54 protein-coding genes (2 of these 54 cut by a window edge) are annotated in these 57,164 nt (G+C 68.5%); 36 read left to right on the top strand and 18 right to left on the bottom strand.

The window, feature by feature from the left end; genetic code table 11:
* Both ACFM35_RS06985 and ACFM35_RS06980 read left to right on the top strand, forming a co-directional pair.
* On the top strand, window positions 1–422 hold the 3' portion of the coding sequence (locus tag ACFM35_RS06985) for an IclR family transcriptional regulator (RefSeq protein ID WP_378840125.1). The gene continues 322 nt to the left of window position 1, outside the view; 422 of the gene's 744 nt are visible here — the last part of the coding sequence; its start codon lies beyond the left edge, outside the window; the stop codon is at window positions 420–422.
* 148 nt (window positions 423–570) lie between these two features.
* On the top strand, window positions 571–1,680 hold the full coding sequence (locus ACFM35_RS06980) for a fatty acid desaturase family protein (protein ID WP_378840677.1): 1,110 nt from the start codon (window positions 571–573) through the stop codon (window positions 1,678–1,680).
* Window positions 1,681–1,831: 151 nt separating this feature from the next.
* On the opposite strand, the gene ACFM35_RS06975 is transcribed toward ACFM35_RS06980, so the two are convergent.
* The 3 genes from ACFM35_RS06975 to ACFM35_RS06965 all read right to left on the bottom strand — a co-directional run bounded on the left by ACFM35_RS06975 (window position 1,832) and on the right by ACFM35_RS06965 (window position 4,146).
* On the bottom strand, window positions 1,832–2,038 hold the full coding sequence (locus ACFM35_RS06975; RefSeq protein ID WP_378840122.1) for a cold-shock protein: 207 nt from the start codon (window positions 2,036–2,038) through the stop codon (window positions 1,832–1,834).
* 423 nt (window positions 2,039–2,461) lie between these two features.
* On the bottom strand, window positions 2,462–3,115 hold the full coding sequence (locus ACFM35_RS06970; RefSeq protein ID WP_378840120.1) for a Pr6Pr family membrane protein: 654 nt from the start codon (window positions 3,113–3,115) through the stop codon (window positions 2,462–2,464).
* Window positions 3,112–4,146 carry an FUSC family protein gene (locus tag ACFM35_RS06965; protein ID WP_378840117.1) on the bottom strand — a complete coding sequence of 345 codons (1,035 nt, stop codon included), beginning with the start codon at window positions 4,144–4,146 and terminating at the stop codon, window positions 3,112–3,114. Before ACFM35_RS06965 ends, ACFM35_RS06970 begins: the two co-directional genes overlap by 4 nt.
* A 78-nt stretch (window positions 4,147–4,224) precedes the next feature.
* Between ACFM35_RS06965 and ACFM35_RS06960 the strand changes: the two genes are divergently transcribed.
* Window positions 4,225–4,650 (top strand): YchJ family protein, encoded by a 426-nt coding sequence (locus tag ACFM35_RS06960; protein WP_378840114.1) that lies wholly within the window; start codon window positions 4,225–4,227, stop codon window positions 4,648–4,650.
* 20 nt (window positions 4,651–4,670) lie between these two features.
* Here the strand turns inward: ACFM35_RS06960 and ACFM35_RS06955 are convergent, their stop codons facing one another.
* Window positions 4,671–5,468 (bottom strand): LON peptidase substrate-binding domain-containing protein, encoded by a 798-nt coding sequence (locus ACFM35_RS06955; RefSeq protein ID WP_378840111.1) that lies wholly within the window; start codon window positions 5,466–5,468, stop codon window positions 4,671–4,673.
* 109 nt (window positions 5,469–5,577) lie between these two features.
* Here ACFM35_RS06955 and mmuM point away from each other — a divergent pair, with 109 nt between their 5' ends.
* From mmuM to ACFM35_RS06930, 5 genes are read left to right on the top strand one after another with little or no spacing between them, the layout of a single operon-like run.
* The gene (gene mmuM, locus ACFM35_RS06950; RefSeq protein ID WP_378840108.1) at window positions 5,578–6,534 is read left to right on the top strand and encodes a homocysteine S-methyltransferase; all 957 of its coding nucleotides are present in this window, start codon (window positions 5,578–5,580) and stop codon (window positions 6,532–6,534) included.
* Window positions 6,535–6,562: 28 nt separating this feature from the next.
* Entirely contained in the window at window positions 6,563–7,726 is a 1,164-nt protein-coding gene (locus ACFM35_RS06945) for an NAD(P)-binding domain-containing protein (RefSeq protein WP_378840105.1), read from the top strand.
* A 4-nt stretch (window positions 7,727–7,730) separates the two neighbouring features.
* A complete protein-coding gene (locus ACFM35_RS06940; RefSeq protein WP_378840103.1) occupies window positions 7,731–8,228 on the top strand; it encodes a DUF427 domain-containing protein in 498 nt (165 codons plus the stop codon).
* Window positions 8,229–8,273: 45 nt separating this feature from the next.
* Complete coding sequence (locus ACFM35_RS06935; RefSeq protein ID WP_378840101.1) at window positions 8,274–9,047, top strand: isocitrate lyase/PEP mutase family protein; 774 nt, start codon at window positions 8,274–8,276, stop codon at window positions 9,045–9,047.
* Between the two features lie 4 nt (window positions 9,048–9,051).
* Window positions 9,052–9,429 (top strand): TraR/DksA family transcriptional regulator, encoded by a 378-nt coding sequence (locus ACFM35_RS06930; RefSeq protein WP_378840098.1) that lies wholly within the window; start codon window positions 9,052–9,054, stop codon window positions 9,427–9,429.
* Between the two features lie 37 nt (window positions 9,430–9,466).
* Here the strand turns inward: ACFM35_RS06930 and ACFM35_RS06925 are convergent, their stop codons facing one another.
* On the bottom strand, window positions 9,467–9,877 hold the full coding sequence (locus ACFM35_RS06925; protein ID WP_378840095.1) for a nitroreductase family deazaflavin-dependent oxidoreductase: 411 nt from the start codon (window positions 9,875–9,877) through the stop codon (window positions 9,467–9,469).
* 109 nt (window positions 9,878–9,986) lie between these two features.
* Here ACFM35_RS06925 and ACFM35_RS06920 point away from each other — a divergent pair, with 109 nt between their 5' ends.
* Both ACFM35_RS06920 and ACFM35_RS06915 read left to right on the top strand, forming a co-directional pair.
* Complete coding sequence (locus tag ACFM35_RS06920) at window positions 9,987–11,036, top strand: zinc-dependent alcohol dehydrogenase family protein (protein WP_378840093.1); 1,050 nt, start codon at window positions 9,987–9,989, stop codon at window positions 11,034–11,036.
* 65 nt (window positions 11,037–11,101) lie between these two features.
* Window positions 11,102–11,749 carry an NAD(P)H-binding protein gene (locus tag ACFM35_RS06915; protein ID WP_378840090.1) on the top strand — a complete coding sequence of 216 codons (648 nt, stop codon included), beginning with the start codon at window positions 11,102–11,104 and terminating at the stop codon, window positions 11,747–11,749.
* A gap of 19 nt (window positions 11,750–11,768) precedes the next feature.
* On the opposite strand, the gene ACFM35_RS06910 is transcribed toward ACFM35_RS06915, so the two are convergent.
* A complete protein-coding gene (locus ACFM35_RS06910; RefSeq protein WP_378840087.1) occupies window positions 11,769–11,981 on the bottom strand; it encodes a DUF1653 domain-containing protein in 213 nt (70 codons plus the stop codon).
* A gap of 203 nt (window positions 11,982–12,184) precedes the next feature.
* On the opposite strand from ACFM35_RS06910, the gene rpsA reads away from it, so the two are divergent.
* The 4 genes from rpsA (at window position 12,185) to ACFM35_RS06890 (ending at window position 17,413) form a co-directional block, all read left to right on the top strand.
* Window positions 12,185–13,636 (top strand): 30S ribosomal protein S1, encoded by a 1,452-nt coding sequence (rpsA, locus tag ACFM35_RS06905; protein WP_378840084.1) that lies wholly within the window; start codon window positions 12,185–12,187, stop codon window positions 13,634–13,636.
* A 168-nt stretch (window positions 13,637–13,804) separates the two neighbouring features.
* Window positions 13,805–14,425 (top strand): hypothetical protein, encoded by a 621-nt coding sequence (locus ACFM35_RS06900; protein ID WP_378840081.1) that lies wholly within the window; start codon window positions 13,805–13,807, stop codon window positions 14,423–14,425.
* Between the two features lie 79 nt (window positions 14,426–14,504).
* Window positions 14,505–16,235, top strand: coding sequence for a sensor histidine kinase (locus ACFM35_RS06895; protein ID WP_378840078.1), 1,731 nt, complete (start codon window positions 14,505–14,507; stop codon window positions 16,233–16,235).
* Window positions 16,235–17,413: a hypothetical protein gene (locus tag ACFM35_RS06890; RefSeq protein ID WP_378840076.1), complete on the top strand. Its 1,179-nt coding sequence runs from the start codon at window positions 16,235–16,237 to the stop codon at window positions 17,411–17,413. The genes ACFM35_RS06895 and ACFM35_RS06890 overlap by 1 nt, the downstream gene beginning before the upstream one ends.
* Window positions 17,414–17,422: 9 nt before the next feature.
* Here the strand turns inward: ACFM35_RS06890 and ACFM35_RS06885 are convergent, their stop codons facing one another.
* Complete coding sequence (locus ACFM35_RS06885; protein WP_378840074.1) at window positions 17,423–18,298, bottom strand: response regulator transcription factor; 876 nt, start codon at window positions 18,296–18,298, stop codon at window positions 17,423–17,425.
* A 297-nt stretch (window positions 18,299–18,595) separates the two neighbouring features.
* On the opposite strand from ACFM35_RS06885, the gene coaE reads away from it, so the two are divergent.
* The 14 genes from coaE to ACFM35_RS06815 all read left to right on the top strand — a co-directional run bounded on the left by coaE (window position 18,596) and on the right by ACFM35_RS06815 (window position 36,524).
* Window positions 18,596–19,216: a dephospho-CoA kinase gene (gene coaE / locus ACFM35_RS06880; protein WP_378840072.1), complete on the top strand. Its 621-nt coding sequence runs from the start codon at window positions 18,596–18,598 to the stop codon at window positions 19,214–19,216.
* 292 nt (window positions 19,217–19,508) lie between these two features.
* Complete coding sequence (uvrB, locus tag ACFM35_RS06875; protein ID WP_378840069.1) at window positions 19,509–21,590, top strand: excinuclease ABC subunit UvrB; 2,082 nt, start codon at window positions 19,509–19,511, stop codon at window positions 21,588–21,590.
* A gap of 396 nt (window positions 21,591–21,986) precedes the next feature.
* Window positions 21,987–22,433 carry a MarR family winged helix-turn-helix transcriptional regulator gene (locus ACFM35_RS06870; RefSeq protein WP_378840067.1) on the top strand — a complete coding sequence of 149 codons (447 nt, stop codon included), beginning with the start codon at window positions 21,987–21,989 and terminating at the stop codon, window positions 22,431–22,433.
* A 156-nt stretch (window positions 22,434–22,589) separates the two neighbouring features.
* On the top strand, window positions 22,590–24,896 hold the full coding sequence (locus ACFM35_RS06865) for a 5'-nucleotidase C-terminal domain-containing protein (protein WP_378840065.1): 2,307 nt from the start codon (window positions 22,590–22,592) through the stop codon (window positions 24,894–24,896).
* Window positions 24,897–25,044: 148 nt separating this feature from the next.
* The gene (gene uvrA, locus ACFM35_RS06860) at window positions 25,045–27,933 is read left to right on the top strand and encodes an excinuclease ABC subunit UvrA (RefSeq protein WP_378840062.1); all 2,889 of its coding nucleotides are present in this window, start codon (window positions 25,045–25,047) and stop codon (window positions 27,931–27,933) included.
* Window positions 27,934–27,935: 2 nt separating this feature from the next.
* Window positions 27,936–29,903: an excinuclease ABC subunit UvrC gene (gene uvrC / locus ACFM35_RS06855; protein WP_378840060.1), complete on the top strand. Its 1,968-nt coding sequence runs from the start codon at window positions 27,936–27,938 to the stop codon at window positions 29,901–29,903.
* 27 nt (window positions 29,904–29,930) lie between these two features.
* Window positions 29,931–30,812, top strand: a complete 882-nt coding sequence (rapZ, locus tag ACFM35_RS06850; protein ID WP_378840058.1) for an RNase adapter RapZ — start codon at window positions 29,931–29,933, stop codon at window positions 30,810–30,812.
* A gap of 73 nt (window positions 30,813–30,885) precedes the next feature.
* Window positions 30,886–31,863: a DNA-binding protein WhiA gene (gene whiA, locus ACFM35_RS06845; protein ID WP_378840055.1), complete on the top strand. Its 978-nt coding sequence runs from the start codon at window positions 30,886–30,888 to the stop codon at window positions 31,861–31,863.
* Window positions 31,864–32,019: 156 nt separating this feature from the next.
* On the top strand, window positions 32,020–32,646 hold the full coding sequence (locus ACFM35_RS06840) for a superoxide dismutase (protein ID WP_378840052.1): 627 nt from the start codon (window positions 32,020–32,022) through the stop codon (window positions 32,644–32,646).
* Between the two features lie 102 nt (window positions 32,647–32,748).
* The gene (gene gap, locus ACFM35_RS06835) at window positions 32,749–33,759 is read left to right on the top strand and encodes a type I glyceraldehyde-3-phosphate dehydrogenase (RefSeq protein WP_378840049.1); all 1,011 of its coding nucleotides are present in this window, start codon (window positions 32,749–32,751) and stop codon (window positions 33,757–33,759) included.
* Window positions 33,760–33,768: 9 nt separating this feature from the next.
* Window positions 33,769–34,983, top strand: a complete 1,215-nt coding sequence (locus ACFM35_RS06830) for a phosphoglycerate kinase (protein ID WP_378840047.1) — start codon at window positions 33,769–33,771, stop codon at window positions 34,981–34,983.
* A complete protein-coding gene (tpiA, locus tag ACFM35_RS06825) occupies window positions 34,980–35,786 on the top strand; it encodes a triose-phosphate isomerase (RefSeq protein WP_378840044.1) in 807 nt (268 codons plus the stop codon). The genes ACFM35_RS06830 and tpiA overlap by 4 nt, the downstream gene beginning before the upstream one ends.
* Window positions 35,787–35,922: 136 nt before the next feature.
* Window positions 35,923–36,171 (top strand): preprotein translocase subunit SecG, encoded by a 249-nt coding sequence (secG, locus tag ACFM35_RS06820; protein WP_378840042.1) that lies wholly within the window; start codon window positions 35,923–35,925, stop codon window positions 36,169–36,171.
* Window positions 36,171–36,524 (top strand): RNA polymerase-binding protein RbpA, encoded by a 354-nt coding sequence (locus tag ACFM35_RS06815; protein WP_378840040.1) that lies wholly within the window; start codon window positions 36,171–36,173, stop codon window positions 36,522–36,524. Before secG ends, ACFM35_RS06815 begins: the two co-directional genes overlap by 1 nt.
* A 67-nt stretch (window positions 36,525–36,591) precedes the next feature.
* Here the strand turns inward: ACFM35_RS06815 and pgl are convergent, their stop codons facing one another.
* Genes pgl through tkt form a run of 6 tightly spaced genes read right to left on the bottom strand, consistent with a single transcriptional unit; the run spans window position 36,592 to window position 44,733 of the window.
* Entirely contained in the window at window positions 36,592–37,383 is a 792-nt protein-coding gene (pgl, locus tag ACFM35_RS06810) for a 6-phosphogluconolactonase (RefSeq protein ID WP_378840038.1), read from the bottom strand.
* A complete protein-coding gene (locus tag ACFM35_RS06805) occupies window positions 37,376–38,329 on the bottom strand; it encodes a glucose-6-phosphate dehydrogenase assembly protein OpcA (protein ID WP_378840036.1) in 954 nt (317 codons plus the stop codon). The genes pgl and ACFM35_RS06805 overlap by 8 nt, the downstream gene beginning before the upstream one ends.
* Window positions 38,326–39,876, bottom strand: a complete 1,551-nt coding sequence (gene zwf, locus ACFM35_RS06800; RefSeq protein WP_378840034.1) for a glucose-6-phosphate dehydrogenase — start codon at window positions 39,874–39,876, stop codon at window positions 38,326–38,328. The genes ACFM35_RS06805 and zwf overlap by 4 nt, the downstream gene beginning before the upstream one ends.
* A 2-nt stretch (window positions 39,877–39,878) precedes the next feature.
* Window positions 39,879–41,501 (bottom strand): glucose-6-phosphate isomerase, encoded by a 1,623-nt coding sequence (locus ACFM35_RS06795; protein WP_378840032.1) that lies wholly within the window; start codon window positions 41,499–41,501, stop codon window positions 39,879–39,881.
* Entirely contained in the window at window positions 41,498–42,616 is a 1,119-nt protein-coding gene (gene tal, locus ACFM35_RS06790) for a transaldolase (protein ID WP_378840029.1), read from the bottom strand. The genes ACFM35_RS06795 and tal overlap by 4 nt, the downstream gene beginning before the upstream one ends.
* On the bottom strand, window positions 42,613–44,733 hold the full coding sequence (gene tkt, locus ACFM35_RS06785) for a transketolase (protein ID WP_378840027.1): 2,121 nt from the start codon (window positions 44,731–44,733) through the stop codon (window positions 42,613–42,615). Before tkt ends, tal begins: the two co-directional genes overlap by 4 nt.
* A gap of 296 nt (window positions 44,734–45,029) precedes the next feature.
* On the opposite strand from tkt, the gene ACFM35_RS06780 reads away from it, so the two are divergent.
* Window positions 45,030–45,968, top strand: a complete 939-nt coding sequence (locus ACFM35_RS06780; protein WP_378840025.1) for a heme o synthase — start codon at window positions 45,030–45,032, stop codon at window positions 45,966–45,968.
* Between the two features lie 117 nt (window positions 45,969–46,085).
* On the opposite strand, the gene ACFM35_RS06775 is transcribed toward ACFM35_RS06780, so the two are convergent.
* Window positions 46,086–46,556 (bottom strand): hypothetical protein, encoded by a 471-nt coding sequence (locus ACFM35_RS06775; protein WP_378840023.1) that lies wholly within the window; start codon window positions 46,554–46,556, stop codon window positions 46,086–46,088.
* Between the two features lie 191 nt (window positions 46,557–46,747).
* On the bottom strand, window positions 46,748–47,764 hold the full coding sequence (locus ACFM35_RS06770) for a COX15/CtaA family protein (RefSeq protein WP_378840020.1): 1,017 nt from the start codon (window positions 47,762–47,764) through the stop codon (window positions 46,748–46,750).
* A gap of 253 nt (window positions 47,765–48,017) precedes the next feature.
* Here ACFM35_RS06770 and sufB point away from each other — a divergent pair, with 253 nt between their 5' ends.
* The 7 genes from sufB (at window position 48,018) to ACFM35_RS06735 (ending at window position 54,756) form a co-directional block, all read left to right on the top strand.
* A complete protein-coding gene (gene sufB, locus ACFM35_RS06765) occupies window positions 48,018–49,436 on the top strand; it encodes a Fe-S cluster assembly protein SufB (protein WP_378840018.1) in 1,419 nt (472 codons plus the stop codon).
* Window positions 49,436–50,662 carry a Fe-S cluster assembly protein SufD gene (gene sufD, locus ACFM35_RS06760; protein WP_378840016.1) on the top strand — a complete coding sequence of 409 codons (1,227 nt, stop codon included), beginning with the start codon at window positions 49,436–49,438 and terminating at the stop codon, window positions 50,660–50,662. Before sufB ends, sufD begins: the two co-directional genes overlap by 1 nt.
* Window positions 50,659–50,985: a non-heme iron oxygenase ferredoxin subunit gene (locus ACFM35_RS06755; RefSeq protein WP_378840013.1), complete on the top strand. Its 327-nt coding sequence runs from the start codon at window positions 50,659–50,661 to the stop codon at window positions 50,983–50,985. Before sufD ends, ACFM35_RS06755 begins: the two co-directional genes overlap by 4 nt.
* Window positions 50,986–51,017: 32 nt before the next feature.
* A complete protein-coding gene (gene sufC / locus ACFM35_RS06750; protein ID WP_378840011.1) occupies window positions 51,018–51,800 on the top strand; it encodes a Fe-S cluster assembly ATPase SufC in 783 nt (260 codons plus the stop codon).
* A gap of 10 nt (window positions 51,801–51,810) precedes the next feature.
* Complete coding sequence (locus ACFM35_RS06745) at window positions 51,811–52,140, top strand: metal-sulfur cluster assembly factor (protein WP_378840008.1); 330 nt, start codon at window positions 51,811–51,813, stop codon at window positions 52,138–52,140.
* A gap of 88 nt (window positions 52,141–52,228) precedes the next feature.
* A complete protein-coding gene (locus ACFM35_RS06740) occupies window positions 52,229–53,389 on the top strand; it encodes a MalY/PatB family protein (RefSeq protein ID WP_378840006.1) in 1,161 nt (386 codons plus the stop codon).
* Window positions 53,386–54,756 carry an MFS transporter gene (locus ACFM35_RS06735; protein ID WP_378840003.1) on the top strand — a complete coding sequence of 457 codons (1,371 nt, stop codon included), beginning with the start codon at window positions 53,386–53,388 and terminating at the stop codon, window positions 54,754–54,756. The genes ACFM35_RS06740 and ACFM35_RS06735 overlap by 4 nt, the downstream gene beginning before the upstream one ends.
* Before the next feature lie 9 nt (window positions 54,757–54,765).
* On the opposite strand, the gene ACFM35_RS06730 is transcribed toward ACFM35_RS06735, so the two are convergent.
* The 3 genes in view from ACFM35_RS06730 to ACFM35_RS06720 are tightly spaced (each overlapping or abutting the next) and all read right to left on the bottom strand, a layout consistent with a single transcriptional unit that may run on beyond the window.
* Window positions 54,766–55,677: a siderophore-interacting protein gene (locus ACFM35_RS06730; protein ID WP_378840000.1), complete on the bottom strand. Its 912-nt coding sequence runs from the start codon at window positions 55,675–55,677 to the stop codon at window positions 54,766–54,768.
* Window positions 55,674–56,534: an ABC transporter ATP-binding protein gene (locus ACFM35_RS06725; RefSeq protein WP_378839997.1), complete on the bottom strand. Its 861-nt coding sequence runs from the start codon at window positions 56,532–56,534 to the stop codon at window positions 55,674–55,676. Before ACFM35_RS06725 ends, ACFM35_RS06730 begins: the two co-directional genes overlap by 4 nt.
* On the bottom strand, window positions 56,531–57,164 hold the 3' portion of the coding sequence (locus tag ACFM35_RS06720) for a FecCD family ABC transporter permease (protein WP_378839994.1). Its footprint extends 419 nt past the window's final position; the window shows 634 of its 1,053 coding nt (coding positions 420–1,053); its start codon lies off the right edge, out of view; its stop codon occupies window positions 56,531–56,533. The genes ACFM35_RS06725 and ACFM35_RS06720 overlap by 4 nt, the downstream gene beginning before the upstream one ends.

The raw sequence follows: 57,164 nt of genomic DNA, 5'->3' as shown, positions 1-57,164 counted from the left end.
CACAGGTGCGCGGGGGCGTCCACGTCGTCGTCTTCTCGGGCGGTCGGCTGTCGGTCGTCGACGCCGACCCCGATTTCCCCCTGAGCGACGGGGTCCGTCTGGCGAGAGAACCGGAGCGGTTCGCGCTCGGTCGTCTCATGCTCGTCAGCGACGATCCCGGCACGGCCCGGCGGGCGACGACCGAACCGCGCGCGCACATGCTCGCCGCTGCCGCCGACGATCTGCGCCGTCACGGCGCGACCCGTCAGATGGGCGAAGTCCTCCCCGGATTCGGATGCCTCGCCGTGCCGATCCGCGACGCGCAGGGGTCCGTCGCCGGAGCGGTGGGCTTCTCGGGACCGCAGCACCGCGTCGAGCAGCCGCAGGCCGTCGTGCGCCTGTTGCGCCCGGCGGCGGACCTCCTCAGCCCACTTCTGACCTGACCGTGTGAACACCCTGGACATACGCCTCGCATCCCGCCAGCGGCATGTACGTATGCCTAGACTGAAATCAGCGATCGGCTCCCGCCGTTGGCTTTTATTCACGGACCGCGTCCCGTCCCGCGAGTTTGCCAACTGAGAAGGTGTTGCCATCGCTACTGTCTCCGCACCCGAATCGCGCCTCGGACCCATCCGTCAGACGTATGCAGGAAACGACTCGTTTCCGCACCTGACCCACGCCTACACGCAGGTTTCGCAGGTCGTTCGCGAGACGGGCCTGCTCGGGCGTCGCCAGGGCTTCTACGCCATGGTCGGCGGTGTGCTCGCCCTGCTCTTCGCCGGCGCGATCACCGGTTTCGTCCTGCTGGGGGACAGCTGGTTCCAACTGCTGATCGCCGCCGCTTTCGGCATTCTGTTCACGCAGGTGGCGTTCCTCTCCCATGAGGCTGCGCACAAGCAGATCCTCGCCTCGGGTCCGGCCAACGATCGTCTGGCACGCATCCTCGCCGTCGGTGTCGTCGGCATCAGCCTCGGCTGGTGGAACTCGAAGCACACGCGTCACCATGCGAACCCGAACCGCGTGGGCAAGGACCCCGACATCGAAGTCGACACGGTCTCGTTCACCGAGGAGGACGCGGCGAAGGCATCGGGTGCGCTCGGCTTCATCACGCGCCGTCAGGGATGGCTCTTCTTCCCCCTCCTCACGCTCGAGGGCCTGAACCTGCACTACCTCGGCTTCAAGCACCTCCTGAGCCGCGGGCCCGTCAAGGATCGCTGGACCGAGCTGGCCCTGGTCACCGCGCGCTTCGTGATCGTGCTCACCCCGATCTTCGTCTTCCTCCCCCTCGGGATGGCGTTCGCCTTCATCGGCGTCATGCTGGCCGTGTTCGGCGTGTACATGGGAGCGTCCTTCGCCCCCAACCACAAGGGCATGCCGATCATCGACGCCGGCGCGAAGCTCGACTTCTTCACGAAGCAGGTGCGCACGTCACGCAACATCTCCGGCGGCTGGTGGGCGACCATCCTGATGGGCGGTCTGAACTACCAGATCGAGCACCACCTCTTCCCGAACATGCCCCGGCCCCACCTCGCGAAAGCGCGCGAGCTTGTCCGCGAACACTGCGAGAGCCTCGACGTGCCCTACACCGAGACGACACTCATCCAGTCGTACTGGATCGTCATCCAGTACCTGAACCGCGTCGGTCTCGCCGCGCGCGACCCGTTCGACTGCTACATCGTGGAGCGCTTCCGCAAGGCGTAGCACCCGCCTCACCGGTCGAAAGGGCCGCCCCGCTCATCGTGGGGCGGCCCTTTCGCGTTTGCGGAGCCGTGTCGCCCGTCGCGACTCCCGGACATGCGGAAAGGCCGCCCTGCAAAGCAGGACGGCCTTTCGTCGTTCGAAGCTGTGAGGCTCAGAGCGGGCGGATGTTCTCCGCCTGCAGGCCCTTGGGGCCCTGCGCGACGTCGAACTCGACCTGCTGGTTCTCCTCGAGGTTGCGGAAGCCGCCCGTCGAGACGATCGCGCTGTAGTGCGCGAACACGTCGGGGGTGCCGTCGGCCGGGGCGATGAAGCCGTAGCCCTTTTCGGAGTTGAACCACTTCACGGTTCCAGTTGCCATGATTTCTTCTTTCTTTCGGTGTTCGGCACGGCTTGTGCGGTGCCAATCGACCACGCCGTGCAAGGTGTGGACAGTGGAGGAGGCCTAAGGCCGGGGAAGGAAGCGCATCGGCCGTTCGAAACGGCCGGCGCAGGATGCGGCGATCAGATGCGCCACAGACGCCGTATGCGGCGTGGGAGAGATGGGGATTCAGTCTTCTTTCGCTCCGCGCCGAGGGCGTCAGGAGTGTCTTCTCAGGCGGTGTGAACCGTCGCGGGTGATCAACGGCCGATGTTCCGACACGTCAGCGACACGATGGCGAGCATCCTGCGAACTGTGATCACCACTGAGCCTACACGCTATGGATCTCCTGCACACGCGTCGGGCGCGATCCGTGTCACGTCGTCGCTCTCCGAGCAGCATGGGTGCCGGCCGGGGTCGGGTTCAACGGCGCCTTCTGCGTAGTGCGCCGCCGACGCGATCCAGCCCGACGATCGCGAAGGCGAGCACGACGACGATCGCGATCACGCGGAGCAGGCCGATGACGAGGTCGCCCGGCGCCATGGACGTGAAGTCGACGAACGGGTAGGGGAAGCGGTCGGCGATCGTGGGCGCGGCCGCAGCACGGACGAGGACGACGACGCCGTAGCCGATCGGGTAGAGCACCCACAGCGCGGTGTCGCGCCAGCGGACCTTGCGGTGCGGCCCGAACGCGACCCAGTCGACGAGGACGAGCACAGGCGTGACGTAGTGCAGAAGGAAGAGCGACTGATTGGTCAGTGCCTCGGCGGGGTCGGGCACGAAGAGGCCGGGGAGGGGATTCGCACCGCCGCTCAGCAGGAAATGCGCGACGAGTCCCGTCACGGTGATCCACAGGGTCACACCTCCGCGCAGACGTGGGGCCGGGGCATCCGACGTCCGGCGTCTGCCCATCCCGTAGAGAGCGCCGCTGAAATAGGCGAAGACGATGATGTTGCTCTGCGTCGTGAAGAAGATGACGCGGTGGTCGGCGGTGACCAGGCCGACGCCGCAGCTCACGAGGATGAGGATGCGCCACCAGAAGGCAGGGGTCCGCCAGAGCGAGAAGGATCGGGTCATGACGCGTTCTCCCCGCGGAGTGCCTCATGGATACGGTGGAGGTCTTCGAGCATGGAGCCGATGAGCACCCAATGCGAGGGGGAGGGGGCGCTGATCGTGAGCGGGGCCGTCAGCGCGGGGGCTTCGCGGAACGACGGAGGCGTCGCAGCATCCAGCCCCGCGGACAGGCGCACATCGTGTGCTGCCCGACGCAGCTGCTCGGCGATCGCACGCAGCGCCGGCTCGCCGGTGAGCCCGGGATCGCCGTGGTCGCGCATGGCCCGCGTCATGCCGATCACCTGGGTGACGATCGGCCCGAAGCGCTCGAGCTGCGTGCTCAGCTCGGAGAACTCGGCGCGATGGCCGCGGCCGCGGGGATTGAGTGCGAGAGAATCCTCGCCGGTGACGATCGCCGTCTCAGCGGCATCGCGCATCGGCCTCATCAGGCGCGCCTGACGCAGCAGCTCTTCGAGTTCGGCAGGGGTCTGCGGGCGCTCCAGCGCGTGGGCGAGTCGCTCGAGCGATGCCGCCAGCTCCTCGGCCAGGTCGTCGACGGCGGTGCGGGCGGGAGCCAGGGCCACGGGCGGCACGAGCGCGAGGTTGACGATGATGCCGATCGCGGCACCGATCATGGTCTCGAGGATGCGGTCGAGCGCGTAGTTGGGCGTGGCCGCCCCCAGCGCGAGCACGAGCATCGCGCTGATCGCCACCTGATTGGTCGTGGGCGCCGTCATGCGCAGCGCCCACGCGATCACCAGGGCGATCACGATCGCCACCAGGATGACCCATTCGGCACCGCCGAAGGCCATGCCGAGCAGCGACGCGATACTCACTCCCGCGATCACGCCGACACTGCGTTCGATCGCCTTGCTGAGCGACTGGTTGAGACTCGGCTGCACCACCAGCAGAGCGGCGATCGCAGCGAAGACCGGCAGCGGGCCGGGGATGAGCCACCCCGCGACGAGCCAGGCGGCGACGGCGGCGACGGCGGACTTCGTGATCTGCAGCAGCGGTACGCGGCGCGAAGACCTGATCGCTGCGGTCATATCCATGGGTCCACGGTACGGCGTGCCCGGGCCCTGGACTCCGACGGGCGTTCCGGCCCCCTCCGCCCGTGCGAGGGTGAGTCCGTGACCCCTCGTTCCCCCGCCGCCTCGGGCCGCCGTGCGATCGCCTCCGACGCCCCCTGCCCGTGCGGCAGCGGTGAACGCTTCGACGGATGCTGCGGGCCGCTGCTCGACGGTGCGCCGGCACCACGGCCCGAAGCCCTGATGCGGTCGCGATACACGGCGTTCGCCCTGGGCGACGCGCCCCACCTGCGCGAGTCATGGCACCCGGGCACGCGACCCGACACGATCGACTTGGACGCGGCGACCCGGTGGATCCGGCTCGAGATTCTCGACGTCGAGGGTGGAGGTCGCGACGACCGACGGGGCACCGTCGAATTCCGGGCGTGGTACCGGGATCCGGGTCGCCCTGAGACGTCACTGCACGAGCGCAGCCGATTCGTCCGGCAGAGCGGGCGCTGGTGGTATCTGGACGGTGCGGTGCGATGAGGGGGCGTGGCGCCGACGCGTCAGGGCTTGCCCGTGTCCGGTTCGCCGGCGTCGCCGGGGTCTTCGGCATCCTCGCGGGCGGCGTCCGCGTCGCCCGCATCGGTCGCCTCGTTCCGAGGACCGCTCGCGCGGGCGTCCGGCTCGCCGTCCGGTGCGGAGGAGTCCGTCGCCAGCAGGAGCGCGAGCGCCTCATCGAAAGCGGCGTCCTCCGTGGGCGCCGTCAGCGCGGGTTCGGCGGCCAGCGTGAGGGCGATCACGGTGGTGAGCAGATCGCGCGTGGTGGGAGACCGCAGAAGCGCGAGTTGGTCGATCTCCGAGAGCGGGGCGATCGCGGCGAGTTGCCAGCACGCTTCCACGGGGTCGTCCGAGAGCTCCACATCGGGATCCCACGCCACGGTGCCGAACTCGATCACCCGCGCCAGCACCCGGCGGACGGTGCGCTCGGCATCGACGCGAAGGTCGGTGAGCTCGTCGTCCCAGACGAGGTCGGGGATGTCGCGGACCTCGGCGACGGGGTGCGGGTCTTCTTCGAGCCAGCGGACGACCTCGACGCGCCGTCCGCCCTGGGCGACGAGCGCCACATCGTCGTCACGCGGGGTGACCTCCGTGATACGGGCCATCGTCCCGATGTCGAAGCGCCGGTCGCCGCCGCCGGCCGCCTCGTGACCGCGCTCGATCAGCACCACTCCGAACTCGGGATCGCCGCTGTTAAGGACCCGCGCGAGCATGACGAGGTAGCGGTCTTCGAACACGCGCAGCGCCACCGGCATGTGCGGGAACAGCACGCTGCCGAGGGGGAACATCGCTTCCTCGGTCATGCGTCCAGTCAAGCAGGCCCTGTACCCCGCCGGGGCGGAGATTTCATGTTGGCCGACGCGTACGGACTTCCCTCCGCGCCCTCGTGAGCGAGCACCATAGAATTCCCGGATGCCGAGCCTCGCCGCGTCACTCGCCGCCGCACCCATCGTCCTCGACGGGGGTCTGGGCACCCTTCTGGAGGCGCACGGGCACGATCTCACGTCCGACCTGTGGTCCGCGCGGCTTCTCGCCGATTCGCCCGGGGCCGTCCGTGCCGCTCATCGCGAGTTCTACGAGGCGGGCGCGCGGGTCGCGATCAGCGCGTCGTACCAGGTCAGCTACGAGAGACTCGCTGCGGCCGGGTTCGACACCTCGGGTGTCGATGCCCTCCTCGCTCGCAGCGTGCACGTCGCGCGCGAAGCGCGGGAGGAGGCCGGTCTCGCCGACCCGTCGGGCGTCGTGGCCTCGGATGAAGAGGTGGGCTGGGTCGCGGCATCCGTCGGCCCGTACGGCGCCATGCTCGCCGATGGAAGCGAATACACGGGGGACTACGGCATCGGCGTCGCTCAGCTGCGCGCATGGCATCGCCCACGACTGCGCGCTCTCGCGGAGTCGGGCGCCGACGTCCTCGCCGTCGAGACGCTGCCGTCGCTCGCGGAGGTCGAGGCGGTCGTCCGTGAACTCGACGGTATCGGTGTGCCCGCGTGGGTCAGCGTCACGGTCGCGGGTGGCGCACTGCGCACGGGGGAGTCGCTGGCGGATGCGGCGGCCATCGCCTCCTCGGCGCCCGAGGTGATCGCCTTCGGCGTCAATTGCTGCGACGCCGGCGAGGTCACCGGCGTTCTCGGCGAGGCTGCGCTCTCGGCTCTGCCGGGGGTCGCCTACCCGAACAGCGGCGAGCAGTGGCATGCCGGAGGACGGACCTGGTCGGGAGATCCCGTGACCGTTCACGACAGGGTCGCGGAGTGGGTCGACGCGGGTGCCCGACTGGTCGGCGGATGCTGCCGAGTGGGTCCCGCCGAGATCGGCCAGATCGCGGCGGCGGTGCGCCGGGGTGGCCGCGAGCGCCCGTCGTCCGCGGAATAGCCCACGCGAGGCATCCGTTTGTCCTCTCGTGAATGAGTCTGACCCGCGGCACGTCGACGTGGTGGTGATCGGCGCGGGTCAGGCAGGTCTCTCGGCGGGCTATCACCTGCAACGGCGGGGATTCGAGCCGTGGGACGCCACCTCCGACGCGCTGCGGCGCACGTTCGTGGTGCTCGATGCGAACCCGGCTGCCGGCGGAGCCTGGCAGCATCGGTGGCCGTCCCTGCGCATGGGAACCGTCAACGGCATCCACGAGCTGCCCGGCGCGACGGTTCCGCCGGCCGATCCACGGGCCGCGAGCCGGGACACGCTGCCACCGTATTTCGCCGACTACGAGCAACGGTTCGACCTGCGTGTGCAGCGCCCGGTGCAGGTGCGTGCCGTCCGCCGCGCGGACGCAGACCCCCGCGGACGTCTCCTCGTCGAGACCGATCACGGCACGTGGGCGGCGAGGTACGTCATCAATGCCACCGGTACGTGGACGAAGCCGTTCTGGCCGTCCTACCCCGGCCGGTCGCGGTTCCGGGGGCGTCAGCTGCACGTCGCCGACTACTCCTCCGCGGAGGAGTTCCGTGGGCAGCGCGTGATCGTGGTCGGTGCGGGTGTCTCCGGCGTGCAGCTCCTCGATGAGATCTCCCACGTCGCGGACACCGTGTGGATGACGCGGCGCCCGCCGCAGTGGATCGACGACGACTTCGATGTGCCCGCGCGGGTCGCGGCGATCGCCGGCGTGGAGGATCGCGTGCGGCGGGGGTTGCCCCCGGGCAGCGTCATCTCCGTGACCGGCATGCACTGGACGCCGTGGGCCCGCGCTGCGCAGGCTCGCGGCGTGCTGGTGCGGCACCCCATGTTCTCCTCCATCGAGGAGAACGGCGTGCGGATGCCCGACGGCTCGTTCCTGGCGGCGGACGCCATCCTGTGGGCGACGGGCTTCCGTGCCGCCCTGGATCACCTCGCACCCCTCCACCTGCGCACACCCGGGGGAGGCATCCGCGCCGACGCCTCGCGGGCGACGGACGAGCCCCGCTTGTTCCTCGTCGGCTACGGGCCGTCCGCATCCACCGTGGGCGCGAATCGCGCGGGGAGGGCGGCCGTCGCCCAGATCATCGCCGACCTCGACGAGCGCCGGGGGACGGACGGGACCATCCACGAAGCGCACCCGGCCCCTGCCCCTCGGATCGACGTAGCCTGACATCATGCGTCGCCCCGATCCGCTTCCCGTTCACCCCGGCCAGGAATCGGTGTGGTCCTACCCTCGGCCACCACGGGTCGAGCGCATGTCCGAGCTCGTGACGATCGATCTCGGCGGAGTGCGCATCCTCGAGACGGACGACGTGGTGCGGGTGCTCGAGACCAGCCATCCGCCCGTGTACTACGTGCCGATCTCGGCGTTCGCGGACGACGCGTTGGTCGCGGCATCCGGGTCGTCCTTCTGCGAATTCAAAGGTGCCGCGCGCTATCTCGACGTGCGGGGCGGGGATGCCTCGGCCGAGCGGGCGGCCTGGAACTATCCGTCGCCTTCCCCCGGCTATGAATCGCTCCACGGTCGGGTCGCGGTGTACGCGGGAGCCATGGACCGGTGCACCGTCGACGGCGAGACCGTCGTGCCGCAGCCCGGCGGCTTCTACGGCGGCTGGATCACCTCACGCATCGTCGGACCCTTCAAGGGTGTGCCGGGGTCGATGGGCTGGTGACGACGGCATCGCGCGGTCCGGCGGGGGGACGGTAGCGTCGAAGCCATGACAAGCCCCCTCGAGAAAGCCCAGTCCCTGTCGGCCCTTCACGCCGCCCCCGAGATCCTCCGTGTCGTGAACGTCTGGGATGTCATCTCGGCCAAGGCCGTCGCCGACCTTCCCCAGACGAAGGCGCTCGCCACCGCCGGCCACTCGATCGCCGCGTCGTACGGCTACCCGGACGGCACCATTCCCCTGGACGTCTCACTCGGGATGATCTCCCGCATCGTCGAGGCGACCGAGCTCCCGGTGTCGTCCGACCTCGACGACGGGTACGAGGATCCGGCCGAGACCGTACGCCGCGCGATCGGCGTCGGCATCGTGGGAGCCAACATCGAGGACCGCCTCCGCCCGCTGGCGGAATCCGCCGCGCGGGTGGCGGCCGTCATCAAGGCCGGCGAGTCCGAGGGCATCCCCTTCGTCCTCAACGCCCGCACCGACGCGTTCGTCCGTGGCGGGGATCGCCCCGTCGCCGAATCGATCGCCGACGCGATCGAGCGCGGCCGAGCCTTCCTCGACGCGGGTGCCAGCCTCGTCTTCGTCCCGGGCGTCCTCGACGCGGATGTCACCCGGCAGCTGGTCGAGGGCATCGGCGAGCGCAAGATCAGCGTGATCGGTCTTCCCGGCGCGCTCACCGCGGCCGAATACGAGGCGCTCGGAGTCGCGCGCATCTCGTACGGGCCGATGACGCAGCGCGTGGCTCTGACGGCCCTGCAGGACCTTGCGACGGACCTCTACGCCGACGGCGTCATCCCCGCGTCCACCCGCGCTCTGAACTGACGGCATGCCTCGCGCCGACGACGAAGGGTTCCGCGCCGAATCCGCGGTTCTCCTCCGTCGGCGGCGGGAGGCGCTGCTGGCCGAGCTCGGGACGACCGAAGCGCAGCTCGTCGAGATCAGAACCGCGAAGGGGGACACCTCCACCGACGACGAGCATGATCCGGAAGGCCCCACGCTGGCGGTCGAATGGTCGCGGGCGGAAGGCCTTCGGGCTGCCTCCGAGAGGGAGCTCGCGGAACTGCAGGATGCGGCGGCGCGCGTGGCCGCGGGCACCTACGGGGTCTGCGTCGACTGCGGTCTCGAGATCCCGATCGAGCGTCTGCGGGTGCGACCGTCGGCGGCGCGCTGCGTACCGTGCGCCGAGGCGGCCGCGGCCCGCTGACGACGTCGGGCGCCAGGCCCTGCAGCCGAAAGCGCGATCAGTCGTCCGTGCGCGCCAGCGAGAAGACCGCGATCGTCCTGGTCGTCCTCTTCTCGTATTCCGCGAAGCCCGGCGACGCGGCCACGAAGCGCGCCCACGCGGCGTCGCGGTCGGCGCCGGTGAGCTCCCGGGCGGTGGCGGGGTGTTCCCCGTCTCCCGTCTCGACGGTGACCTGCGGGTGTGCGCGGAGGTTGTGCGCCCAGGCGGGTTCGTCGGGCGCGCCGGCCTTGGACGCGGCGATGAGCCAGCCGCCGTCTGCGGGGATCCCCATCAGCGGGCTGACACGCACCGTGCCCGATTTCGCGCCGGTGTGGTGGAGGAGGATGAGGCGGTCGCCGAAGCCTGCGGTGGTGACGCGACCGTGATGTGCGCGGAACTCGGCGATGATCTGCTCGTTGAAGTCGCTCATGCGCCCACCCTACGAGCAGCGCGGAGGATGCCGCGCGGGGCCCGAGGACACCCGGGGATCCGCCGGCCTTCTCGTGGCCGGGTCCGTCGCCGCGCAATAGGCTCGTGACATGCTTGCAACCCTCATCCATGCCCCCCGCGACATCCGTGTCGAAGAAGTACCCGACCCGGTGCTGTCCACCGGCGGCGATGCCATCGTGCGGGTGGTGGCCGCGTGCGTGTGCGGTTCGGACCTCTGGCCCTACCGCGGGGTGGTCCCGACCGATCATCCCCACCGGATCGGGCACGAGTTCGTGGGAGTCGTCGAAGCGGTCGGTCCCGACGTGCGCGCGGTCGCGCCCGGCGACTTCGTCATCGCGCCCTTCTACGTCTGCGACGGAACGTGCGCCAACTGCCGCAACGGCGTGAGCACGTCTTGCCTCGCCGGCGGCTGGTGGGGCAGCGACGACCAGGTCGGAGGCTTCGCCGACGGCGGCCAGGGTGAACGCGTACGCGTGCCTCTCGCCGACGGCACACTGGCCGTCGTGCCCGGACCGGTGGCCGACGAGGAGATCCCCGGACTGCTGACCCTGAGCGACGTCATGGGCACGGGTCACCACGCGGCGGTCTCGGCGGGCGTCGGCCCCGGCGACGCCGTGGCCGTCGTGGGAGACGGCGCCGTGGGCCTGTGCGCGATCATCGCCGCCAAGAGGCTCGGTGCCACGACGATCATCGCGATGTCACGGCATCCCCAGCGTCAAGAGCTCGCCCGTCGCTTCGGGGCGACGCACATCGTCGAGGAGCGCGGCACGGACGGCATCGAACGCGTGCGCGAGCTGACGGGCGGAATCGGCGCCGATCGGGTGCTCGAGTGCGTCGGCACCAAGGAGTCGATGGACCAGGCGCTGAGGTCCACCCGCCCCGGGGGCATGGTCGGCTACGTCGGCGTGCCCAACGGCGGTCCGGAGCTGCCGGTGCGCCAGATGTTCGGCAGCAATGTGGGCGTGAACGGCGGGGTCGCACCGGTACGCGGCTACATCGAGGAGCTGCTCCCGGACGTACGATCCGGAGCCATCACGCCAGGGCTCGTGTTCGACCTCGATCTGCCGCTCAGCGAGGCCGCCGAAGCGTATGCGGCGATGGACGAGCGCCGCGCGACGAAGGTGCTCCTCCGCCCGTAGCGCCGGCCCACCGCCGATCCTGCCCGCCTACGCTGGATCAGGCACACCCCTACGAAGGAGTCATCATGTCACGCATCATGCTCGTCGGCGGTCACGGCAAGGTCGCTCTGCTGCTCGCCCCTCTCCTCTCCGCTCGAGGAGACCAGGTCTCCGCCGTGATCCGGAATCCCGACCACAGCGAAGACGTCTTGGCGGCCGGCGCGGAGCCGGTGGTGGCCGATGTCGAGAAGCTGGACGAGCCGGGGCTGACCGACCTCGTCGCGGGTCAGGACGCGATCGTGTGGACGGCCGGCGCGGGCGGCGGCAGCGCCGAGCGCACGTGGGCGGTCGACCGCGATGCCGCGATCCGCTCGATGGACGCCGCTTCGGCCGCCGGAGTCGACCGGTACGTGATGGTGTCGTACTTCGGCGCAGGTCCCGACCACGGTGTGCCCGAAGACGACTCCTTCTTCGCCTACGCCGAGGCGAAGAGCGCTGCGGACGCGCATCTGAGCGCGACCGACCTCGCGTGGACGATCCTCCAGCCCAGTGCGCTGACCCTCGACCCGCCCACCGGCCGTATCGACGTCGAGGCCGCCGAGTCCGAGAGCGTCGGTCGTGCGGACGTCGCCGCGGTGGTCGCCGCGGTTCTGGTAGACGAGTCCACGGTGGGGCGCAGCATCCGGTTCAACTCCGGCGACGTGCCGATCGTCGAGGCCGTCGCGGGGGCATAGCGCCGTCGTCGTCGACGACTCACTCGATCCTGGTGAACCGCGGGCCGAGATGACCCTCGTGCTCGACGGTCTCGACCCACATCTTCGCCGGACGGATCCACAGCGAGGCCGGGTCGTAGCGGGGGCGGTACACGACATGCACCTCTTCGGTCTCGCTGTGACGGGCGGTGCCGATCACGTCGTAAAGTTCGCCCTTGAAATGTCGATACGTCCCCGCGTCGATGGTGTCCATGCCGCGACCCTAGGCCCGGCGCGCGACGACCGTTCTCTGCTACCCTTGAATGTCATTCGCGTGACTCGCTCGTCATGCGCTCGCGACATCGCACAACCAATCCAACTGCTTCGATCCGAGGCATCCGTTCGCCTGCGGGCTGCGGACGCCGGCAGCATCGTGCCGAAGCCCGACACCCCACCCCTACAAGGACAACCCACTACATGACTATCGCAACCGCCCCGGCCACCAAGCAGGTCGCCATCAATGACATCGGATCTGCTGAGGACTTCCTGGCCGCGGTCGAAAAGACACTGAAGTTCTTCAACGACGGAGACCTCATCGAAGGCACCGTCGTGAAGATCGACCGCGACGAGGTCCTCCTCGACGTCGGCTACAAGACCGAGGGCGTCATCCCCTCGCGTGAACTTTCGATCAAGCACGACGTCGACCCCAACGAGGTCGTCAAGGTCGGCGACGCCGTCGAGGCCCTCGTCCTCCAGAAGGAGGACAAGGAAGGCCGTCTGATCCTGTCCAAGAAGCGCGCGCAGTACGAGCGTGCCTGGGGCGACGTCGAGAAGATCAAGGAGAACGACGGTGTGGTCACCGGTTCGGTCATCGAGGTCGTCAAGGGCGGTCTGATCGTCGACATCGGCCTCCGCGGCTTCCTGCCCGCGTCGCTCATCGAGCTGCGCCGGGTCCGCGACCTCACGCCGTACCTCGGCCAGGAGATCGAGGCGAAGATCCTCGAGCTCGACAAGAACCGCAACAACGTCGTGCTCTCGCGTCGCGCCCTCCTCGAGCAGACCCAGTCCGAGTCGCGCACCACGTTCCTCAACAACCTGCACAAGGGCCAGGTCCGCAAGGGCACGGTCTCGTCGATCGTCAACTTCGGTGCGTTCGTCGACCTGGGCGGCGTGGACGGCCTCGTGCACGTCTCCGAGCTCTCGTGGAAGCACATCGAGCACGCGTCGGAGGTCGTCGAGGTGGGCCAGGAGGTCACCGTCGAGATCCTCGAGGTCGACCTCGACCGCGAGCGCGTCTCGCTGTCGCTCAAGGCGACGCAGGAGGACCCGTGGCAGGTCTTCGCCCGCACGCACGCCATCGGGCAGGTCGCGCCGGGCAAGGTCACCAAGCTCGTTCCGTTCGGCGCGTTCGTGCGCGTCGCGGACGGCATCGAGGGCCTCGTCCACATCTCCGAGCTCTCCGGCAAGCATGTCGAGCTCGCAGAGCAGGTCGTTTCCGTCGGTGAAGAGGTCTTCGTGAAGATCATCGACATCGACCTCGAGCGTCGTCGCATCTCGCTGTCGCTCAAGCAGGCCAACGAGCTGGTCGACCCCAACGGCACCGAGTTTGACCCGGCGCTGTACGGCATGGTCACCGAGTACGACGACAACGGCGAGTACAAGTACCCCGAGGGCTTCGACGTCGAGACCAATGCCTGGAAGGAAGGCTCGGACGAGGCCCGCGAGAAGTGGGAGCAGGAGTACGCCGCTGCCCAGGGTCGCTGGGAGGCTCACAAGGCCGCTGTCGCTAAGGCCGCCGAGGCCGAGGCGAACGCCCCGACCGAGACCTCGAGTGCATCGTCGTCGTTCTCGACCGACAGCAACGGCGGCGGTACGCTCGCCGACGACGAGGCTCTCGCGGCGCTCCGCGAGAAGCTCTCGGGTCGCTGATCCACAGGTAGACACGCGATGATCGACTGACGTCGAGAATCATCGAGAAGGCCGGAACCCTCGGGTTCCGGCCTTCTTGCATATCCGGACCGCGGATGCCGCGTCCTCAGGAACCTCCGAGGGATCGACCGTAGCGTGAAGCGATCCGCACACTCCACGGAGGACATCATGGGTTTCTGGGACCGACTGGTCGGCAACGACGACACCGCGCGGCAGGCTCCGCCCGGCCAGGGCGCACCCGGAGGGCCACCGCGCTCCGACGACGACATCGCGATCGAGCGTTATCGCTATCTCTTGCGCACCGCACCGCCGGAAACCATCGAGCAGGTGCATGCGGAGGCGTTCGCGCGGCTGACCGACGACCAGCGGCGGCAGGTGCTGGCCGACCTCTCGGCAGGCCTGCCACCCACGGAGCGGCCGCGCTCCGACGACCCGGCCGCCCTCGCCCGCGCGGCAACCCGGGCCGAGACGATGAACCCGGGGTTCATGGAGCGTTCGTTCGGGGGGTCGGGCGCGGCGCGCTCCGGGCCCGGTTTCGGCTCGATGGTGGGGTCGTCCATCCTGGGCACGGTCGCGGGTTATGTGATCGGCTCCGCGCTCGTGAGCACGTTCTTCGCTCCCTCCTTCGCCGAGGGTGGCGGAGCCGACGGGTCGGAGAGCACGTCGGATGCCGGGACCGCGTCCGACGGCGGCGCCGCGCCCGACAGCGGCGCTTCGGACGGAGGCTGGGCGGACGGCGGTGCGACCGACGCCGGATTCGGCGACTTCGGTGGTGACTTCGGCTTCTGACCTGCCCGCAGCGGCTGCGGGCGCCCGGCCCCGCGTGTGCCTGATGGCTGACGGTGGAGCGACGCGATAACGTCGGTTCATGGCATTCCCCGGTGTCGCCGGCATGCGCGCCGGTGACCAGCCCGAGCGCGCGGTCGAAGCGGTGCTGGACCGCACCCGCGAGCGGACGGCGAGCCTGAATCAGCTCCTCTTCGGAGCGGCTGTCGTGGTGATGTCGATCCTCGTCGCCACCACACCCTTTCCCGGGGATGCCGCCCTTTTCTACGCAGCGGTCGTGCTGGTCTTCCTCATCACCGGCGCGACGATCGTCATCCCCTGGAACCGGTTGCCGCTGCCGCTGCTCGCGGCGGTGCCGGTGCTGGACATTGTGGCGATCACCATGATGGAGCTGGCCAGTCCCGACACCGGACTCGGGCTGCTGTGGATCTTTCCCGCGATCTGGCTTCCGGCCAGCTTCGGCGTCGTGGGCCTGGTCGGCGGGCTCGTGCTCATCGTCGGCATCTACATCTCGACGATCGCCCTCACGCAGGATCATGAGCCCGACTTCTCGACCTACCTGCTCGTCCCCGTCATCGTGGCCGTCAGCGGCTCCAGCTTCCTCACCGCGCGTCGGGCCGCCGCGCAGCGGATGCTCCTCGACAAGCAGGCGAGGCTGCTCGGACACGCCCTCGAGCGCACACGGCGGCAGGAGCAGATCGTGACCGAGGTTCTCGACGCGGTCGACTTCGGCGTCATCCGCATCGAGACGGACGGCTCCATCTCGATGGCCAACGAAGCGCACGACCGACTGCAGCAGACACTTCCGCAGGCGAGCGAGGGCGGCAGCCCCGCGTTCCGGCAGGACGGCGTCACCCCCGTCCCGGCGGGTGGACTTCCTCTCGAACGCGCCCTGCGCGGTGAGGCCTTCGACGGGCAGATCGTGTGGTTCGGCGAGCCCGGTGCCGATTCGCGTGCGATGAGCGTTTCGGCACGGCGTCTGAAGGATGAGAACGGCGGCGAAGCCGGGGCCGTCCTGATCTCCCGCGACCTCACCGGCGAATTGAACGCGCTGCGGGCCAGGGACGAGCTCGTCGCGTCGGTCTCCCACGAGCTGCGCACGCCCCTGACGGCCATCCTCGGCTACATCGATCTCGTCATCGACGACGACCGCATACCCGAGAGCGCTCGGGCCAAGCTGGAGATCGCCGAACGCAACGCCGAAAGGCTCCTGGGCATCGTCGCCGACATCCTCGCGGCATCCAGCGCCTCGCAGTCGTCCGTCGAACTCACGATCACGCCCGATGACATCGACATCGCCGATGTGCTGCGAGCCGCCGCCGAGTCGCTCCAGCTGCGCGCGGACGAGCGGAACGTGTCGTTCGACCTCACCGGGCTCGAGCCCGCGCACGCGTACGCGGATGCCCAGCGCCTGCGACAGGTCATCGACAACCTCATCAGCAACGGCATCAAGTACAACCGTGACGGGGGTGTCGTGACGATCGGATGCACGGTAGACGGCGACTCCACATGGATCCTCGTCCGCGACACCGGCATCGGGATGACCGAGGAAGAGGCCGCCGGACTGTTCGAGCGCTTCTATCGCGCGGAATCCATCCGCAGCTCCGGCGTGCGGGGGACAGGTCTCGGGCTGGCGATCAGCCGCGACATCGTGCGCGCGCACGGCGGCGACATCACCGTGCGCAGCTATCCGCAGATCGGGTCGACCTTCGTGGTGCGTCTGCCCTCCACCCGCGCCGCAGCGGCCCCGGCGCCGCGGGTCCCTCCGCGGGACGAAGAGGACGCCGCGTCGACGGACGAAGGGGTCCTCTGATGCTCGACCCCCAGTCCGTATCGGTCATGACCGCCCTCGTCGTCCTGGTGAGCGGCGCCGCCTTCGTCGTCGAGACACTCATCCGTCGCGATGAAGGCGCGGGTCGCATCTGGGCGCTGGCCTTCCTCGCGGGCATGCTGACCACCGTCTGCTACCTCGCGTGGGCCTATGTGCCCTCCGCCTGGTGGATGGTCGGGATCGGCAACGCGGCGTTCGTGGCGACCACCGGCTGCATGTGGCTCGGATGCCGACGGTACAACGGTCACGCCATGATCACTTCTGCGGCCGCGGTGTCGGTCTGCGCCGTGGTCGCCGCCGGCGTCGCGGTGCTGGAGGGTTCCGACGGAGGCGCCTGGGCCGGAGCGCTCTGGATGTTCGCCGTTCTCGCGGTCTTCGCCGCACTGGGGGCGGTCGAGACCCTTCGCGGCGACCTGGGGCGGACGCGCACGGCGAGGGCGCTCACCGTCGTCTTCGTCATCCAGTCGGTCTTCTACGTCGCGCGCTCGGCGGTGTTCCTGACATCCGGCCCCGACAGCGATGTCTTCCAGCGGTGGTTCTCGACGGTCAGCACGAGTTTCGTGACGATCACGCTGACGATCGTGGCGCTCGTGGTGACGTCGGTGCTGCGCGCGGGGCGCGCGCAGCTGAGGAACTCCACGCTGTCGGAGGGGAAGGGTGCTCGCGGCGACGGCATCCTGTCTCTGCCTCTGTTCACGCGCATCGTCGGCGACGTGCTCTCCCGCTCGCAGCGTCGGCACGAGCTGGGCGCCGTCGTCTCCGTGCGCCTGGAGGACCTGGAGCAGATCTCGTCGGCATTCGGCAGCGAGACCGTGCGGGCGCTGCTGGCGCAGTGGCGCGAAGCTGTCCGGCTCCTGGCGCCGTCGGACGCGATCATCGGCGAGGACGGATCGGGCGGTCTGCTCCTGGGCATGCTGGAGGAGTCCGGCAGCGATGCCAAACGCCACGCGACCCTGATCTATGCGGGCCTCTTCGAGCGGCTGGGAACGGTGACGGGCGGGATCATCCCCATCGTCGGCGTCGGTCTGGCGCTCACGAGCACATCCGGCTACGACGTCGAGGATCTCAGCCGCGTCGCCCGGATCGCCGCTCGTCGCGCAGCCGACCAGGCCGACGCATCGGTCGTCGTCGGCGGTGTGGAGGACTGGACGAGGCGGTGAGGCCCGCCGTCACTGCGCGGTGAGGCGGTAGCCCACGCCGCGGACCGTCTCGATCCACCGCGGGTTCTGCGGCGATTCTCCGAGCTTGCGGCGGATGTTGGCCATGTGCACTTCGATCGCCCGAGCGTCGCTGTCACTGAGGAACTCGGTGCCTGTGTAGCGCTCGCCGCGCAGCATCAGGGCGAGCTCGCCCTTGCTGCGGACACGGCGGCCCGCCTGGAGAAGCTCGACGAGGATATCGAATTCGCTGCGGGTCAGCTCGAGGGTGTCGTCGCCCAGCGCCGCGACCCGCATCTCGGGGTGGATCCGCAGGCCGTTGTGGCCGAGCCATCCGGCTCCGTCGTCGTGCGCGGTCTCGCGGTCGTTCGGCGTCGTAGCGGCGGCCGCCTGGGCGGGAGCGTCGATGGCCGCGGTGTGCACGCGCGGGCGTCGCAGCATCGCTTCGATGCGCGCGCGCAGCTCGCGCGGCCGGAAAGGCTTGGTCATGTAGTCGTCGGCGCCGGATTCCAGACCCTGCAGTGCGTCGATCTCCTCGGTGCGCGCCGTCAGCATCACGATGTACGTGTTGCTCGTGGCGCGGATGCGCTTGGCGGTCGCGAACCCATCGATCCCGGGCATGTTGACGTCGAGCGTGGTGACGATCGGATTCACGGTGCGCACCAGCTCGATGCCGTCGAGTCCGTTCGACGCCGTGTGCACCACGAAACCCGCCTGCTCGAGCACGTCGGCGAGCAGCGAGCGGATGTCCGCTTCGTCCTCGACGACGACCGCGACGCGCGCTTCGTCCACTGGATAACCCCCCTGGTCGCGACTCTCCGCCAGCGGAGGGTCGGTGACCTCGGTCAGGATATCCCAGAACGCAGCGGTGAACGCTTCACCGGGCATGCGGAAATTCTCCGCTGCTCATCGCCGCCTCCTCTGCCGCCGGACGACGCGTTCGCCTCGACCGGGAGGTGGGGCGCCGTGTTCGGGTCACGGCGCCCCGTCCCCGACACGGTCGGGGAGTGTGCGCGACTGTCCGGGGGTGCCCGAAATCGTCTGCCACTCCTGACGCTACGACGAGCCCCTCAGTGCGACCTCAGTGCCCGCTCATGCCGTCCCGAGGATCGCGACCTGAGCGAATGCTGAGGAAGCGCCCAGCGCCGTCGATGAGGCGGCACCGCGCCGTGGCATCCTCGATACATGCCCCTCATCGCCCTCACCGGAGGCATCGCGTCCGGCAAGTCGACCATCGCCGCGCGTCTGGCCGAACTCGGCGCCGTGATCGTCGATGCGGACGCGATCGTGCGCGACGTGCAGCAGCCGGGCTCGCCGGTGCTCGCGGCGATCGCGGCGGAGTTCGGGAACGGGATGCTGCGTCCCGACGGCTCGCTCGATCGCGCGGCGCTGGGTGCAACCGTGTTCGCCGATCCGGCGAAGGTCGCCGCTCTGAACGCCATCGTCCACCCGGCCGTCCGCATCGAGTCGCAGCGGCGATTCGACGACGCGCTCACTTCCGATCCCGCGAACATCGTCGTCTACGACGTGCCGCTGCTGGTCGAGGCGCGCGCGCATGACCCGTGGCAGCTCGTCATCGTGGCGCATGCGCCGCGCGATGTGCGGCAGCGGAGACTGATCCAGGTGCGGGGTATGTCGGAAGCCGACGCGGCGGCCCGCATCGACGCGCAGATCTCCGACGAGGAGCGCCTGGCCTTCGCCGACGTCGTGATCGACACGGCAGGTGCCCTCTCCGACACGTACGCGCAGGTCGATGCGCTCTGGCAGGAGCTTCCCGAGCGCGTCGCCGCCCGGGCTGCCGACTGATCCGCCTCGACACGCGGCCCGACATCGGGGGGATATGCCTCCGACACGGCCTGTTCACACGCCGGGCGTAGCGTCGGACGCATGACGTGAGCACCACCGGCGGAGGGATCGCACATGGCACCGCACGAACCTCGACGGCGTTCGTGGCCGGCGGTTCCCGACGACGGCGACTGGGACGACTTCGCCACCGGCGACTTCGAATCCGGCGAGGACGAATCGGTGTGAACACCCGCGAGATCAGCGCTGGGCGAACCCCGGCCGCGATGTCGGAACCCCCGCCTACGCTGGAATGATGCAGGCTACTCGTTCCGTCCGACCGTTCGAGGTCGTCAGCGACTACGTCCCCTCCGGTGACCAGCCGCAAGCCATCCGGGAGCTCGCCGGGAGGATCAACGCCGGCGAGACCGACGTCGTCCTGCTCGGAGCGACCGGTACCGGCAAATCGGCGACGACCGCCTGGCTCATCGAGCAGGTCCAGCGTCCGACGCTCGTCCTCGCGCACAACAAGACGCTCGCGGCCCAGTTGGCGAACGAGTTCCGCGAGTTGATGCCGAACAATGCCGTGGAGTACTTCGTCTCCTATTACGACTACTACCAGCCCGAGGCGTACGTCCCGCAGACCGACACCTTCATCGAGAAGGACTCGTCGGTGAATGCCGAGGTCGAGCGTCTGCGGCATTCGACGACGAACTCGCTGCTGTCGCGGCGCGACGTCGTCGTCGTCTCCACCGTGTCGTGCATCTACGGGCTGGGCGCCCCCGAGGAGTATCTGCGGGCGATGGTGGCTCTGCAGGTGGGGGAGCGGTACGACCGCGACGCGCTCATCCGCAAGTTCATCTCGATGCAGTACAACCGCAACGACGTCGACTTCTCGCGCGGCAACTTCCGCGTGCGCGGCGACACGATCGAGATCATCCCGGTGTACGAGGAGTACGCGATCCGCATCGAGCTGTTCGGCGATGAGATCGAAGCGCTGTACATGCTGCACCCGCTGACGGGCGACGTGGTGCAGAAGATGGAGGCCGTGCCGATCTTCCCGGCCTCGCACTACGTCGCCGGCACCGACACGGTTCAGCGGGCGATCGGAACGATCGAGACCGAGCTCGAGTCCCGTCTGAAGGAGCTCGAGTCGCAGAACAAGCTGCTCGAGGCGCAACGCCTGCGGATGCGCACGACGTTCGATCTCGAGATGCTGCAGCAGCTGGGCTTCTGCTCGGGCATCGAGAACTACTCCCGGCACCTCGACGGGCGTGCGGCCGGCGAAGCGCCGCACTGCCTCCTGGACTTCTTCCCCGACGACTTCCTCGTCGTGATCGACGAATCGCACGCGACGGTCCCGCAGATCGGTGCCATGTACGAGGGTGACGCCTCGCGCAAGCGCACGCTCGTCGAGCACGGGTTCCGTCTGCCGAGCGCGATGGACAATCGGCCGCTGCGGTGGGATGAGTTCAAGAACCGGGTCGGACAGACCGTCTACCTCTCGGCCACACCGGGCCGTTACGAGATGGGCATCGCCGACGGCGTGGTCGAGCAGATCATCCGCCCGACCGGGCTGATCGATCCGCAGATCATCGTCAAGCCCTCCAAAGGCCAGATCGACGATCTGCTCGAGCAGATCCGCGTCCGGGTGGGTCGGGATGAGCGCGTTCTCGTCACGACCCTGACGAAGAAGATGGCAGAAGAGCTGACGGACTTCCTCGGCGAGCACGGCGTGCGGGTGCGTTATCTGCACTCGGACGTCGACACCCTTCGGCGTGTCGAGCTGCTCACCGAACTGCGCGCAGGGGTCTACGACGTCCTGGTCGGCATCAACCTGCTGCGCGAAGGCCTCGACCTCCCGGAGGTCTCCCTCGTCGCGATCCTCGATGCGGATAAAGAAGGGTTCCTGCGCAGCGGCACCTCGCTGATCCAGACCATCGGGCGCGCGGCGCGCAACGTGTCGGGCGAGGTGCACATGTACGCCGACAACATGACGGACTCGATGCGCAAAGCGATCGAAGAGACCGACCGTCGTCGAGACAAGCAGATCGCCTACAACCTCGAGCACGGCGTCGACCCGCAACCCCTGCGTAAGAAGATCGCCGACATCACGGAAGCCCTCGCGCGTGAGGGGGCCGACACTGCGGCGATGCTCGCATCGCGCGGCGGCCGCACCGGGTCGACGGGCAAGGGCAAGTCGCCCACTCCTCGGCTGCGTCGGGAGGGTATCGCCGCCGACGGGGCCAATCAGCTGGAAGCGACCATCGGCGACCTGAGCGGTCAGATGCTGGCGGCGGCGGGAGAGCTCAAGTTCGAGTTGGCCGCACGCCTGCGTGACGAGGTGCAGGATCTGAAGAAGGAGTTGCGGGCGATGGAGCGCGCGGGTCACGCCTGAGGCCTGTGACGTCCGGCGAGGGGCGTTGCGGGCGGGGCCGTGCTCGGAGCGGAATCACACGCAGGCGCAAGCGCTCGACGCCGCGGCGGTCAGGCGTGCGGCGAGGGTTCGGTCACGGGCAGTGCATGAGTGGTTTGGGCCCGCTCCGATCGAACGAGTGGAGAGACATCGCCGAGCCGCAGAGAGGGCAGGGTCGCTCCGAGCGCTCCGGCTCCGGGACGGTGTCATAGGGTCCGACCGCGGCCGGACCGGCCACGCGGATGAGCCTGGTGTTGAACCATGCGTACCACCCGCCCGCGGCCTTCGCCCGCTCGCGAAGAGTGGGTCGATCGCCGGGCTCGGCATCCATTCGTGTCATGATCATTAGTGTACTAACTGATGTCGAGGAGGGACGCGATGGCGACGACGACGGACGACCTGCTCAGGCTCGACAACCAGGTGTGCTTCGCGATCGTCACAGCGGCGCGCAACGTGGTCTCGCTGTACCGGCCCGTGCTGGAGCCTCTCGGCCTCACCCACCCGCAGTACCTCGTGATGCTCGCACTGTGGGAGAGCTCGCCGCGCTCGCTCGGGGAGCTGGCGGACGAGCTGGCGATGGAGCCCGCCACGCTCTCTCCGCTGGTCAAGCGACTCGAGACTCAAGGCAGGCTCACCCGCACCCGCCGGATCACCGACGAGCGGGTCCTCGATATCGCTCTGACGAGCGAGGGGCGCGAGCTGCGACGAGAAGCGCTCGCCGTGCCCGGGCAGATCATGGCGAAGACGGGAATGGATGCCGCCCACCTCAGGGCGCTGCGCGACGGGCTGGCGCCCTTCTCCGGACCTGCGGCGTCGCGTCACTGATGCGGCCGCCGTTCTTTACGCTTGCGTGAACTCTCTCTCACTTTCATAGGCATCCTCCCAGCCGAAACATACGCTCGAGTGATCACGGCTCCGCGCGGATCTCGACCGGTGCGCGGCCGTGCTCCGTCCCCATCGGCACAGCAAGAGGAAGCACACATGCGCTCTCGGTCTCCCCACGACCACTCCCGTCCCTCCCGCACCCGGCGTCGTCTCGCCGTCGGTGCCGGGCTCACCGTCGCCGCCGTCGGTGCAGCGCTGCTGACGGCTCCGGCCGCGCAGGCCGCCGACCCGGTCGCCATCAACCTCGTCACCGTCAACGACTTCCACGGACGCATCGAAGCGGCCGCCCCCGCCGGTGGCATCGCCGCGCTCGCGACGGCCGTGGACCAGATCCGCGCCAAGAACCCGAACACGGTGTTCGCCGCAGCCGGCGACATGATCGGCGCGTCGACCTTCACGTCCTTCATCCAGCAGGACAAGCCGACCATCGACACGCTGAACGCCGCCGGGCTGGATGTGAGTTCGGTCGGCAACCACGAGTTCGACAAGGGCTGGGCCGACCTGCGCGATCGCGTCCAGGGCCTCGCCGATTGGGAGTACCTGGCCTCGAACGTCTTCCTGAAGGGTACCGACACGCCGGCGCTTCCGGAGTACTGGACCACGACGTTCGACGGTGTCACGGTCGGGTTCGTCGGTGCGGTCACCAATGAGCTTCCCTCCCTCGTGAGCCCGGCCGGCATCGCCGACCTCGAAGTCCGTGACGTCACAGAGAACGTCAACCGGGTCGCGGACGAGCTGAGCGACGGGAACCCCGACAACGGCGAGGCCGACGTCGTCGTGCTCCTGGTGCATGAGGGCGCCTCGCAGCCGACCGTGGAGTCGGCGACCGACCCCGCCACGCCCTTCGGCAAGATCGTGAACGGTGTGGACGACAACGTCGACGCGATCGTCTCAGGGCACACGCATCTCGCCTACAACTTCGTCATCGACGACCGACCGGTCATCTCGTCGGGTCAGTACGGCGAGAAGTTCAGCGACATGGCGATCGAAGTCGATCCCGATTCGAAGCAGATCCTGTCGATGGTGAACACGACGTATTCGATGTACAGCGGCGCCGGCACCACCGCGTCACCGTACGTCGCGAACTACGCCCCGGATGCGGCCATCGCCGGAGCAGTGGCCGAATCGGTCGCCTACGCCAAGGTCGAAGGCTCGAAGAAAGTCGGTGACATCACGGCCGACTTCAACAGAGCGCTGCAGCCCGTGCCCGTGACCGCGCAGACCCCGACGGGCATCGGAGAAGCGCGCGGAGCGGAATCGACGCTCGGCAACTTCGTCGCCGACGTGCAGCTGTGGGCCACGCAGCGACAGGTTCCGGGCACCCAGATCGCTTTCATGAACCCGGGCGGACTCCGTCAGGACATCAAGTACGCGGGTACCTCCGACACCGATCCCGCCGGGAATGTGACGTTCGCCGAGGCCGCCGCCGTGCAGCCCTTCGCGAACACCCTCGTGACGATGTCGCTCACCGGTGACCAGATCCGCCAGGTGCTCGAGCAGCAGTGGCAGCCGGCCGGTGCGTCGCGCCCGTTCCTCAAGCTCGGCGTGTCGAAGGACCTGACCTACACGGTCGATTACACCGCGGCAGCGGGCTCCCGCGTGCAGAACCTCGCGCTCGCAGGTGCCGCGCTCGACCCGTCGGCCGCCTACACCGTCGTCGTCAACTCATTCCTCGCCGCGGGCGGAGACAACTTCACCGTGCTGGCGCAGGGGACGAGCAAGGCGGACACCGGTCAGATCGATCTGCAGGGGATGGTCGACTGGTTCGCCGCGAACAAGACCGCCACGCCCGATCTCGCTCAGCGTTCGATCGGTGTGACGCTCTCCGCGCCGGGTGCAAGCGGCTACACGACGGGATCGACGATCGATCTGACCCTGTCGTCGCTCGACTTCACGACGACCGAGACCCCCGCGGCCACGGTCGATGTGGCGATCGGCGGCATCGCCGTGGGTTCGGCCGCCATCGACCGCAGCCTGGTGGCCGTGACCGACGAGGCCGGTCGGGCGACGCTGTCCGTCACCGTTCCGGCTGGAGTGAGTGGCACGGTGCCGCTCACGATCACGACGGCCACGGGGACATCGTTCGAGGTCCCGATCCAGGTCGTCGAGCCGGTGAAGTCGACCACGTTCGGCTGGCCCAGCAAGATCATCGCCAAGAAGGGCTCGGCCGTCGCCTACACGGCGATCGTCCTCGCCGGCGGCGTCGTGCCCACGGGTACCGTGAACATCCTCGACGGCTCGAAGGTCATCGCCACAGCGACGCTGACCGAGACCGACAACGGCCGGGTCACGGTCACCCTTCCATCGCTCGCCCGCGGCCTGCACAAACTGTCGGCGCAGTTCGTCGGCAGCGACACCGTGAAGACGTCGACGAGCTTCTGGCTGCCGCTGATCGTCTGGTGACGCACAACCGCTGAACAACGGATGCCGCGGGGCTCAGCCCCGCGGCATCCGTGTTCCCGGCCGTCTCCCCGACACGCCCGGAAGGCGGCGACGTCCGCCACCAGCGAAGCCCGTGCCCGGTGTCGGAGGCCCCGCCTAGACTTGACCGGTGCCCATCGTTCCTGTCGCCGCGCCCGGAAAACTCAGTGTTCGTGGTGCCCGCGTGCACAATCTCAAGAACATCGATCTCGACATCCCGCGCGATTCCCTCGTCGTCTTCACAGGTCTGTCGGGGTCCGGTAAGTCGAGCCTCGCGTTCGACACGATCTTCGCCGAAGGGCAGCGGCGGTACGTCGAGTCCTTGAGCGCGTACGCCCGCCAATTCCTCGGTCAGGTCGATCGCCCCGATGTGGATTTCATCGAAGGGCTGAGCCCTGCGGTCAGCATCGACCAGAAGTCGACCAACCGCAATCCGCGTTCTACGGTGGGCACGATCACCGAGATCCACGACTACATGCGTCTCCTGTGGGCACGCATCGGCGTGCCGCACTGCCCGGTCTGCGGCGAGGTCATCCAGCGCCAGACGGTGCAGCAGATCGCCGACCAGCTCATCGAACTGCCCGAGAAGACCCGGTACCAGATCGTCGCGCCGGTGGTGACGCAGAAGAAGGGCGAGTTCGTCGACCTCTTCCGCGAGCTCGGCGCGAAGGGGTATGCCCGAGCAGTGGTCGACGGCGAGCTCATCCAGCTGGCGGAGCCTCCGACGCTCAAGAAGAGCTACAAGCACGACATCGCCGTCGTGGTGGACCGGCTCGTCGCGAGTCCTGACATCCTGAGCCGCATCACGGACTCCGTCGAGACCGCGCTCGGCCTGGCTGACGGCATCATGCAGATCAACTTCGTCGACGAAGAGGGCGATGCCGCGTGGCAGAACTTCTCCGAGAAGCTCGCCTGCCCGAACGGGCACCCGCTGCAGCTGACCGAGATCGAGCCACGGACCTTCTCCTTCAATGCGCCGTTCGGCGCGTGCCCGACGTGCTCGGGACTCGGAACCCGGATGTCGGTCGACGTCGATCTGATGCTCGCCGATGACGAGCTCTCGATCCGCGACGGCGTGCTCATCCCGTGGACCACACAGGGAAAGGGCCTGTTCCAGTACTACGAGCGCTTGCTCGAGGGACTCGCGCGCGACCTGAACTTCTCGCTGGACACGCCCTGGCGCGATCTGCGTGTCGACGTGCAGGAGGCGGTGCTGCGCGGCGAGGACTACAAGGTCACGGTCAAATGGAAGAACCGCTACGGCCGCGAGATGCGCTACGCCTCCGGGTTCGAGGGCGTGGTGCCGTACATCGAGCGCCAGTACGCGCAAGCGGAGTCCGACAATCAGCGGCAGCGCTGGTCGGAGTATCTGCGTGAGGTGCCGTGCGCGGTCTGCAACGGCGACCGACTCAAGCCGGAGGTGCTGGCCGTTCAGGTGCACGGGCATTCGATCGCGGATGCCTCGCGCCTGAGCCTCTCGGACGCGCAGGCCTTCTTCGCCGACCTGGAGTTGACTCCCCGCGAGGCGAAGATCGCCGCGCAGGTGCTTCGCGAGATCCGGCTGCGATTGGACTTCCTCATCCAGGTCGGTCTCAACTACCTCAACCTCTCTCGCTCCGCCGGCTCGCTCTCGGGCGGCGAGGCGCAGCGGATCCGCCTGGCGACGCAGATCGGCTCCGGGCTCACCGGGGTGCTCTACGTCTTGGACGAACCGTCCATCGGATTGCACCAGCGCGACAACCGCAGACTGATCGAGACGCTGCTGACCCTGCGCGACCTCGGCAACACGCTCATCGTCGTCGAGCACGACGAAGAGACGATCCACGCATCGGATTGGGTCGTCGACATCGGACCTCGCGCGGGAGTGAACGGCGGCAACGTCGTGCACTCCGGGCCGCTCGCATCGCTCCTCACCGAGCGCGAGTCGATCACGGCCGATTACCTCACGGGTCGACGCGAGATCCCGACGCCGAAGAAGCGACGCCGCATCGACAAGACCCGCAAGATCTCGGTCGTCGGTGCCCGCGAGAACAACCTCCGGAACGTCTCGGTCGATTTCCCCCTGGGCGTGCTCACGGCCGTCACCGGCGTCAGCGGCTCGGGCAAGTCCTCTCTGGTGAACGACATCCTGTACGAAGTGCTGGCGGGCCGGCTCAACGGCGCCCGTCGCGTGCCCGGCAAGCACACCCGCGTCACCGGCACCGACGAACTCGACAAGGTCGTGCACGTCGATCAAGGGCCGATCGGTCGCACGCCGCGGTCGAACCCCGCCACCTACACGGGGGTGTTCGACCGCATCCGCACCCTCTTCAGCGAAACGCCCGAGGCCAAGGTGCGCGGCTATCAGCCCGGGCGCTTCAGCTTCAACGTGAAGGGCGGTCGCTGCGAAGCGTGCTCGGGCGACGGCACGATCAAGATCGAGATGAACTTCCTGCCCGACGTGTACGTCGACTGCGAGGTCTGCCACGGCAAGCGCTACAACCGGGACACGCTCGCCGTGCACTACAAGGGCAAGAACATCGCCGAGGTCCTCGAGATGCCGATCGAGGAGGCTGCGGCGTTCTTCGAGCCGATCCAGGCGATCCACCGCTACCTCAAGACCCTCGTCGATGTCGGGCTCGGGTACGTCCGGCTCGGGCAGTCCGCGACGACGCTGTCCGGTGGTGAGGCGCAGCGGGTGAAGCTGGCCACCGAACTGCAGCGTCGCAGCAACGGGCGGAGCATCTACGTGCTCGACGAGCCGACGACCGGCCTCCACTTCGAGGACGTCGCGCGCCTGCTGGAAGTGCTCAACGGTCTGGTCGACAAGGGCAACACGGTGATCGTCATCGAGCACAACCTCGACGTGATCAAATCCGCGGACTGGCTCATCGACCTCGGACCCGAGGGCGGCGCCGGCGGGGGAGAGATCCTGGCGGTCGGCACACCCGAGCACCTTGCGCGCGTCGAGGGCAGCTACACCGGTGCGTTCCTGGCCGAAGTGCTGGGCGATGCTCGGGTGGCCCGCAAGGCGGGCTGACCGTGGCACCGTCTCAGCGGGTGTCGCAGCTCTCCTACCGCCCGAAGCCCGGTGAGATCCCGACCAACCCGGGCGTGTACCGCTTCCGTGACGCCGACGGCCGCGTGCTCTACGTGGGCAAGGCGAAGAACCTGCGGGCGCGGCTGTCGAACTACTTCGCTCCGCTGCGGTCGCTGCACGAGCGCACCCGTCGCATGGTCACGACCGCGGCGTCGGTGGAGTGGACCGTCGTTCCCAGCGACGTCGATTCGCTCCAGCTCGAGTACATGTGGATCAAGGAGTTCGATCCGCCGTTCAACGTGCGCTACCGCGACGACAAGTCCTATCCGTTCATGGGCATCACCCTCGGCGACGAGGCGCCGCGGGTGATCGTCACCCGCAATCGACGCATCCCCGGGGCGAAGTACTTCGGGCCCTACCCGAAGGTCTGGGCGGTCCACGACACGATCGACCTGCTCATCAAGGTGTTCCCGATCCGCACGTGCAGCGACGCGTCGTACAAGAAGGCGATGCAGACCGGACGGCCCTGCTTTCCCGGGCAGATCGGTCGCTGCGGCGGCCCGTGCTCGATGAAGGTCACGATCGAGGAGCACCGCGCGATCGTCGACGACTTCGTGGCATTCATGTCGGGCGGCGATCAACGGTTCACCAAGGCCCTGACGGCACGCATGCGCGAAGCATCCGCCGCCATGGACTATGAAGCCGCAGCGCTGTACCGAGACAGGCTGCAGGCGATCGACGCCGTCCTCAAGCGCAGCGCGCTGGTGCTCTCGGAAGACACGGATGCCGACCTCTTCGGTATCGCCGAAGACGAGCTGGCGGCCACGGTGCAGCACTTCGTGATCCGCGGGGGCAGGGTGCGCGGTGTGCGCGCGACCACCATCGAGAAGGAGCTCGACATCTCGGGTGCCGACCTCGTCGACCAGGTGCTGCAGCGCACGTACGGCGATGCGCGCCCCGAGGACATTCCGCGGCAGGTGCTGGTGCCGTCCCTGCCCGAAGACGCGGCCGACCTCGAGCAGTGGCTGCGCGACCGTCGCGAGCGACCGGTGACGATCCAGATCGCTCAACGGGGTCGCAAGGCCGAGCTGATGAAGACCGCGACGCTCAACGCCCAGCAGGCCCTCATGCTGCACAAGACACGGCGGACGAGTGATTACGTGGCCCGGTCGCAGGCACTCACGGATCTGCAGCAGGCGCTGGGCCTGGAGGAGGCGCCGCTGCGCATCGAGTGCTACGACGTGTCGCACCTGGGCGGGACGAACGTCGTGGCCTCGATGGTCGTGTTCGAGGACGGGCTGCCGCGCAAGGATCAGTACCGCTCGTTCACCATTCCTGAGACCACCGACGACACCGACTCCATTCACCAGGTGCTCACACGTCGCCTGGCCTACGTGGACCGCCCGGATGAGCAGGACGACCCGCTCTCCGGTGTGCCCGCTCCCTCGTCCTCCGGGTCGGGGGAGTCGGACCCCACGGACGCGGGCGACGGGGAGGAAGCTCCGGTGGTGACGTCCCGCAAGCGCCCGCGTTTCGCCTACCGCCCGCAGCTGCTGGTCGTGGACGGCGGCAAGCCCCAAGTGGAGGCCGCCGCTCGTGCCCTCGCGGATGCCGGCCACTCCGAGATCGCCCTCTGCGGCATCGCCAAGCGTCTGGAGGAGGTGTGGCTGCCGGGCGAGGACTTCCCGGTGATCCTGCCGCGCACGAGCGAGGCGCTCTACCTCCTGCAGCGTCTGCGCGACGAAGCGCATCGCTTCGCCATCACCCACCAGCGCAAACGCCGGCGACGGGACATCTCCAGCGTGCTGGAGGAGGTGCCGGGCCTGGGCGCGGCCCGTATCAAGGCACTGCTGCGCCACTTCGGCTCGGTGACCGCGCTCAAAGAGGCCACGCCGGACGAGATCGCCCAGCTGCCCGGCATCGGTCCGAAGCTGGCCGAATCGATTCATGCGCATCTCACGACTGGGTAGGCTGGGACGAGACAACCGGGGGTGGTCATGACGGACGCGGCGCGGCAGGAGCCGGGCGAGGTGCTGATCGTGACCGGCATGTCGGGAGCGGGCAGGTCGACGGCCGCGAACGCGCTCGAGGACCTCGGGTGGTACGTGGTCGACAACCTCCCGCCGCAGATGCTCAAGCCGCTGCTGGAGCTGACGGAACTCGCCGGGGGCGCCCTGCCCCGTGTCGCCGTGGTCGTGGACGTGCGCGGCCGCGAGCTGTTCGCCGACCTCCCGGCGATCACGCACGCCCTGCGCGACAACCGTCAGCTCCGCGTCATGTTCCTGGATGCCTCCGACGAAGTGCTCGTGCGTCGTTTCGAGGCGGTGAGGCGTCCCCATCCCCTCCAGGGGGAGGGCACGATCCTCGACGGCATCCGTCGGGAGCGGGCACGGCTCGCGGCCGTGCGCGAGAGCGCCGACGTCATCCTCGACACGTCGAGCTTCAACATCCATCAGCTGTCGACGCAGGTGATCGGTCTCTTTTCCGCGGAGGGTTCCGCGCGGCACACCCTCACGCTCATGAGCTTCGGCTTCAAGTACGGGCTCCCGCCCGACGCGGATCTCGTGGCCGACATGCGGTTCCTCCCGAACCCCTTCTGGAGCGAAGAGCTGCGGGCCCTGAACGGGCAGGACGAGCCGGTGCGCGATTTCGTGCTCGCGCAGGAAGGCGCGCAGGAATTCGTCGACGCCTATGTGGCGGCGCTCACGCCTGTCCTGGCCGGTTACCAGCGCGAGAACAAGCGGCACTCGGTCGTCGCCGTGGGCTGCACCGGGGGCAAGCACCGATCCGTCGTCGTCGCCCTCGAACTGGCGTCGCGGCTGGCCGCGCTGCCCGGCGTCGCGGTTCGCGTCACACACCGGGACCTCGGCCGCGAGTAGGCTGGACCCTCGTTCCCCGCCCCGCTTCGTTCCCGATGCGGTGCGCCGACACGAAGAGATTTCGAGGATTACCGTGCCGCTGACCGCCGATGTGAAAGCCGAGCTGATCTCCGTACGCGACCCGCGGCCCAGTGCCCGCGTCGCCGAGCTGACCTGCTTGCTGCGCTTCTCCGGCGGTCTGCACTCGATCGCGAACCGCGTCGCCGTGGAGGCTGAGCTCGACTCCGATCTTCTCGCCCGGCGGGTCGCCCGCGATCTCATGGAGATCTACGGCGTCCGCCCCGAGCTCGTGCACGTGCAGGGCTCAGGTGGCCGCACCGGAAGTCACTACGCCGTCCGCGTGATCGAGGGCGGCGAGACGCTGGCCCGCCAGACGGGCCTGCTCGATCAGCGCCGCCGTCCCGTGCGCGGCCTGCCGAACAAGCTCACGACCGGGTCGCGCGGAGACCTCGCGGCGCTCTGGCGCGGCGCATTCCTGGCGTCGGGTTCGCTCAGCGAGCCGGGTCGATCGGCAGCGCTCGAGATCGCCTGCCCGTCGGGGGAAGCGGCCATGGCGCTCGTCGGCGCGGCGCACCGACTGGGCATTCCCGCCAAGGCTCGAGAGGTGCGCGGGATGCCGCGGGTCGTCGTGCGCGACGGTGAGGCCATTCGGGCCACCCTGGCCGAGATGGGCGCGAAGCGCACAGCCGCCGAGTGGGATCAGCTGCGTCAGCGCCGCGAAGTGCGCGCGGGCGTCAACCGCCTCGTGAACTTCGACGATGCGAACCTGCGACGTTCGGCCCAGGCGGCCGTCGCGGCGTGCGCCCGCGTGGAGCGCGCGCTGGAGATCCTCGGCGACGACGTCCCCGACCATCTGAAGGAGGCCGGGGACCTGCGTCTGGCGCACCGCGATGCCAGCCTCGACGAGCTCGGCCACCACGCCGACCCCCCGCTGACGAAGGACGCCGTCGCCGGGCGCATCCGTCGCCTCCTCGCGATGGCGGACAAGAAGGCCGAACAGGACGGCATCCCCGACACCGAGTCGGCCGTTCCCGTTGGCGCGGAAGACTGACCGCATCTCTCTCAGGGACTCTCGCCGAAGCTCGCGATATACCCGTCTGCCGGTGGGAAGCAACCCACTGCGTCGCGCGTTGCCGCTCATTAGGATGAAGACGTCACCCTCGCTGCGTCGGGGTTCTCCACGCAGCGCCGACTGGAAGAAGAGAACATGGCGAAGTACACACTGCCCGACCTCCCGTACGACTACGCAGCGCTCGAGCCGCACATCAGCGGCAAGATCATGCAGCTGCACCACGACAAGCACCACCAGGCGTACGTCACCGCCGCCAACACGGCCCTCGAGCAGATGGCCGAGGCCCGCGACAAGGGCGAACTGGGCAACATCAACAAGCTCGAGAAGGACCTCGCCTTCAACCTCGGCGGGCACGTCAACCACTCCATCTTCTGGACGAACCTCTCACCGGACGGCGGCGGCCGGCCCGAAGGCGAGCTGTCGGCGGCGATCGACGAGTTCTTCGGGTCGTTCGACAAGTTCCAGGCTCACTTCACCGCGGCGGCGACCGGCATCCAGGGCTCCGGGTGGGCTGTTCTGAGCTGGGACACGATCGGCGAGCAGCTCATCATCCAGCAGCTCTTCGACCAGCAGAGCAACACCGCGCAGGGCACGATCCCGGTGTTCCAGCTCGACATGTGGGAGCACGCCTTCTACCTCGATTACCTCAATGTGAAGGCCGACTACGTCAAGGCCGTCTGGAACATTGCGAACTGGCAAAATGTGGCGCAACGCCTCGATGCCGCCCGTGAGAAGACTGCAGGTCTCCTGGTACTGTCATAAACGGTGCGGGTGTCCCGGTGGGGCCTCCTGCCGGGACACCGCTGTCCGAGGTCTGAATCGCTATAACTGCGCGCGAGCGCTCGACACATCAGGAGAATTTCCGTGGCTGTCAAGATCGGAATCAACGGCTTCGGCCGCATCGGACGCAACTACCTGCGAGCCGCGCTCGCGCAGGGTGCAGATCTCGAGATCGTGGCGGTGAACGACCTCACCGACAACAAGACCCTCGCGCACCTGCTCAAGTACGACTCCGTCGGCGGCCCGCTGTCTGAAGAGGTCTCCTACGACGAGGACTCGATCACCGTCGGCGGTCACAAGATCAAGGTGTTCGCGGAGCGCGACCCCGCGAACCTGCCCTGGGGCGAGCTCGGAGCCGACATCGTCATCGAGTCGACGGGTCGCTTCACGAAGGCGGAAGACGCCAGGAAGCACATCGCGGGCGGTGCCAAGAAGGTCCTCATCTCGGCCCCCGCGACCGGTGACGACGCCACGATCGTCATGGGCGTGAACGAAGAGACCTACAACCCCGAGACCGACGTCATCATCTCGAACGCGTCGTGCACGACGAACTGCCTCGCGCCGCTCGCGAAGGTGTTCAACGACGAGTTCGGCATCGAGCGCGGATTCATGATGACCGCCCACGCGTACACGGCCGACCAGAACCTCCAGGACGGTCCGCACAGCGATCTGCGGCGCGCCCGTGCCGCTGCCATCAATATCGTCCCGGCCTCGACCGGCGCGGCGAAGGCCATCGGCCTGGTCATCCCCGAACTGCAGGGCAAGCTCAGCGGGTCGTCCTACCGCGTGCCCGTGCCCACCGGCTCGATCGTCGACCTCACGATCGTCACCCCCACCGAGGGACTGACGGTCGAGAAGATCAACGCGGCGTACAAGACGGCCGCTGCCGAGGGACGTCTCGCCGGATACCTCGAGTACACCGCCGACCCGATCGTGTCCAGCGACATCCAGCTCAACCCGCACTCGTCCGTCTTCGACTCGGAGCTGACCAATGTCAGCGGCAACCTCGTGAAGGTGTCGGCGTGGTACGACAACGAGTGGGGCTACTCGAACCGACTCGTCGACCTGACCGAGTACGTGGCCGAGCGCCTCTAGGCGATCACCATGGCTCTGCGCACCCTCGATTCGCTGGGGTCGCTCGCAGGCAAGCGCGTCGTCGTCCGTTGCGACCTCAACGTCCCCTTGCGGGACGGGGTCATCACGGACGACGGGCGCGTGCGTGCGTCGCTTCCCACTCTGAACGCCCTCATCAACCAGGGCGCCCGCCTCGTCGTCTGCTCGCACCTGGGTCGCCCCGACGGCGAACCCAATCCGGAATACAGCCTCGAGCCGGTCGCTCAGCGGCTGTCCGAGCTGCTCGGCGCCCCGGTGGCGTTCGCCCGCGACACCGTGGGGGAGTCCGCCCAGGAGGCCGTTGCCGCTCTCGAGGACGGCGGCGTGGCGGTCATCGAGAACCTGAGGTTCAATCCCGGTGAAACGTCGAAGGACGCGGGGGAGCGCACGGAGTTCGCCGAGCAGCTCGCGACGCTGGGCGACGCTCTCGTCTCGGACGGCTTCGGTGTCGTGCACCGCAAGCAGGCGAGCGTCTACGAATTGGCCGAGATCCTCCCGTCGGCTGCGGGCCTGCTGATCGCGACCGAGCTCGACGTCCTCGACCGCCTCACCGAGAAACCCGAGCGCCCGTACACGGTCGTCCTCGGCGGATCGAAGGTCAGCGACAAGCTCGGGGTCATCTCGCACCTGCTTCCGCGCGTCGACCGTCTCCTGGTCGGCGGCGGCATGTTGTTCACGTTTCTCGCCGCCGCCGGCCACAAGGTCGGCGCGAGCCTCCTCGAGGTCGACCAGCTCGACATCGTCAGGGGCTACATCGACGAGGCCCGGGAGCGCGGCGTGGAGCTGGTGCTGCCGACCGACGTCGTCGTCGCAGCGAGCTTCAGCGCCGACGCCGACCATGTCGTGACGGCGGCCGACGCCATCGAGGAGACGCCGTTCGGAGCATCCGGACTCGGTCTGGACATCGGCCCCGACACGGCCGCTGCGTTCGCCGAGGCGATCCGGGGCAGCAGGACGGTGTTCTGGAACGGCCCGATGGGCGTCTTCGAGCTCGCGCCGTTCGCGGCGGGAACGAAGGCGGTCGCGCAGGCGCTCACCGAGGTCGACGGCCTCAGCGTGGTGGGTGGCGGTGACTCCGCCGCGGCCGTGCGCCAGCTGGGATTCACCGATGACCAGTTCGGCCACATCTCCACGGGCGGGGGCGCCAGCCTCGAGTTCCTCGAAGGCAAGAAGCTCCCCGGACTGGAGGTCCTCGGATGGTCGTGACAGATCCCACGGGCGCGCCGCGTGCGCGCACCCCGTTCATCGCAGGCAACTGGAAGATGAACCTCGACCACCTGCAGGCGGTCGCCACGGTGCAGAAGCTGCACTGGACGTTGAAGGACGCGAAGCACGAGGACGGATCGGTCGAGGTGGGCATCTTCCCGCCGTTCACCGATCTGCGCACCGTGCAGACGCTGCTGGACGCCGACAAGATCCCGTTCTCGCTCGGTGCGCAGGACCTGTCGACGAAGGACTCCGGTGCCTACACGGGGGAGATCTCCGGACAGTTCCTGGCGAAGCTCGACTGCGGCTACGTCATCATCGGCCACTCGGAGCGCCGCGAATACCACGCCGAATCCGACGAGGTCGTGGCGGCGAAGGTCCAGGCGGCTCTGCGGCACGCACTGGTGCCGGTGATCTGCGTCGGCGAGACGGCGGAGGACCTCGACAGATTCGGGGCGAGCGCCGTGCCGGTCGGACAGCTGGAGGTGGCGCTGGAAGGCGTTCCGGCCGACGCCGACATCGTGGTGGCGTACGAACCGGTGTGGGCGATCGGCTCCGGCCAGGCGGCCACCCCCGAGCAGGCGCAGGATGTCTGCGCCAAGCTGCGCAGCGTGATCGGCGAGAAGCTCGGAGCGGATGCCGCGGCCCGCACCCGCGTGCTCTACGGCGGTTCGGTCAAGTCGGGGAACATCGCGAGCTACATGCGCGAACCCGACGTCGACGGCGCCCTCGTGGGCGGCGCGAGCCTGGTCGTCGACGAGTTCGCCGCGATCATCCGGTTCCAGAAGCACGTCGGCGTCTGAACGCCGAGACAGGTCCGGTCACCGCGGTGCGGGACCGGACCTGTCTCGTCGGTGGGCTCTACACGGCGTCGGGGCCCGACCCGTATACTTGACCCCTGTGCGATCCGCACGATCGCGGCGAAAGGCTTCAACGACTGTGGACATCCTCCAGTTCGTCCTGCAGGTTCTGCTCGGTATCACGAGCCTCCTGCTGACGCTCCTCATCCTTCTGCACAAGGGTCGCGGTGGCGGCCTCTCCGACATGTTCGGCGGCGGCATGTCCTCGGCGATGGGCTCCTCCGGGCTCGCCGAGCGCAATCTCAACCGGTTCACGGTGGTGCTCGCCCTGGCGTGGTTCGTGTCGATCGTCGCCCTCGGGCTCATCACGAAGTTCCAGGGCATCTGATGGCCACGGGAGGCAACGCCATCCGCGGCACGCGCGTCGGTGCCGGACCCATGGGCGAGCAGGACCACGGCTTCCACGCCGATCGCGTGGCGATCTCTTACTGGGATGCCCTCGGCAATGAGACGGTCCGCTACTTCGCGGCCGGCATCACCGAGGAGGAGATCCCCGAGACGATCGACTCCCCGCACTCCGGGCTGCCGGCCGGACGCGACAAGGCGAACCCGCCGGCCCTGTCGAAGTCCGAGCCCTACAAGACGCACCTCGCCTACGTGAAGGAGCGCCGCACCGAGGAAGAGGCTGAAACCCTCCTCGACGATGCCCTGCAGCAGCTCCGCGAACGACGGGGTCAGTAGCCGATACGACGGTGGAATGCGAAGAGCGGATGCCAGGTGGCATCCGCTCTTCGCATTCTCCGGACGGTCAGTACTCGCCGTCGATGAGTTCAGGTGGCACCTGGGCGGCCGCCGCCTGGTCGACGAACAGGATCGTCCGCTTGCGGCCCTTGGCTCCGGCTGCGGGCACGCTGCGATAGTTCGCCCCGGCGAGGGCGAGACCGAGCGCGGATGCCTTGTCGGCGCCCGCCATGACCATCCAGACGCGCTGCGACGAATTGATCACCGGACGCGTGAACGAGATGCGCTCGGGGGGTGGCTTCGGGGAGTCGCGCACGGCGACGACCGCTTCGTCGACGATGCCGATCTCGGCGCGATCGGGGAACAGTGAGGCGATGTGCCCGTCCGGTCCCACTCCGAGGAAGCAGATGTCGAACGAGGGCCACGCGCCCGTCTCGGAGCGGTCGGCGGGTGCGAATTGCGCCAGCTCGTCGGCGTAGGCGACGGCGGCCGCGTCCAGATCGAGGTGGCCGTCGCTGGAGGCCATCGCGTGGATGTTCGCGGCCGGGATGTCGAGGGAGTCCAGGAACGCGTCGCGTGCCTGCTTCTCGTTGCGGTCGGGATCATCGCGACCGACGAACCGCTCATCGCTCCACCAGAAGTGCACGCGCGACCAATCGATCTTGGCGCACTTCTTGCTCGCTGAGGCGGCACGAAGCACGGCGATGCCGCTCGTCCCCCCGGTCAGCGAGATGTGCACGGTGTCGCCGGCCTGCACGCCCTTCGAGACGCGCTGGAGGAAGCGAGCTGCGACGGATTCCGCCAGGTGCGCAGGATCAGGACTGATCACCACGCGCTTCTCGACGTTGTACTCAGCCATCGGACTCCCGGCTCAGAGGCGGACCCAGAAGCTCCCAGCCCTCGGTGATCACTCGACCATACAGGACGTCCGGATCGAGGCGGCGGAGCTCCTCGGCCAGGCATTCCCGGAGCGTGCGACGCGGGAGGACGAGGTCGTGGTCGGGCTGCCCGCCCTGGTGGAGGCAGGCGATCGAGGCCGATGAGCGCTCGAGGACGACGTCCGATGACGCACGGGTCAGGCGCACGGAGCGGATGCCGTCGCGCCATTCCTCTTCGGGGAGGTACTCCCACTCGACCGGCACGTCCAGCATCAGACGCAGCCAGGCCGCGAGAAGAGCCGTCGACGGCGACGTGCTCGCGCCGCTGACGCTGACCCCCGTGACCGCCTCGTACGGCGGCTGGTCGAGCACGGCCGCGAGCTGCTCGCGCCAGTGCGTGAGGCGCGTCCATGCGAGATCGGTGTCTCCGGGGGCATGATGCTCCCCGAGGTCGCTCAGACGGTGCGCGTCGTACGGGCGGGTCGAGGCATCCGTGATCCTTCGCTGGGCGATCTTGCCGAGCGGCGAAGTGGACGGTGTCGTCGGCGGGTGGTCCGGCCACCACACCACGACCGGCGCATCCGGCAGGAGCAGGCCGGTGACGAGGCTCTCCTCGTTGGAGGCCGCGGCGCCGGACGCATTCAGCACGATGACCTCGCTCGCCCCGGCGTCGCCGCCGACGCGGATCTGCGCGTCGAGACGCGAGGGCGCATCCGGGTCGTCGTTGATCATGAGGACGATCACCCGCATCGGGTGCTCTCGGGACGCGTCGTTGGCGGCCTCGATCACGGCCTCCTCGCGGCCCTGGCGCGTGGCGATCATCAGGGTGAGAACGCGTCCGAGAGCGACGACGCCGCCCTCTTCGCGCACGCTGACCAGCGCACGGCTGATCTTGCTGACATTCGTATCGGGCAGATCGACGATCACGGGCGCCTCCAGACGCGTCCATCGCGGGCGAGGAGCTCGTCCGCGGAGTCAGGGCCCCACGAGCCCGGCGAGTACTGGTCGAGCGCGCCGCCCTGGGCCGCCCAGAAGTCCTCGATCGGGTCGAGGATCTTCCAGCTGAGCTCGACCTCCTCGTGGCGGGGGAAGAGCGGGGGATCGCCGAGCAGCACATCGAGGATGAGCCGCTCGTAGGCCTCGGGGCTGGCTTCGGTGAAAGCGTGGCCGTAGCCGAAGTCCATCGTGACGTCGCGCACCTCGGTGCCCGCGCCGGGGACCTTGGAGCCGAAGCGGATCGTGATGCCCTCGTCGGGCTGGACCCTGATGACCAGCGCGTTCTGGCCGAGCTCGGACGTCTGGTTGCGCGTGAACAGGTGCTGCGGAGCACGCTTGAAGACCACCGCGATCTCGGTGACCCGGCGGCCGAGCCGCTTGCCGGTGCGGAGATAGAAGGGCACGCCGGACCAGCGGCGCGTGTTCACCTCGAGCTTGACGGCGGCGTACGTCTCGGTCGTCGATTCGGGATTCATCCCGTCTTCTTCGAGGAACCCGGTGACGTGCTCGCCGCCCTGCCACCCGCCCGCGTACTGCCCGCGCGCGGTGGACTGGGAAAGGTCCGCCGGAAGCGTGACGGCCGCGAGCACCTTCTCCTTCTCGGCGCGCAGGTCTTTGGCCTGGAAGGTGATGGGCTCCTCCATCGCGGTGAGGGCCATCAGCTGGAGCAGATGATTCTGGATGACATCGCGTGCCGCTCCGATGCCGTCGTAGTATCCGGCACGGCCGCCCACGCCGATGTCCTCGGCCATGGTGATCTGCACGTGATCGACGTAGTTGCGGTTCCAGATCGGCTCGAACAGCTCGTTCGCGAAGCGGAGCGCCAGGATGTTCTGCACCGTCTCCTTGCCGAGGTAGTGGTCGATGCGGAAGATCGAGTCGGCGGGGAAGGCAGAGCGCAGAGCGTCGTTGAGCGCCCGCGCGGAGGCCAGATCGTGACCGAACGGCTTCTCGATGACCACGCGGCGCCAGCGGTCGGGTTCGTCGGCGGTGTCGTCCACCAGCCCCGAAGCCTTCAGCTGCTTCGCGACGAGCGGGAAGTCCTTCGGCGGGATCGAGAGGTAGTAGGCGTGGTTTCCCATGGAGCCGCGTTCGACATCGAGCTTCTCGACCGTCTCGCGCAGCTTGGCGAACGATTCCTCGTTGTCGAATTCACCGGAGACGAAGCGGATGCCCTCGAGCAGCTGCTTCCAGGTCTCCTCGCGGTACTCGGTGCGCGCGTGCTGCTTGACGGCCTCGTGCACGACCTCGGCGAAGTCCTCGTCCTCCCAGTCGCGGCGGGCGAACCCCACGAGTGCGAAACCGGGAGGCAGCAGACCGCGATTGGCCAGGTCGTACACCGCGGGCATGAGCTTCTTGCGCGACAGGTCGCCGGTGACGCCGAAGATGACCAGCGCACTCGGCCCGGCGATGCGGTTGAGCCGGCGATCGTCGGGGGTGCGGAGCGGGTTGTGGCCGCGGGTGATGTCGATGACCATGTCTACTGCGCCGCCTCGAAAAGTGTCAGTACTTCGATCTGTGGATCCGTCAGGGTCAGCGTGACGACCGGTCGGCCGTGCTGCTCGGCGAGCACCCCGGCGTCTCCGGCGGCCTGCGCCTCGATCAGCTGGCCGAAGGTGAACGGACGGCCGGGAATCTCCAGATCGACGTCGGTGCGCTCGAGGATCTGGAGGAACACGCCCGTAGCCGGACCTCCCTTGTGGAACTGCCCGGTGGAGTGCAGGAACCGCGGTCCCCAGCCGAAGGTCGTGGGCCGGCCGGAGTCGGCGGCGACGAGCTCGCGCAGCCCCTGCAGCCGGTCCACGCGCAGACGATCGACATACGCCTGGACGCTGACGTAGCCGTCGGCGGGGATCCGCGCCCAGAGTGCGTCGAGCACGCCCGCGATCGTGCCGGAGGCTGCGAGTGCGGGATCGGAGGTGCGGACCTCGACGCCGTCCGCGACGAAGGCCGGTGCAGAACGTTCGGGGCGTGCGTCGAGCAGACCTCGGGTGGCGACCTTCGCCGATTCGACATCGGGCTGATCGAACGGATCGATCCCCAGCATCCGTCCGGCGATCGCGGTCGCGTATTCCCACACGATGAACTGCGCGCCGAGAGAGCCGCTGATCAGCACCTCGCCGTGATGGTGCTCGCGGAAGTGGAACTGATTCGCCTCGTCGACCAGACGCACGATCTGCAGATCTTCGGGCAGGGAGTCCAGCTCGGGCGAGACGGGCAGAAGCACGACCGGAAGGATGCCGGTGCCGTCCTTGCCCGTCGACTCGGCGACGAGCTGTTCGATCCAGTCGGGGAGTCCGACGATGTGGGTTCCGTCGGTGATCAGTCCGAGCTTGTCGCGTCGGGGCTCACCGCCCGCGATCGCTGCGGCCAGCACCAGGGCGGGATTCTCGGGACTGTCGATCGCGACCTCGAGGAGCGTGGCCTCGGCCTCGTCGAGCAGTTCGGAGATGTCCACGCCCGCGAGGCCGCTGGGCACGAGACCGAACGCCGTGAGCGCCGAATAGCGCCCGCCCACGGTCGGGTCGGCGTTGAACACGCGGTATCCGTCCGCTCTGGCGGTCTCGTCGAGCGGTGAGCCGGGATCGGTGACGACGACGATCCGCTCGAGCGGATCGATGCCGAGGTCTCGGAAGGCCGCCTCGAACGCCCGCTTCGCGGAGTCCGTCTCGACGGTCGAGCCCGATTTCGAGGAGACGACGAGGACGGTCTGCTCGAGTCCGCCCGACTCGCTGTCGCCGTCGATCGCCGCGAGGACCTGACCGGGGGAGGTCGTGTCCAGGATGACCAGCGGAACACCGGCGGTCTGCGCGATGACCTCGGGAGCGAGTGAGGAGCCCCCCATTCCGGCGAGCACGACGCGCGTGACGCCGGCGGTCACGTACTGAGCGCGGAGCGCATCGATCTCGGGCACCAGCGGGCGCGAGACGCTCACCGCCTCGACCCAGCCCAGACGGTGGGCTGCCCCCGCCTCGGCGGCGGCTCCCCACAGCGACGAGTCCTGCGCCGTGATGCCTGATGCGACCAGATCGGCGATCAGCGCCGGGAGGGTCTGGTCGACGACCGACTTGACCCGCCCGGTGAGGTGGATGTCAAAGCTCAACGTGCGGCCTCGGAGGCGTCCTTCAACGCGGCCGCCGTCGTCTCCTGCAGATCGTGCCAGGAAGCGATGAACTTCTCGACGCCCTCGTCCTCGAGCACCTGCGTGACATCGGCGATGTCGATGCCGACGGCGGCGAGACCGTCGATGACGGCGTGCGCGTCCGCGTAGTTGACCGTGATCGTGTCACCGGTGATGACGCCGTGATCGAACGTCGCCTGAAGGGTCTTCTCGGGCATCGTGTTCACGGTCCCCTCCGCGACGAGCTCCGTCACGTACAGGGTGTCCGGAAGTGCGGGATCCTTGACGCCCGTCGATGCCCACAGCGGACGCTGCGGGTTGGCGCCCAGCGCCTGAAGGTCGGTAGCGCGTTCCTCGGCGAACTTCTGCTCGTAGAGCTCATAGGCCAGGCGCGCGTTGGCGATGCCGGCCTTGGACAGCAGCGCGGTCGCCTCGTCCGTGCCGATGGCCTTGAGGCGCTTGTCGACCTCCGTGTCGACGCGCGACACGAAGAACGATGCGACGGAGTGGATGCCGGCCAGGTCGATGCCCGCGTCCCGCGCCCGTTCCAGCCCGGCGAGGTACGCATCGATCACATCGTTGTACCTCTCGAGGCTGAAGATCAGCGTGACGTTGACGCTGATGCCCGCTGCGATGGTCTCGGTGATGGCCGGGAGGCCCGCCTTCGTGGCGGGGATCTTGATGAGCACGTTCGGGCGATCGACGGCCTTGTGCAGCTCTGCGGCCTGAGCCGTCGTCGCATCGGTGTCATGGGCGAGGTCGGGGGAGACCTCGATCGACACGCGCCCGTCCACACCGTTCGTCGCGTCATAGATCGGAAGGAAGATGTCGCACGCGCTGCGGACATCTGTGGTCGTCAGGGAGAAGATCGTGTCGTCGGCGCTCGCCCCCTTCGCCGCCTGGGCGGAGATCGCCTCTTCGTAGCCGATGCCGGCCGAGATCGCACCCTGGAAGATCGTCGGGTTGGTGGTGACCCCGACGACGTCACGGGTGTCGATGAGCTCCTGCAGGTTGCCGGACGTGATGCGCGACCGCGACAGGTCGTCGAGCCAGATGCTCACGCCTGCGGCGGAAAGGTCTGCGGTGGGGGTGCTCATGCGTTCTCCTCGGAGTTGCTCGTGCCGGCGGCGGCGATGCTCTCGCGCGCCGCCGCGATGACGGCTTCGGTCGTGATGCCGAATTTCTGGAAAAGGGTCTTGTAGTCGGCAGAGGCGCCGAAGTGCTCGATCGAGATCGAGCGGCCGGCGTCGCCGACGATGTCACGCCAGGTGAGCGCGATCCCGGCCTCGACCGAGACTCGAGCCTTCACGGCGGCGGGAAGCACCGACTCCCGGTAGGCGGCATCCTGCTCGTCGAACCACTCGAGCGAGGGCACCGAGACGACCCGGGCGTTCACGCCTTCACCGGCCAGGGTCTCGCGCGCATCGACGGCCAGCTGCACTTCGGAGCCCGTCGCGATGAGGATCACGTCGGGCGTTCCGCCCGGCGCCTCGGCCAGCACGTAGGCGCCCTTGACGGCGAGGTCGGCCGAGGCGAACGTGTCGTCGGACGCCTCGCCCTTGCCCCGGGCGAACACCGGGATGTTCTGGCGGGTCAGCGCGAGACCGGCGGGTCCGGCGTTGCGGCGCAGGAGTTCGAGCCAGACGACCGCGGTCTCGTTCGCGTCCGCGGGGCGGACGACGGCGAAGTTCGGGATCGCCCGGAGCGTCGCGAGCTGCTCGATCGGCTGGTGGGTGGGACCGTCCTCGCCGAGGGCGACCGAGTCGTGCGTCCACACGAACAGCGACGGGATGTTCATGAGCGCTGCGAGACGCACGGGCGGGCGCATGTAGTCGGAGAAGATCAGGAACGTACCGCCGAACGGCCGTGTCGGGCCGTGCAGCTTGATGCCGTTGATGATGGCGCCCATGGCGTGCTCGCGGATGCCGAAGTGCAGCACGCGACCGTAGGGGCTGCCCGTCCACTCGTGGGTGGACCATTCCGCCGGGATGAACGACTTCGCGTCCTTGATCGTCGTGAGGTTGGATTCCGCGAGGTCCGCCGATCCGCCCCAGAGCTCGGGCAGTTCCGCAGCGAGCGCGTTGATGACCGTTCCGGATGCCGCGCGGGTCGACACGTCCTTCCCCGCCTCGAACACGGGAAGCGCATCGGCGACACCCTCCGGGAGCTCGCCGGCGTAGAGGCGATCGAACAGGGCCTTGGCCTCGGGGTTGGCGTCTGCCCAGGCATCGAACCCGACCTGCCACTCGGCGTGCTCGGCTGCTCCGCGTTCGACGAGTTCGCGGGTGTGCGCGAGCACGTCGTCGGCGACGACGAAGGACTTCTCGGGGTCGAACCCGAGGACCTCCTTGGTCGCCTTCAGCTCGTCGCCGCCGAGGGCGGAGCCGTGGATCTTGCCGGAGTTCTGCTTTCCGGGGGAGGGCCAGCCGATGATCGTCTTCAGGATGATGATCGACGGCTTCGCGGTCTCGCCCTTCGCGGCGTCGATCGCCGCGTTCAGCTCGGCGACGTCCTCGACGTACTGGCCCGTCTTCTTCCAGTCGACCGTCTGCACGTGCCAGCCGTACGCCTCGTAGCGCTTCGCGACGTCTTCGGTGAAGGCGACGTTCGTGTCGTCCTCGATCGAGATCTGGTTGGAGTCGTAGATCGCGATCAGGTTGCCGAGCTCCTGGTGACCGGCGAGGGAGGATGCCTCGGAGGTGACGCCCTCCTGCAGGTCGCCGTCACCCGCGATGACGTAGACGAAGTGGTCGAACGGTGACGTTCCGGCCGCAGCATCCGGATCGAAGAGTCCGCGCTCGTACCGTGCGGCGTACGCGAACCCGACGGCCGACGCCAGACCCTGACCGAGCGGACCCGTGGTGATCTCGACACCCTTCGTGTGCCCGTACTCCGGGTGGCCCGGAGTCAGCGAGCCCCACGTGCGCAGCTCTTCGAGATCTTTCAGCTCGAGACCGAACCCACCCAGGTAGAGCTGGATGTACTGGGTGAGCGACGAGTGCCCGACCGAGAGGACGAAGCGGTCGCGCCCCACCCAGTGCGTGTCCGACGGGTCGTGCCGCATCACCCGCTGATAGAGGAGGTACGCGGCGGGCGCGAGGCTCATCGCCGTGCCGGGGTGGCCGTTACCGACCTTCTCCACTGCATCCGCTGCCAGAACACGAACCGTGTCCACGGAGCGCCGATCGATTTCATCCCACTGCAGAGCCGACACCCGGCCGCCTTTCTCGAGGAAGCGCCCAGACCAGCCCGTCCGCAGCTGACATCCGTGAGGAGAAAGGGGGGAACGGCGCATGGGCGCGCGTGTTTTCAGCATAGCGAAGGCGCCCGCGGCAATGGGGGGAAGCGTCGTTGTGCGACGACCCTTGCGTCGCCGGGGTCATGGGTGTTACGCATCCACCACCCCGCCGTCGGCGATGCGGGGCCATGACGGACGCCTCCTCGGATCGACCGTGGATGCTCATGCCCTAGACTTGGAGCGTCTTCACGGCGGCGGTACAACGGGGGAAAATGGACATCTCGACGGGCATCTCAGTCCCGTCGACGGCGACCGTTCCGGTCGCTGGTCGCACCTTCGGTCGCAAGGTCCGCGCGTACGTCGCCCTCACGAAGCCGCGCGTGCTCGAACTGCTGCTGGTGACGACCGTCCCCGTCATGATCCTCGCGCAGGGCGGGCTCCCCAACCTGTGGCTCGTGCTCGCGACCGTCGTCGGCGGATCGCTCAGCGCCGGGTCGGCCGCGACGTTCAACATGTACCTCGACCGCGACATCGACGCGCACATGCAGCGCACCGTCAATCGGCCCCTCGTGACCGGCGAAGTGTCACCGCGCGGCGCGCTCGTCTTCGCGTGGACGCTGGCCGCGGCATCCACCGTCTGGCTCGCCCTGACGACGAATTGGCTCGCGGCCGTGCTGTCCGTCGGCGCCATCTTCTTCTACGTCGTGATCTACACGATGATCCTCAAGCGCCGCACCGAGCAGAACATCGTGTGGGGCGGGATCGCCGGCTGCTTCCCCGTTCTGATCGGATGGACCGCGGTCACGGGATCGCTGGCGTGGACGCCGATGATCCTGTTCGCGCTCGTGTTCCTCTGGACGCCGCCGCACTACTGGCCCCTGTCGATGAAGTACAAGGATCAGTACGAGGACGTGGACGTTCCCATGCTGGGCGCCACACGCAGCGGTTCGGAGGTGGGGCTCCAGGTGATCCTGTACGCGTGGGCGACAGTGGCCTGCTCCCTGCTGCTGATCCCGGTGGCGTCGATGGGCCTGGTGTACACGGTGTCGGCGCTGGTGTTCGGCGGGTGGTTCGTCTACGAGTCGCACCGTCTCTACACGCGGGCGGTCCGCGGAACCGAGCCGCGGCCCATGCGGGTGTTCCACGCGTCGATCACGTATCTGACGCTTCTGTTCGTCTCGATCGCGATCGACCCACTGCTGCCGTTCTAGCGGTCGCCGTCACGGTCTGCTGGTCGGCCGGACGCGGGCGACGGGTCGGGCGCGTCCGGGCGGCCAGAGGACCCTCACGCACGGCGCCGCAATGAACGAGCGGCGCGTGTTCTGGATTCAGCGGGCGCCGGTGGTCTCTCCGGCATCGGTCTGCGTCCGGGGCGCGGGCTCGTATCCCACGATCCGACCGTCGGCGTCGTCGACCTCCACCACGGTGTCCGTGTCGGTGAACGGGGCTGCCGCCGCGGGGGCGGCGGCGGGGAGGGTGTCGAGGTCCTCGTCGAAGTCGTCGGACGCCGCGATCTCGATCTCCTCGACGACGGCCGCGGGCAGGAACGACCGGACGACGGCCAGGGTGAGCACCAGCACGAGGCCGATCAGACCGGCGGTGAGGAGGCCTGCCCCGACGGTGACCCAGGCCTGGCCTGCGTACACCTCGACACCTGTGGCGCTGCCGTCGGTGATCGTGGAGGTCATGGTGCCGATCTTGTCGAGCACGAGCCAGATGCCGAGGGCGGCGCTGGCGATCGAGCCGATGAGGAGCACCCAGAACGGGATGCTGCGGATCAGGCGGGGACGAACGGACATGTGTGATGCTCCTTGCGGTGGGGGAGCCGCATCGAGTGCGGCTTCGGTCAGCCTGGGGTCTCTACCCATGCGGATCCTCTCCGCATCCTATGCGTGGGCTGTGCGCGCCCCGACCGCGCGGATCGGGAGCGACGGCGACGGGCGCCCTCGGCACGCCGATCGGCGAGGGGTGCGCGCGCACGGCCGCGACGTCAGCGACGGATGGCCGGCGCCGCAGAGCCGGGACGCATGTGGTCCGAGACCTCGTCGTCCGCGGGGGCGAGGGGAACAGGAGAGACGGCCTGCGTGAGGTGCACGAGCACGGCGGTCATCGCCGCGATCAGCAGCATCGCGAGCACCATGTGGATGTTGACGAGCACGATCGGCAGCCCGCTGCGCGCCTGCCACACACCGACGACGATCTGGACCACCTCCACCGACAGCAACAGCGTCGCCCACAGGGTGAGCCGTTGGGCGGCACCCGTCCAGCGTGCGCCGATGAGCAGCGCCAGAGTGAGTCCGAACGTCGCGTAGGCGGGCCAGGAGTGCACGTGCTGCATGAGCTCGGGGTCGAGCCCGTTCCTCGAGGCGCCGCCGTCACCGGCGTGCGGACCGGACCCGGTGACGAGGATGCCGACGACGACCGTGACCACCGTCAGGACAGCCGTCGCCCAGGCGAGCGCCGAATACCAGCGCGGGACCGCACGGGCGCGCGGGCCCGGCACGGCGTACACCCGCGCCACGAGGAGCGCGGACAGCGCCACCAGGATCGCGGACGCGAAGAAGTGGAGGCCGACGACGTACGGGTTCAGGTTCGTCAGCACCGTGATACCGCCCAGCACCGCCTGCAGCGGGATGTACAGGCCGATCACGAGGGCGAGCCAGAACAGATCGCGCCGTGTGCGCCGCATCCGCACCACGAACAGGAACATGGCGATCGCCACGATCGCCAGGACGAAAGTCAGCAGGCGGTTGCCGAACTCGATGACACCGTGGATGCCCATTTCCGGTGTCGCCACGAGGGAGCCGTTTGTGCATTCCGGCCAGGTCGGGCATCCGAGACCCGAGCCCGTCAGACGGACCAGGCCGCCCGTGCCGACGATGCCGATCTGCACCACGAGGGTCGCCCAGGCGGCGACGACCACCCGCCGGTCGATCGTGCGGGGCAGCCGGTCTCGGAGCGCTCGCAGGAGCGATGGACGGGTGTCGATGGTGCGGTCCGCGGACATGTTGTCTCGCCTTCAGGTGCGACGCGCCCCGCGGGAGCGGGGAGGTGGCTCCGTCTGCCCGGGGGACGGCGAAGCCTGTAGAATCGGGGGGTCGGGATGCGGATGATTTCAGCGATCCGCTCCACTGACAGTGTAGGCGCGCAAGACGGCGCCACTTGAGAGGGCCCACCAGCGGCATCCCACTCCCCGGACTTCCTGGGAAGCGGAATGCCGGGGCGGATGACACCGTTGTGGCCCAGAGGAGAGTGACTTCATGTCTGATGTGCTGATCGATCGACCCGAGCTCGCAAGTCTCGGCCAATACGAGTTCGGATGGCACGACGCGGATGCCGCGGGAGCCGCTGCGCAGCGCGGACTCAGCGAGAGCGTCGTGCGCGGGATCTCCGCGCTCAAGAACGAGCCCGAATGGATGCTCAAGAACCGCCTCAAGGCGCTTGACCTGTTCGGTCGCAAGCCGATGCCGACGTGGGGTGCAGACCTCAGCGACATCGATTTCGACAACATCAAGTACTTCGTGCGTTCGACCGAGAAGCAGGCGACCACGTGGGAGGAGCTCCCCGAGGAGATCCGCAACACCTACGAACGCCTCGGCATCCCCGAAGCCGAACGTCAGCGGCTCGTCGCCGGCGTCGCCGCGCAGTACGAGTCCGAGGTGGTGTACCACCAGATCCGCGAGGACCTCGAAGAGCAGGGTGTCATCTTCATGGACACCGACACGGCGCTCCGCGAGCACCCGGAGTTCTTCGAAGAGTACTTCGGCACCGTGATCCCCTCCGGCGACAACAAGTTCGCGGCGCTGAACACCTCGGTGTGGTCGGGCGGATCGTTCGTCTACGTCCCGAAGGGCGTGCACGTCGAGATTCCGCTGCAGGCCTACTTCCGCATCAACACCGAGAACATGGGCCAGTTCGAGCGGACGCTGATCATCGCCGACGAGGACTCCTACGTCCACTACATCGAGGGCTGCACGGCGCCGATCTACAAGAGCGACTCGCTGCACTCCGCGGTCGTCGAGATCATCGTGAAGAAGAATGCGCGTGTGCGCTACACGACGATCCAGAACTGGTCGAACAACGTCTACAACCTCGTGACGAAGCGCGCGATCGCGCACGAGGGCGCCACGATGGAATGGATCGACGGCAACATCGGGTCGAAGGTCACCATGAAGTACCCGTCGATCTTCCTGGTCGGCGAGCACGCCAAGGGCGAGACACTCTCCGTAGCCTTCGCAGGGCCCGGTCAGCACCAGGACGCCGGCGCCAAGATGGTCCACATGGCGCCGTACACGCAGTCATCCATCGTGTCGAAGTCGATCGCGCGCGGCGGCGGTCGTGCGGGCTACCGCGGCGAGGTGCGGGTCGAGGCGAACGCGCACCACTCGGCCAACACGGTCCGCTGCGACGCGCTGCTCGTGGACTCGATCTCGCGCTCCGACACGTATCCCTCGATCGACATCCGTGTCGACGACGTGCAGCTCGGCCACGAGGCCACGGTCTCGAAGGTCAGCGAGGAGCAGCTGTTCTACCTGATGAGTCGGGGCATGCCGGAGGACGAGGCCATGGCCATGATCGTCCGCGGCTTCATCGAGCCCATCGCTCGCGAGCTCCCGATGGAGTACGCCATGGAACTGAACAAGCTCATCGAGATGGGCATGGAAGGGTCCGTGGGCTGATGGTCTCGCTCACCCAAGCCCCGGCGACCACACCGTCGGGGGCACCTGTCGCGGGCAGCACTGCGCACTCCGACGGTGCTTTCGTCCCCGTGCAGACCCGATCCGACCGTCCCTGGTCTTATGCGGTCGCGGACTTCCCCGTCCCGACCGGTCGCGAGGTCAACTGGAAGCATGTTCCGGTCGCACGTCTCGGCACCATCTTCCAGGACGAGGAGTCGGATGCCGGCGCGCTGACTTACGACGTCGATGCGCCCGCGGGGATCATCGTCGATTCGACGGGGTGGGACGCGCCGGTGCGCGGAGAGGTCTTCCGCCCCGAGGACCGCGCCAGTGCCATCGCCTGGACCCGGTCGGCAGACGCTCTGCACCTCCGTGTTCCCGCAGGTCGCGAACTCGAGGACCCGATCCGGGTGCGCATCGAAGGATCGGGCGCGGGCCGCAAGGGCACCGCGCACCTGATCATCGAAGCGATGCCGCAGTCGGTCGCCACGGTGATCCTCGAGCACACGGGGTCGGCCGACTTCGCGCAGAACGTCGAGATCGTCGTCCGCGACGGGGCGCACCTCACGGTCATCACGGTGCAGGACTGGGCTGACGACGCAGTGCACGCCTCGGCGCACCAGGCTCGCGTCGACCGCGATGCCAACCTGCGCCACATCGTCGTCAGCCTCGGCGGCGGCGTCGCCCGTATCAATCCCTCCGTCGAACTGGCGGGCACCGGCTCGTCCGGTGATTTGTTCGGTCTCAGCTTCGCCGATGCCGGGCAGCATCTCGAGAGCCAGGTGTATCTGCACCACAAAGGCGCCGAGACGCGTGGCAACGTGCTGTACAAGGGCGCGCTCCAGGGGGAGTCTGCGCGCAGCGTGTGGATCGGGGACGTCCTCATCGGTCCGAACGCCACCGGGACCGACTCCTACGAGGCGAATCGCAATCTGGTGCTCACGGACGGCGCTCGCGCCGAGTCCATCCCGAACCTCGAGATCGAGACCGGCGACATCCGCGGGGCCGGTCACGCGAGTGCAACCGGTCGTTTCGACGACGAGCAGCTCTTCTACCTCCAGTCGCGCGGCATCTCGGAGTCGGAAGCGCGTCGCCTGGTCGTCCGCGGATTCCTCGCCGAGATCGTCCAGCGCATCGGGGTGACCGAACTCGAGGACCGCATCAACCTGGCGATCGAACGCGAGCTTCTCGCCTCCGAGCATCTGGTCGCCGGAGCCTCCTCGTGAGTGCGTCGCGCGTCTGTGCGCTCAGCGAGCTCGAGCAGGATGCCGCGGTCCGCTTCGAAGTGGACGGCGTTCCGATCGCCGTGGTGCTCGACTCGGCCGGCGAGGTCCACGCCATCGGCGACACCTGCACGCACGGCGACATCTCACTCGCCGAGGGATTCGTGGAAGGCGACACGCTCGAATGCTGGGCGCACGGATCCGCCTTCTCGCTCCGCACCGGCAAGCCCCTCAACCTCCCCGCGTACGAACCGGTCCCGGTCTACGCCGTCACGATCGAGGGGGACGATGTGCTCATCGATCCCTCCGTGCTCAAGGCACCGTGACCACCGAATCGAATCGACGAAGGAAGCACAGAATGTCTGTCCTCGAAATCCGTGACCTCCATGTGACGGTCGAAACGGAAGCCGGCACCACCCCCATCCTCAACGGCCTCACGCTCACGATCCGCACGGGCGAGACGCACGCCATCATGGGACCCAACGGCTCCGGCAAGTCCACCCTCGCCTACACGATCGCCGGTCACCCCAAGTACACCGTGACGAGCGGAACGATCACCCTCGACGGCGACGACGTGCTGGCGATGACCGTGGACGAGCGTGCGCGCGCGGGCCTCTTCCTCGCGATGCAGTACCCGGTCGAGATCCCCGGCGTGACGGTGACGAACTTCCTGCGCACGGCGAAGACCGCGATCGACGGCGAGGCCCCGCCCATCCGCACGTGGACGAAAGACGTCAAGGCGTCGATGAAGAACCTCCGGATGGACCCGAAGTTCGCTCAGCGCAACGTCAACGAGGGCTTCTCCGGCGGCGAGAAGAAGCGTCACGAGATCCTCCAGCTCGAGCTGCTCCGCCCTCAGATCGCCGTCCTCGATGAGACCGACTCCGGTCTCGACGTCGATGCGCTGAAGATCGTCTCCGAGGGCGTCAACCGCGCGAAGGCCGAGACCGGCCTCGGCGTGCTCCTCATCACGCACTACACGCGCATCCTGCGGTACATCCATCCCGACTTCGTCCACGTGATGGTGGCGGGTCGCATCGTCGAGGAGGGCGGTCCGGAACTGGCCACCCGCCTCGAGGACGAGGGCTACGACCGCTTCACCGAGCCGGTGCTCGAGGGCTCCGCCGACCTGGACGCGTAGGATCACCGCCATGGTTGCGACCCTCACGCCCGAGAAGTACGACGATGTCACCGAGGCTCTCAAAGACGTCATGGATCCCGAGCTGGGGATCAACGTCGTCGACCTCGGCCTCATCTACGATCTCGCCTGGGACGACGAGAACGACGCGCTGGTCATCCACATGACGCTGACATCCGCCGGGTGCCCGCTGACCGACGTGCTCGAGGAGCAGACCGCCCAGGCGCTCGATGCGGTCGTCGACCGCTTCCGCATCAACTGGGTGTGGATGCCGCCGTGGGGTCCGGAACGGATCACCGACGACGGGCGCGACATGATGCGGGCTCTGGGTTTCGCGATCTGACCCCGGGGTCGCGAGGTCGGGTGGGCCCGTGCGTCCTTCTGCGACGCGCGGCGCGAAGCCGACGGAGCGTCGTCGATAGGCTCGAACGGTGAACGCGACACTCCTCCAGGCGCTGCCGATCGAAGAGCTGCGTCAGCGATCGAGCACGAAATGGCGGCGCTACCCCGCGGACGTGCTGCCGCTCTTCGTGGCCGAGACCGACTATGCCCTCGCCCCCGCCATCACACGCGCCCTCACGCGCGCCGTCGAGCTCGGAGACACCGGCTACACGCCTCCCCAGCCCGGTGTGAGCGAAGCGTTCGTCGGTTTCGCCGAGCGTCGGTGGGGATGGCGCATCGACCCCGCCGCGGTCCGCTGGACGGGCGACGTGATGATGGGGGTCGTCGAGATCCTCCGACGCGTCATCGACCCGGGCGACCGCGTCGTGGTCATGCCTCCCGTCTACCCGCCGTTCTTCGACACCGTCGAGGAGGCGGGCGGCGTGGTCGAGCGTGTCCCGCTCGCTCGCACCACGACCGGTTGGGAGATCGATCTCGGCGCCCTGGAAGCCGCCCTCATCCGAGGCGCTCGCGCGGTCCTGCTGTGCAGCCCGCACAATCCGACGGGGACGGTGCATTCCGCGGCGACACTGGCAGCACTCGCCGAACTCGCCGAACGGTTCGGAGTTGTGGTCGTCAGCGACGAGATCCACGCCCCGCTCACGCATGTTCCGCACACCTTCGTTCCGTTCCTGGCCGCGTCGGACGCGGCATCCCGCGTCGGGTACGCCGTGACGAGCGCCAGCAAGACGTTCAACCTCGCCGGTCTGAAGTGCGCGGTGATGATCGCCGGCGGCCCCGCACAGGCAAGCGTTCTGCAGTCGCTGCCCTGGGAGGTCGAGTGGCGCACCGGTCTGTTCGGAGCCCTGGCCAATGTCGCGGCCTATTCCGCCGAGAGCGACGAGTGGCTGGACAGCCTGGGCGCGACGCTCCTGGAGAGCCGGGGCCTGCTCGCCGGGCTGCTCGCCGAGCACCTCCCCGAGTCCCGCTTCCTCCCGCCCGAGGCGGGGTTCCTGGGGTGGGTGGACGTGTCGGCCTACGGCTGGGGAGACAATCCGTCTCGTCGGATCCTGCGGGACGCGAAAGTCGCGCTCCACCACGGGCCGCTTTTCGGGACCGAGGGGATCGGGCACGTGCGCATCAACTTCGCGTGCTCCCCGGACCTGCTCGCCGAGGCGGTGAGGCGTATCGGTGCGCTCCGCGCGCTGTGAGCGCAACCGATCGCAGCGCACGGCCCGGCATCTGGAGCGCCGAGTACGTCGCCGTCACGGTGGGTGCCGTGGCACTGATCTTCCTTGCTGCACTGCAGTCGTTGGCGGTGGCGACGGTCATGCCGGTGGTCAGCGCAGATCTGGATGGGGCAGCACTGTACGCCGTGGCGTTTTCGGGAACCCTCGCGACGAGTGTCATCGGAATGGTCGCCGCCGGCGCCTGGGCCGATCGGTCGGGCCCCGTGGCTCCGCTCACGACCGCCGTCGTGCTGTTCGTGATCGGCCTCTCGCTGGCGGGCCTCGCGGGTGACATGCCGACTCTGGTGGTCGGCCGGCTCATCCAGGGCCTCGGTACGGGCGGCCAGACCGTCGCCCTGTACGTGGTCGTGGCGCGCGTGTACCCGGCTGCCCTGCATGGACGGGTGTTCGCGGCGTTCTCGGCGGCGTGGGTGGTCCCCTCGCTGATCGGGCCCTTTCTCGCGGGAGCGGTGACGGAGTACCTGCACTGGCGATGGGTGTTCCTGGGCGTCGCGATCCTCACCGTCGCTGCCTTCGCCTCCGTGCTCGCCCGCCTCCACGGCCGCGACGTCCGCACCGCCGAGCCCGTGCACGAGCCCGTGGTCGGTCGTCTGCTGTGGGCAGTCGGCGTGGCGGTCGCCGCGCTGCTCCTCAGCGTCTCGGGTGAACTCGGCGGATGGGCGGGGACGGCGGTCGTCGCATCCGCTGTTCTCCTCGTGATCGCCATCAAGCCGCTGCTCCCCTCGGGCACCCTGCGCATCGCCCGTGGTCTCCCGAGCGTCGTGCTGATGCGCGGCCTGATCGCGGGCGCACTGTTCGGCGCAGAGATCTACGTGCCGTACCTCCTCATCGACGAATACGAGTTCTCACCCACCTGGGCCGGTCTCGGGCTCACGGCCTCGGCGCTCGCCTGGGCGTTCGGCGCACAGGTGCAGGGCCGCCACGGCGACCGCATCGGCAACGCCCGTATCACCCTTCTCGGCACGACGCAGCTGGCCGCCGCGATCGCGATCGCCGGCCTCACCGCGCTCCTGCATCTGCCGGCCGCCGTCGCCATCATCGGCTGGACGCTGTCGGGGCTGGGCATGGGGTTGATGTATCCGAGGCTGACCGTGCTGACGCTCGCGTACTCGCGGCCGCAGAATCAGGGCTTTAATTCGTCCGCACTGTCCATCGCCGATTCCATCGGCGCCGCGACCGCGATCGCGGTGATGGGGCTCGTGTTCACCTCGTTGGCGGGAACCGGGGTCGCCTTCGCGGCCGCGTTCGGCATCGCACTGGTGCTCGCCCTCGGCGCGGTCGTCCCGGGTCTCAGGCTCGGCCGTGTCCACGACACGGGCGGGGACTGACCGCCCGGCTCAGTTCTCGGCGCGACCGAGTCGCCAGTAGCCCATGAACGCGACGGCACGGCGGTCGACCCCGTGATCGGTGACCAGGTGCCGCCGCAGTGCTTTGATCGCGCCGGCCTCGCCCGCGAGCCACGCGTAGAGCGGCGCGCTCTTGAGGGCGGCGCCGCCCTTCGCGGTGCGCGGCACCTCCCAGAGGATGTCGGAGTCGATGTCGATCTCCTCGACTTCGGCGCCTCTGCCCTCCGGTACGAGCTGCGCTGCCACATCCTCCACCGCCCGCACGAGGTGCGCGTGCCGCGCACCGTCTCCGCGCGCTGCGACGACGTAGTCGAAACCCGGGTGCCGCGGCAGATAAGCGATGTCGTCGGCGTGCGGGACCTCGAGCACCACCGTGCCGCGGGCGTCCGCGGCGAGCTGCTCGAGGATCACGGCGATCGCGGGCGCGGCCGTCTCATCGCCGGCGAGGAGGATGCGCTCGGACCGCGCCGGCGGAACGAAGTCGATGCCGAAGCTGACACCTTCGTGCGCCGTCGTCGGCCCGCAGATGAGGACTTCGTCTCCGACGGACGCCTGCTCGATCCACGCCGACGCGGGACCGAGCACATCATGCGCAACCATGTCGATGTCGACCTCGTTCCTGAGGTTCCGCACCGCTCGCGTGGTGTAGGTGCGGAACGTCGGCCGAGCATCCTCGGGCATGTCGCGCCACGTGGCGTACCAGGCGTCGTCGACGGGCATGGTGTCCAGGCCGGCCTCCGGCGCGGGGAACACCACCTTGACGCGCTGATCGAAACCCGGGTCGCCGTAGTCGGCGAGGTCGTCGCCACCGAAGGTGAAACGGCGGAAGCTGGGCGTGAGGTCGGTGATGGCCGTGACCCGGGCGCGGAAGAAGCGTGCCGTGCGGATGGCGGTGGACGTCATGAGAAGATCTCCGGTTCGGATGGCGAGCGTGAGGCAGCGCCCGGCTCGACCGCCCGGGGCAGGACGTGATGGCGGCCGCGCGGCAGGACGATGGGCGTGCCCGAGACGGGATCGGGGATGACGACGCACTCGAGATCGAAGACCTCGCGGATGAGCTCCGCCGTCATCACCTCGCCCGGCCGCCCCTCGGCGATGATCTGCCCCTCCCGCATCGCGAAGACATGGTCGGCATAGCGGGCAGCGAGGTTCACGTCATGCAGCACCATGACGATCGTGGTGCCCCGGTCGCGGTTGAGGTCGGTGAGCAGGTCGAGCACCTCGATCTGGTGCGCCACGTCGAGGAAGGTCGTCGGCTCGTCCAGCAGCAGGATGTCGGTCTCCTGCGCGAGGGCCATCGCGATCCACACCCGCTGGCGCTGGCCGCCGGAGAGCTCGTCGACGGCTCGGTCCGCGAGATCGGTCGTGCCCGTCGCGGCGAGGGCGTCCGCCACGACCTGGTAGTCGCGGTCGTTCCAGCGGGCGAGCAGCTTCTGATGAGGGTGGCGCCCGCGGCCCACGAGGTCGGCGACCGCGATCCCCTCTGGTGCGATCGGGCTTTGCGGCAGCAGCCCGAGCGTGCGCGCGATCTCCTTCGAGTGCCCGGTGTGCAGCGCCTTGCCGTCGAGCACGATCCGGCCGGATCGTGGCGCGATCAGGCGCGCCAGTGCACGCAGAAGCGTGGACTTGCCGCATCCGTTCGCCCCCACGATGGCCGTGATCTCGCCGGGCGGAATCTGCAGATCGAGGTGGTCGACGATCGTGCGGTCGCCGTAGCCGAGAACCACGGACTCTGCCGCGAGACTGTGCGCGTGCGTCATAGCGCGCCTCCTGAACGATTCATCCTGATGAGGAGGAAGATGAGATAGGGCGCGCCGAGCACGCCGGTGATGACGCCGACCGGGTACCGGGAGTCGAAGGCGAACTGCCCGATGAGGTCAGCCGTCAGCACCAGCAGGGCACCGACGAATCCGGCCGGGATCAGCAGCGAGGAACCCGGGCCGACGATGCGTGCGGCGATCGGACCCGCCATGAACGCGACGAAGGCGATCGGCCCGCTCGCGGCGGTCGCGATGGCCAGGAGGGCGACGGCCGCGATGATGAGCACCATGCGGGTACGACCCACGCGCACGCCGAGACTCGCAGCGGAGTCGTCGCCCAGTCGGAGCACGCCGAGCCCTCGGGCCTGCGAGAGGAGCAACGGAACGAGGACCAGGCAGGCGATCGCGACAGGGACGACGGTCTGCCAGGTGGCTCCGTTGAGACTGCCGGTCAGCCAGCGCATGGCGGTCTGCAGATCCCAGGTGGCGGCGCGCGAGAGGACATAGGTGACGACACTGTCGAGCATGGCGGCCACGCCGATGCCGATCAGGATGAGGCGGGTGCCCGCGAAACCACCGCGATTCGAGAGGAGGTAGATCGCTCCCGCGGTGAGGAGAGCTCCGACGAGC

This window comes from Microbacterium songi, from assembly GCF_042747925.1.
GTDB lineage: Bacteria > Actinomycetota > Actinomycetes > Actinomycetales > Microbacteriaceae > Microbacterium.
Note: the sequence above shows the minus strand (reverse complement) of the source record. Positions and strands in the feature narration are given on the sequence as shown.

Coding starts and splice junctions, on each gene's coding strand:
- ACFM35_RS06975 (WP_378840122.1), bottom strand. CDS start 2,038: ATGGCAACTGGAACCGTGAAGTGGTTCAACTCCGAAAAGGGCTACGGC.
- ACFM35_RS06970 (WP_378840120.1), bottom strand. CDS start 3,115: ATGACCCGATCCTTCTCGCTCTGGCGGACCCCTGCCTTCTGGTGGCGC.
- ACFM35_RS06965 (WP_378840117.1), bottom strand. CDS start 4,146: ATGGATATGACCGCAGCGATCAGGTCTTCGCGCCGCGTACCGCTGCTG.
- ACFM35_RS06955 (WP_378840111.1), bottom strand. CDS start 5,468: ATGACCGAGGAAGCGATGTTCCCCCTCGGCAGCGTGCTGTTCCCGCAC.
- mmuM (WP_378840108.1), top strand. CDS start 5,578: ATGCCGAGCCTCGCCGCGTCACTCGCCGCCGCACCCATCGTCCTCGAC.
- ACFM35_RS06940 (WP_378840103.1), top strand. CDS start 7,731: ATGCGTCGCCCCGATCCGCTTCCCGTTCACCCCGGCCAGGAATCGGTG.
- ACFM35_RS06935 (WP_378840101.1), top strand. CDS start 8,274: ATGACAAGCCCCCTCGAGAAAGCCCAGTCCCTGTCGGCCCTTCACGCC.
- ACFM35_RS06930 (WP_378840098.1), top strand. CDS start 9,052: ATGCCTCGCGCCGACGACGAAGGGTTCCGCGCCGAATCCGCGGTTCTC.
- ACFM35_RS06925 (WP_378840095.1), bottom strand. CDS start 9,877: ATGAGCGACTTCAACGAGCAGATCATCGCCGAGTTCCGCGCACATCAC.
- ACFM35_RS06920 (WP_378840093.1), top strand. CDS start 9,987: ATGCTTGCAACCCTCATCCATGCCCCCCGCGACATCCGTGTCGAAGAA.
- ACFM35_RS06915 (WP_378840090.1), top strand. CDS start 11,102: ATGTCACGCATCATGCTCGTCGGCGGTCACGGCAAGGTCGCTCTGCTG.
- ACFM35_RS06910 (WP_378840087.1), bottom strand. CDS start 11,981: ATGGACACCATCGACGCGGGGACGTATCGACATTTCAAGGGCGAACTT.
- rpsA (WP_378840084.1), top strand. CDS start 12,185: ATGACTATCGCAACCGCCCCGGCCACCAAGCAGGTCGCCATCAATGAC.
- ACFM35_RS06900 (WP_378840081.1), top strand. CDS start 13,805: ATGGGTTTCTGGGACCGACTGGTCGGCAACGACGACACCGCGCGGCAG.
- ACFM35_RS06895 (WP_378840078.1), top strand. CDS start 14,505: ATGGCATTCCCCGGTGTCGCCGGCATGCGCGCCGGTGACCAGCCCGAG.
- ACFM35_RS06890 (WP_378840076.1), top strand. CDS start 16,235: ATGCTCGACCCCCAGTCCGTATCGGTCATGACCGCCCTCGTCGTCCTG.
- ACFM35_RS06885 (WP_378840074.1), bottom strand. CDS start 18,298: ATGCCCGGTGAAGCGTTCACCGCTGCGTTCTGGGATATCCTGACCGAG.
- coaE (WP_378840072.1), top strand. CDS start 18,596: ATGCCCCTCATCGCCCTCACCGGAGGCATCGCGTCCGGCAAGTCGACC.
- uvrB (WP_378840069.1), top strand. CDS start 19,509: ATGCAGGCTACTCGTTCCGTCCGACCGTTCGAGGTCGTCAGCGACTAC.
- ACFM35_RS06870 (WP_378840067.1), top strand. CDS start 21,987: ATGGCGACGACGACGGACGACCTGCTCAGGCTCGACAACCAGGTGTGC.
- ACFM35_RS06865 (WP_378840065.1), top strand. CDS start 22,590: ATGCGCTCTCGGTCTCCCCACGACCACTCCCGTCCCTCCCGCACCCGG.
- rapZ (WP_378840058.1), top strand. CDS start 29,931: ATGACGGACGCGGCGCGGCAGGAGCCGGGCGAGGTGCTGATCGTGACC.
- ACFM35_RS06840 (WP_378840052.1), top strand. CDS start 32,020: ATGGCGAAGTACACACTGCCCGACCTCCCGTACGACTACGCAGCGCTC.
- ACFM35_RS06830 (WP_378840047.1), top strand. CDS start 33,769: ATGGCTCTGCGCACCCTCGATTCGCTGGGGTCGCTCGCAGGCAAGCGC.
- ACFM35_RS06815 (WP_378840040.1), top strand. CDS start 36,171: ATGGCCACGGGAGGCAACGCCATCCGCGGCACGCGCGTCGGTGCCGGA.
- pgl (WP_378840038.1), bottom strand. CDS start 37,383: ATGGCTGAGTACAACGTCGAGAAGCGCGTGGTGATCAGTCCTGATCCT.
- zwf (WP_378840034.1), bottom strand. CDS start 39,876: ATGGTCATCGACATCACCCGCGGCCACAACCCGCTCCGCACCCCCGAC.
- tal (WP_378840029.1), bottom strand. CDS start 42,616: ATGAGCACCCCCACCGCAGACCTTTCCGCCGCAGGCGTGAGCATCTGG.
- ACFM35_RS06780 (WP_378840025.1), top strand. CDS start 45,030: ATGGACATCTCGACGGGCATCTCAGTCCCGTCGACGGCGACCGTTCCG.
- ACFM35_RS06775 (WP_378840023.1), bottom strand. CDS start 46,556: ATGTCCGTTCGTCCCCGCCTGATCCGCAGCATCCCGTTCTGGGTGCTC.
- ACFM35_RS06770 (WP_378840020.1), bottom strand. CDS start 47,764: ATGTCCGCGGACCGCACCATCGACACCCGTCCATCGCTCCTGCGAGCG.
- sufB (WP_378840018.1), top strand. CDS start 48,018: ATGTCTGATGTGCTGATCGATCGACCCGAGCTCGCAAGTCTCGGCCAA.
- sufD (WP_378840016.1), top strand. CDS start 49,436: ATGGTCTCGCTCACCCAAGCCCCGGCGACCACACCGTCGGGGGCACCT.
- sufC (WP_378840011.1), top strand. CDS start 51,018: ATGTCTGTCCTCGAAATCCGTGACCTCCATGTGACGGTCGAAACGGAA.
- ACFM35_RS06745 (WP_378840008.1), top strand. CDS start 51,811: ATGGTTGCGACCCTCACGCCCGAGAAGTACGACGATGTCACCGAGGCT.
- ACFM35_RS06730 (WP_378840000.1), bottom strand. CDS start 55,677: ATGACGTCCACCGCCATCCGCACGGCACGCTTCTTCCGCGCCCGGGTC.
- ACFM35_RS06725 (WP_378839997.1), bottom strand. CDS start 56,534: ATGACGCACGCGCACAGTCTCGCGGCAGAGTCCGTGGTTCTCGGCTAC.